Source organism: Bradyrhizobium sp. HKCCYLRH1034, from assembly GCF_051168375.1.
In the GTDB taxonomy this organism is placed as follows: Bacteria; Pseudomonadota; Alphaproteobacteria; order Rhizobiales; family Xanthobacteraceae; genus Bradyrhizobium.
On record NZ_JBNPUW010000007.1, the window covers coordinates 230687 to 285685 of the forward strand.

The 54999-nt window shown below is 65.8% G+C and carries 58 protein-coding genes (2 of these 58 only partly in view); 17 read left to right on the forward strand and 41 right to left on the reverse strand.

Annotation, left to right across the window (positions count from 1 at the left end; translation table 11 throughout):
• The 6 genes from ACQR0W_RS18760 to ACQR0W_RS18785 form a co-directional block, all read right to left on the reverse strand.
• On the reverse strand, positions 1–939 hold the 5' portion of the coding sequence (locus ACQR0W_RS18760) for a cytochrome D1 domain-containing protein (RefSeq protein WP_316170183.1). It extends 39 nt beyond the left edge of the window; 939 of the gene's 978 nt are visible here — the first part of the coding sequence; the start codon lies at positions 937–939; its stop codon lies beyond the left edge, outside the window.
• A 129-nt stretch (positions 940–1068) separates the two neighbouring features.
• Positions 1069–1623, reverse strand: a complete 555-nt coding sequence (locus ACQR0W_RS18765) for an SRPBCC family protein (protein WP_316165339.1) — start codon at positions 1621–1623, stop codon at positions 1069–1071.
• Between the two features lie 104 nt (positions 1624–1727).
• Positions 1728–2414 (reverse strand): UPF0149 family protein, encoded by a 687-nt coding sequence (locus ACQR0W_RS18770; RefSeq protein ID WP_316165338.1) that lies wholly within the window; start codon positions 2412–2414, stop codon positions 1728–1730.
• Between the two features lie 762 nt (positions 2415–3176).
• Complete coding sequence (locus tag ACQR0W_RS18775) at positions 3177–3947, reverse strand: AAA family ATPase (protein ID WP_315827535.1); 771 nt, start codon at positions 3945–3947, stop codon at positions 3177–3179.
• A 75-nt stretch (positions 3948–4022) separates the two neighbouring features.
• On the reverse strand, positions 4023–4880 hold the full coding sequence (locus tag ACQR0W_RS18780; protein WP_316170182.1) for a PCC domain-containing protein: 858 nt from the start codon (positions 4878–4880) through the stop codon (positions 4023–4025).
• A gap of 6 nt (positions 4881–4886) precedes the next feature.
• Entirely contained in the window at positions 4887–6488 is a 1602-nt protein-coding gene (locus ACQR0W_RS18785) for an acyl-CoA synthetase (protein WP_316170181.1), read from the reverse strand.
• Between the two features lie 255 nt (positions 6489–6743).
• On the opposite strand from ACQR0W_RS18785, the gene ACQR0W_RS18790 reads away from it, so the two are divergent.
• From ACQR0W_RS18790 to ACQR0W_RS18800, 3 genes are all read left to right on the forward strand, one after another.
• Positions 6744–7286: a DUF3828 domain-containing protein gene (locus ACQR0W_RS18790; protein WP_315827630.1), complete on the forward strand. Its 543-nt coding sequence runs from the start codon at positions 6744–6746 to the stop codon at positions 7284–7286.
• A gap of 6 nt (positions 7287–7292) precedes the next feature.
• Complete coding sequence (locus tag ACQR0W_RS18795) at positions 7293–7565, forward strand: GNAT family N-acetyltransferase (RefSeq protein WP_316170180.1); 273 nt, start codon at positions 7293–7295, stop codon at positions 7563–7565.
• Between the two features lie 115 nt (positions 7566–7680).
• The gene (locus ACQR0W_RS18800; RefSeq protein WP_315751025.1) at positions 7681–7845 is read left to right on the forward strand and encodes a DUF1127 domain-containing protein; all 165 of its coding nucleotides are present in this window, start codon (positions 7681–7683) and stop codon (positions 7843–7845) included.
• 99 nt (positions 7846–7944) lie between these two features.
• Here the strand turns inward: ACQR0W_RS18800 and ACQR0W_RS18805 are convergent, their stop codons facing one another.
• On the reverse strand, positions 7945–8352 hold the full coding sequence (locus ACQR0W_RS18805; protein WP_316170178.1) for a DUF3597 domain-containing protein: 408 nt from the start codon (positions 8350–8352) through the stop codon (positions 7945–7947).
• Positions 8353–8754: 402 nt separating this feature from the next.
• On the opposite strand from ACQR0W_RS18805, the gene ACQR0W_RS18810 reads away from it, so the two are divergent.
• Entirely contained in the window at positions 8755–9666 is a 912-nt protein-coding gene (locus ACQR0W_RS18810; protein WP_315711738.1) for a DUF2189 domain-containing protein, read from the forward strand.
• A gap of 190 nt (positions 9667–9856) precedes the next feature.
• Complete coding sequence (locus ACQR0W_RS18815) at positions 9857–10678, forward strand: lytic murein transglycosylase (protein ID WP_315711736.1); 822 nt, start codon at positions 9857–9859, stop codon at positions 10676–10678.
• Positions 10679–10748: 70 nt separating this feature from the next.
• Here ACQR0W_RS18815 and ACQR0W_RS18820 read toward each other — a convergent pair whose 3' ends face one another.
• A complete protein-coding gene (locus tag ACQR0W_RS18820) occupies positions 10749–11015 on the reverse strand; it encodes a hypothetical protein (RefSeq protein ID WP_315751019.1) in 267 nt (88 codons plus the stop codon).
• A 472-nt stretch (positions 11016–11487) separates the two neighbouring features.
• Here ACQR0W_RS18820 and ACQR0W_RS18825 point away from each other — a divergent pair, with 472 nt between their 5' ends.
• The 5 genes from ACQR0W_RS18825 (at position 11488) to ACQR0W_RS18845 (ending at position 16231) form a co-directional block, all read left to right on the forward strand.
• Complete coding sequence (locus ACQR0W_RS18825; RefSeq protein WP_006614327.1) at positions 11488–11640, forward strand: DUF1127 domain-containing protein; 153 nt, start codon at positions 11488–11490, stop codon at positions 11638–11640.
• A 156-nt stretch (positions 11641–11796) separates the two neighbouring features.
• Complete coding sequence (gene trmFO, locus ACQR0W_RS18830) at positions 11797–13230, forward strand: methylenetetrahydrofolate--tRNA-(uracil(54)-C(5))-methyltransferase (FADH(2)-oxidizing) TrmFO (RefSeq protein ID WP_316187133.1); 1434 nt, start codon at positions 11797–11799, stop codon at positions 13228–13230.
• A gap of 7 nt (positions 13231–13237) precedes the next feature.
• Positions 13238–14338, forward strand: a complete 1101-nt coding sequence (locus ACQR0W_RS18835; protein ID WP_316170176.1) for a serine/threonine protein kinase — start codon at positions 13238–13240, stop codon at positions 14336–14338.
• Between the two features lie 66 nt (positions 14339–14404).
• Positions 14405–15295 carry a TauD/TfdA dioxygenase family protein gene (locus ACQR0W_RS18840; protein ID WP_316170175.1) on the forward strand — a complete coding sequence of 297 codons (891 nt, stop codon included), beginning with the start codon at positions 14405–14407 and terminating at the stop codon, positions 15293–15295.
• A 243-nt stretch (positions 15296–15538) separates the two neighbouring features.
• The gene (locus ACQR0W_RS18845; protein WP_315711730.1) at positions 15539–16231 is read left to right on the forward strand and encodes a TauD/TfdA dioxygenase family protein; all 693 of its coding nucleotides are present in this window, start codon (positions 15539–15541) and stop codon (positions 16229–16231) included.
• A 13-nt stretch (positions 16232–16244) separates the two neighbouring features.
• Here ACQR0W_RS18845 and ACQR0W_RS18850 read toward each other — a convergent pair whose 3' ends face one another.
• The 5 genes from ACQR0W_RS18850 to yajC all read right to left on the reverse strand — a co-directional run bounded on the left by ACQR0W_RS18850 (position 16245) and on the right by yajC (position 20602).
• Positions 16245–17105, reverse strand: coding sequence for a phytoene/squalene synthase family protein (locus tag ACQR0W_RS18850; protein ID WP_316170174.1), 861 nt, complete (start codon positions 17103–17105; stop codon positions 16245–16247).
• Positions 17102–17479, reverse strand: coding sequence for an Mth938-like domain-containing protein (locus ACQR0W_RS18855; RefSeq protein WP_315711727.1), 378 nt, complete (start codon positions 17477–17479; stop codon positions 17102–17104). Before ACQR0W_RS18855 ends, ACQR0W_RS18850 begins: the two co-directional genes overlap by 4 nt.
• A gap of 42 nt (positions 17480–17521) precedes the next feature.
• Positions 17522–18535: a protein translocase subunit SecF gene (secF, locus tag ACQR0W_RS18860; protein WP_316170173.1), complete on the reverse strand. Its 1014-nt coding sequence runs from the start codon at positions 18533–18535 to the stop codon at positions 17522–17524.
• An 8-nt stretch (positions 18536–18543) separates the two neighbouring features.
• Positions 18544–20145, reverse strand: coding sequence for a protein translocase subunit SecD (gene secD, locus ACQR0W_RS18865; protein ID WP_315711724.1), 1602 nt, complete (start codon positions 20143–20145; stop codon positions 18544–18546).
• Between the two features lie 88 nt (positions 20146–20233).
• Positions 20234–20602: a preprotein translocase subunit YajC gene (gene yajC, locus ACQR0W_RS18870; RefSeq protein WP_006614336.1), complete on the reverse strand. Its 369-nt coding sequence runs from the start codon at positions 20600–20602 to the stop codon at positions 20234–20236.
• 203 nt (positions 20603–20805) lie between these two features.
• On the opposite strand from yajC, the gene ACQR0W_RS18875 reads away from it, so the two are divergent.
• Positions 20806–21822, forward strand: coding sequence for an ATP-binding protein (locus tag ACQR0W_RS18875; protein WP_316170172.1), 1017 nt, complete (start codon positions 20806–20808; stop codon positions 21820–21822).
• A 51-nt stretch (positions 21823–21873) separates the two neighbouring features.
• Here the strand turns inward: ACQR0W_RS18875 and ACQR0W_RS18880 are convergent, their stop codons facing one another.
• On the reverse strand, positions 21874–23328 hold the full coding sequence (locus ACQR0W_RS18880; RefSeq protein WP_316170171.1) for a LysM peptidoglycan-binding domain-containing M23 family metallopeptidase: 1455 nt from the start codon (positions 23326–23328) through the stop codon (positions 21874–21876).
• Between the two features lie 107 nt (positions 23329–23435).
• A complete protein-coding gene (locus ACQR0W_RS18885; RefSeq protein ID WP_315712607.1) occupies positions 23436–24083 on the reverse strand; it encodes a protein-L-isoaspartate(D-aspartate) O-methyltransferase in 648 nt (215 codons plus the stop codon).
• 267 nt (positions 24084–24350) lie between these two features.
• On the opposite strand from ACQR0W_RS18885, the gene ACQR0W_RS18890 reads away from it, so the two are divergent.
• A complete protein-coding gene (locus tag ACQR0W_RS18890) occupies positions 24351–24734 on the forward strand; it encodes a response regulator (RefSeq protein ID WP_315711720.1) in 384 nt (127 codons plus the stop codon).
• Between the two features lie 8 nt (positions 24735–24742).
• On the opposite strand, the gene surE is transcribed toward ACQR0W_RS18890, so the two are convergent.
• The 12 genes from surE to ACQR0W_RS18950 form a co-directional block, all read right to left on the reverse strand.
• Entirely contained in the window at positions 24743–25510 is a 768-nt protein-coding gene (gene surE, locus ACQR0W_RS18895; protein WP_315711718.1) for a 5'/3'-nucleotidase SurE, read from the reverse strand.
• A gap of 95 nt (positions 25511–25605) precedes the next feature.
• Positions 25606–25965 (reverse strand): hypothetical protein, encoded by a 360-nt coding sequence (locus tag ACQR0W_RS18900; protein WP_315751010.1) that lies wholly within the window; start codon positions 25963–25965, stop codon positions 25606–25608.
• Between the two features lie 102 nt (positions 25966–26067).
• Positions 26068–27399 (reverse strand): serine--tRNA ligase, encoded by a 1332-nt coding sequence (gene serS, locus ACQR0W_RS18905; protein ID WP_315751008.1) that lies wholly within the window; start codon positions 27397–27399, stop codon positions 26068–26070.
• A 126-nt stretch (positions 27400–27525) separates the two neighbouring features.
• Entirely contained in the window at positions 27526–28341 is an 816-nt protein-coding gene (gene tatC / locus ACQR0W_RS18910) for a twin-arginine translocase subunit TatC (RefSeq protein WP_315827526.1), read from the reverse strand.
• Complete coding sequence (gene tatB / locus ACQR0W_RS18915; protein ID WP_315711712.1) at positions 28338–28865, reverse strand: Sec-independent protein translocase protein TatB; 528 nt, start codon at positions 28863–28865, stop codon at positions 28338–28340. The genes tatC and tatB overlap by 4 nt, the downstream gene beginning before the upstream one ends.
• Positions 28866–28977: 112 nt before the next feature.
• The gene (locus ACQR0W_RS18920; RefSeq protein WP_006614346.1) at positions 28978–29211 is read right to left on the reverse strand and encodes a twin-arginine translocase TatA/TatE family subunit; all 234 of its coding nucleotides are present in this window, start codon (positions 29209–29211) and stop codon (positions 28978–28980) included.
• A 276-nt stretch (positions 29212–29487) separates the two neighbouring features.
• A complete protein-coding gene (scpB, locus tag ACQR0W_RS18925; RefSeq protein ID WP_316170170.1) occupies positions 29488–30579 on the reverse strand; it encodes an SMC-Scp complex subunit ScpB in 1092 nt (363 codons plus the stop codon).
• Positions 30580–30598: 19 nt separating this feature from the next.
• Positions 30599–31438 carry a segregation and condensation protein A gene (locus ACQR0W_RS18930; RefSeq protein ID WP_315751001.1) on the reverse strand — a complete coding sequence of 280 codons (840 nt, stop codon included), beginning with the start codon at positions 31436–31438 and terminating at the stop codon, positions 30599–30601.
• Positions 31435–32463, reverse strand: a complete 1029-nt coding sequence (gene nagZ, locus ACQR0W_RS18935; RefSeq protein ID WP_434840724.1) for a beta-N-acetylhexosaminidase — start codon at positions 32461–32463, stop codon at positions 31435–31437. Before nagZ ends, ACQR0W_RS18930 begins: the two co-directional genes overlap by 4 nt.
• A gap of 42 nt (positions 32464–32505) precedes the next feature.
• Positions 32506–34047, reverse strand: a complete 1542-nt coding sequence (locus ACQR0W_RS18940) for an SPOR domain-containing protein (RefSeq protein WP_316170168.1) — start codon at positions 34045–34047, stop codon at positions 32506–32508.
• A 95-nt stretch (positions 34048–34142) separates the two neighbouring features.
• Complete coding sequence (gene argS / locus ACQR0W_RS18945) at positions 34143–35939, reverse strand: arginine--tRNA ligase (RefSeq protein ID WP_316170167.1); 1797 nt, start codon at positions 35937–35939, stop codon at positions 34143–34145.
• 8 nt (positions 35940–35947) lie between these two features.
• Positions 35948–37114 carry a deoxyguanosinetriphosphate triphosphohydrolase gene (locus tag ACQR0W_RS18950; RefSeq protein ID WP_316170166.1) on the reverse strand — a complete coding sequence of 389 codons (1167 nt, stop codon included), beginning with the start codon at positions 37112–37114 and terminating at the stop codon, positions 35948–35950.
• Between the two features lie 111 nt (positions 37115–37225).
• On the opposite strand from ACQR0W_RS18950, the gene erpA reads away from it, so the two are divergent.
• Positions 37226–37567: an iron-sulfur cluster insertion protein ErpA gene (gene erpA / locus ACQR0W_RS18955; protein WP_315711699.1), complete on the forward strand. Its 342-nt coding sequence runs from the start codon at positions 37226–37228 to the stop codon at positions 37565–37567.
• A gap of 18 nt (positions 37568–37585) precedes the next feature.
• Here the strand turns inward: erpA and ACQR0W_RS18960 are convergent, their stop codons facing one another.
• From ACQR0W_RS18960 to ACQR0W_RS18970, 3 genes are all read right to left on the reverse strand, one after another.
• Positions 37586–39901 (reverse strand): hybrid sensor histidine kinase/response regulator, encoded by a 2316-nt coding sequence (locus ACQR0W_RS18960; protein ID WP_315750995.1) that lies wholly within the window; start codon positions 39899–39901, stop codon positions 37586–37588.
• Positions 39902–40662: 761 nt separating this feature from the next.
• Complete coding sequence (locus ACQR0W_RS18965; protein ID WP_316170327.1) at positions 40663–41403, reverse strand: metallophosphoesterase family protein; 741 nt, start codon at positions 41401–41403, stop codon at positions 40663–40665.
• Between the two features lie 417 nt (positions 41404–41820).
• Positions 41821–42726 (reverse strand): LysR family transcriptional regulator, encoded by a 906-nt coding sequence (locus ACQR0W_RS18970; protein WP_315711695.1) that lies wholly within the window; start codon positions 42724–42726, stop codon positions 41821–41823.
• Between the two features lie 96 nt (positions 42727–42822).
• On the opposite strand from ACQR0W_RS18970, the gene styA reads away from it, so the two are divergent.
• Both styA and ACQR0W_RS18980 read left to right on the forward strand, forming a co-directional pair.
• Positions 42823–44070 (forward strand): styrene monooxygenase subunit StyA, encoded by a 1248-nt coding sequence (gene styA, locus ACQR0W_RS18975; protein WP_316170165.1) that lies wholly within the window; start codon positions 42823–42825, stop codon positions 44068–44070.
• Between the two features lie 23 nt (positions 44071–44093).
• Complete coding sequence (locus tag ACQR0W_RS18980; protein ID WP_316170164.1) at positions 44094–44621, forward strand: flavin reductase family protein; 528 nt, start codon at positions 44094–44096, stop codon at positions 44619–44621.
• A 322-nt stretch (positions 44622–44943) separates the two neighbouring features.
• Here ACQR0W_RS18980 and ACQR0W_RS18985 read toward each other — a convergent pair whose 3' ends face one another.
• Positions 44944–45186: an aldo/keto reductase gene (locus ACQR0W_RS18985; RefSeq protein ID WP_316170163.1), complete on the reverse strand. Its 243-nt coding sequence runs from the start codon at positions 45184–45186 to the stop codon at positions 44944–44946.
• 78 nt (positions 45187–45264) lie between these two features.
• Here ACQR0W_RS18985 and xth point away from each other — a divergent pair, with 78 nt between their 5' ends.
• Both xth and bla read left to right on the forward strand, forming a co-directional pair.
• Positions 45265–46056 (forward strand): exodeoxyribonuclease III, encoded by a 792-nt coding sequence (gene xth / locus ACQR0W_RS18990; protein WP_315711692.1) that lies wholly within the window; start codon positions 45265–45267, stop codon positions 46054–46056.
• Positions 46057–46070: 14 nt separating this feature from the next.
• Positions 46071–46940 (forward strand): class A beta-lactamase, encoded by an 870-nt coding sequence (gene bla / locus ACQR0W_RS18995; protein WP_315827514.1) that lies wholly within the window; start codon positions 46071–46073, stop codon positions 46938–46940.
• Here the strand turns inward: bla and ACQR0W_RS19000 are convergent.
• The 10 genes from ACQR0W_RS19000 to ACQR0W_RS19045 all read right to left on the reverse strand — a co-directional run.
• Positions 46895–47734 (reverse strand): urease accessory protein UreD, encoded by an 840-nt coding sequence (locus tag ACQR0W_RS19000; RefSeq protein WP_315750983.1) that lies wholly within the window; start codon positions 47732–47734, stop codon positions 46895–46897. The genes bla and ACQR0W_RS19000 overlap by 46 nt on opposite strands.
• Complete coding sequence (gene ureG, locus ACQR0W_RS19005) at positions 47731–48375, reverse strand: urease accessory protein UreG (protein WP_316170162.1); 645 nt, start codon at positions 48373–48375, stop codon at positions 47731–47733. Before ureG ends, ACQR0W_RS19000 begins: the two co-directional genes overlap by 4 nt.
• Positions 48372–50078, reverse strand: coding sequence for an urease subunit alpha (gene ureC, locus ACQR0W_RS19010; RefSeq protein WP_316170161.1), 1707 nt, complete (start codon positions 50076–50078; stop codon positions 48372–48374). The genes ureG and ureC overlap by 4 nt, the downstream gene beginning before the upstream one ends.
• Positions 50079–50081: 3 nt before the next feature.
• Positions 50082–50780, reverse strand: a complete 699-nt coding sequence (gene ureB / locus ACQR0W_RS19015; protein ID WP_315750978.1) for an urease subunit beta — start codon at positions 50778–50780, stop codon at positions 50082–50084.
• A 16-nt stretch (positions 50781–50796) separates the two neighbouring features.
• On the reverse strand, positions 50797–51474 hold the full coding sequence (locus tag ACQR0W_RS19020) for an urease accessory protein UreF (RefSeq protein WP_316170160.1): 678 nt from the start codon (positions 51472–51474) through the stop codon (positions 50797–50799).
• The gene (gene ureE, locus ACQR0W_RS19025) at positions 51467–51916 is read right to left on the reverse strand and encodes an urease accessory protein UreE (protein WP_316170159.1); all 450 of its coding nucleotides are present in this window, start codon (positions 51914–51916) and stop codon (positions 51467–51469) included. The genes ACQR0W_RS19020 and ureE overlap by 8 nt, the downstream gene beginning before the upstream one ends.
• Before the next feature lie 164 nt (positions 51917–52080).
• On the reverse strand, positions 52081–52383 hold the full coding sequence (locus tag ACQR0W_RS19030; protein ID WP_316170158.1) for a putative quinol monooxygenase: 303 nt from the start codon (positions 52381–52383) through the stop codon (positions 52081–52083).
• On the reverse strand, positions 52383–53897 hold the full coding sequence (locus tag ACQR0W_RS19035) for an amidase (protein WP_316170157.1): 1515 nt from the start codon (positions 53895–53897) through the stop codon (positions 52383–52385). The genes ACQR0W_RS19030 and ACQR0W_RS19035 overlap by 1 nt, the downstream gene beginning before the upstream one ends.
• Before the next feature lie 86 nt (positions 53898–53983).
• Positions 53984–54685 carry an ABC transporter ATP-binding protein gene (locus ACQR0W_RS19040; RefSeq protein ID WP_315827507.1) on the reverse strand — a complete coding sequence of 234 codons (702 nt, stop codon included), beginning with the start codon at positions 54683–54685 and terminating at the stop codon, positions 53984–53986.
• On the reverse strand, positions 54682–54999 hold the end of the coding sequence (locus ACQR0W_RS19045) for an ATP-binding cassette domain-containing protein (protein ID WP_315711676.1). The gene runs 411 nt beyond the window's last position; only the last 318 of its 729 coding nucleotides appear in the window; its start codon lies off the right edge, out of view; its stop codon occupies positions 54682–54684. Before ACQR0W_RS19045 ends, ACQR0W_RS19040 begins: the two co-directional genes overlap by 4 nt.

Genomic DNA, 54999 nt, shown 5'->3' on the forward strand with positions numbered 1-54999 from the left:
GCCGACCTTGATCTCTCCGGTGACCTTCAGCGCGGCCACGTCGATGACGCTCAGAATGTTGCTCTCCCAATTGGCGACGATGACGCGCTGGCCGTCGGCGGTCGCCTCGATGCCCTCCGGATAGTCGCCGACGCTAATGCGCTTGAGCGGCTGCAGGCTCGCCAGGTCGAACACGCTGACCGTGCCGTCATACTGGTCGGTGGCGAAGCCCCTGCCCTGCGCCAGCGCCACCGCATAGGGCCGCAAACCGGTCTTGACCCGGCCGATCTCGCGGCGCTCGGCGAGGTCGATCACCGAGACGTCGTTGGAGGCGACATTTGCCGTGTAGGCGCGCTTGCCCTCGGCGTCGATGGTGACACCGAACGGCCGCGTGCCGACCTTGATGGTCGCAAGGCGCTGGCGCGTCGCCGTGTCGATCACCGAGACCATGTCGTCATCGCGGTCGGCGGAGAGCAGCAGCTTGCCGTCTGGTGTCACCGCAAGCCCCGACGGCGAGGCGCCGACCGCGATGCTGCCGGTCACGGTCCGGGTCTTCGCATCGATCACGCGGATTGCCGCGTTGTACCAGTCGGCGACGTAGACCGTCGAACCGTCCGGCGTCACGGCAATGCCGAGCGGCCCGCCACCGACCTCGACCCGTCCAACCACCTTTCGCGCGACAGCGTCGACGACGCTCACGCTCTTGTCGTCCGGGCTCGCCACATAGGCGAAGCGTCCGTCGGCAGCCACCGCGACGCCGGCCGGCTTGCCGCCGATCGGGATCGTCGCCACCGGCTTCGAGGTCGCGAGGTCGACGATCGTCAGATCGTCGCTGAGCTGGTTGGTGACGAAGGCCTCCTCGGCATGGGCGATGATTGTGGCGGACGCGAGCAAGATACCGGACAGAAGCGCTCGGAGATGATGCGGAAGACGATGCGCGCTGGCTTGGCTTCTGCCCATGGACGGAAGTGCGATCGCATATGGCAATCGGAGTTTGGCGCTCGTCTGCGCCAAGGCCGCCATGGCCGGGTTGCTCGCAGCAGTCCGGTGAGATGGAGAGCGCGGACCAGGCAACATCGTCAATCCACGCTAGCTCCCGCTCTCCACCTTCTTCTTCAACCCTTCGAGTCCAGCCTTGTACAGGCCGGTCACCGCATTGACCGCGGCCTCATCGTTCAGTTCCGGCGGCGGGTCGTTGTTGGGGAAGCCGCGGTAGAACGCGCCGGTCCATTCGACCACGCTACCCTTGCCGTCCGCGCTCGGCGTCACCGCGATGGTCGACGAGTAGTTCGTCACCGGCAGCACCTTCACGTCGACGGCGGTGATACGGTACGAATAGCTCATCTTCTCGGCGTCGTATTTGTAGAGCTCCTCGTCGACGGTAGCGCCGCCCTTCAGGGTCAGCTTGCGCGTGGCGCCAATCTCGTTGCCCTTGTCGCCCGCGGTCTTGTCGACGACGCCGAGCCAGCTCATGTCCTGGAAGTTGCCGATCACGGCCCACACCTTGGCGGGCGCGGCGTTGATCTCGACGTGCTCCTGCACCTTGCGCCGGGTCGGACCATGCGCATCCGCTGTGGTCAGGGCCGTCGTTGCGATCGCGAGCGCCGCCGTCACGGCCAGCGCCTTGCCGAACACCATCCTCATGTCGTTTCCTCAGTCACTCTCATTGGCCGGCGCATCCGGCGCGCGGCGGCGCATCTTTGCACCGCTCCCGATTGTTGCAACAAAAAAGACCGTGTCGTGGCCGATCAATTCGCGCCGCAGCAGCGCTTGTATTTCTGGCCGGAACCGCAGGGACAGGGGTCGTTGCGGCCGACCCTGCCGAACGACGCGAAGGGATTGGGCTGCCGGGCGAAGCTGGTGGACGCGGGCAGCGGAGCCCCGCTCTGCCGGTATTGATGCAGCGTCAGCACCGCCTCGCGGATATTCTGGGGCGCGTTGCGACTGAGATTTCGATATTCGACGGGATCCGGGTTCTCGTCGAGAGTTGCACCGATCATCATCATCAGACCGACCGCAGCCATGGCGACTTCGCCGCCCACCCGCTCATACGCATCGAACCTGTCACGACGCAGGTTCGTGGCCGCCGCGAAGCCGTCGATCCACAGCTCCCAGACGACCTCGCCGTTGAAGCCGTCGATGGGAAAGCGCGGCTGGTACTGCTCCGGATGATGCGCGAGCGTCAGCGCGATCTCCCGGTGATAGTCCATGACCAGCCCGAGCACCTCGTTGGCATGGTCGATGCTGGTGAACACGGAGCGACGGCCCTTGCCGAGCCCGAAGGCCGCCGCGAACCATTCGCCCGGCGGAATCGGCTCAGGGAGCACGAGCAGGCCGGCGATGAAGCCGTCGAGCTCCTCCAGCACCATGGCGCGATCATCCAGGGCCAGGAGCGCCTGTTCGAGCTTGTCGTGGCGACCGATCTGCTCCGGCATGCAGCCCCTCTTCCTTCGCCCCTGTCACGTTCCGAGTCGCCCGACGGGCACGGCGCGCACATGGCCGAGCCACGACGCGGCCGTTTTGACACCAAAACGGCCATGCGCGCAAAACCTAAATTTGCGCACGGGATCAGCGGCATCACCCTTGTCCAGTCCTGCCGTGAAAAATATTCCTGTTTCGCCATTTCGGAATTTCTGTTTTCCTGCATGCGTCCTGTCCTCACGAGAGGGGCGCTTCGCGGTCGTCACGGGCGTGGAGGGCGGGATGCGATGGACGTCACGGGCCCGGCGCTTTTGCGCAGACGACGGGTTTTGTGGCGGACGGCGAAATCGTGTGGTCCTGACCTCCCGACGCTGAGGTCAAGTGGGTGTCGATGCCTTCAAGGCGTCGCGCCGATGACGGTGGCCAGAAGGCCCGGCGCACCGAGGAGAGCGCGTATAAGCCGGTAGAAACCGTCGCGCAGGGAAGGCCGGTTGTTCGGCCAATCCTGTGGTTCCTGCCGCCTGCATTTTTTTCGCAGGCGGGCCATGGGTGCGGCCTGCACCCGGCCTTCCCTGCGCCCTCTCACTGAGGAGGGCGGAATGAACGTCAAAGCTCGGGTGCACTTGGCACGGCGAGAACGCGCAGTCATGTCTCTCCGTCATCGCGAGGAGCAAAGCGACGAAGCGATCCAGAGTCCTCGTGGGATCCTGGATTGCTTCGCTTCGCTCGCAATGAGGGCCGAGCAGGCTTCGCTCTGCTCGCCTATCATCCCGGCCTCACTCCGCCAGCACCGCCTGCACGAAGCCGTCGGGGTCGGCGCAGAACTCACGCATCGCCTTGAAATGATCCGTATCCTGCACCGCGACCTTCTCCAGGCCGTATTTGGTCAGCCGCAACAGGGTCGCGCCGGGATAGGCCATCAGGACCGGCGAATGCGTCGCCATCAGCACCTGGCAATGGCTGGAGTCATCCATGCGCCGCATCAGCTTCAGGAACTCGATCTGGCGCGCCGGCGACAGTGCCGATTCCGGCTCGTCGAAAATGTAGATGCCCTGGCGCTGGCAGCGTTCCTCGAAGAAGCGCAGGAACCCCTCGCCATGCGAATGGGACAGGAAGTCGGGCGGCGGCCCGCCGAACGGATCGTCCAGTGCGGCCTGATCGAGATAGCGCGCCACCGAAAAGAAGCTCTCGGCGCGGAAGAACCAGCCTTGCGTGATCTTCGGCAACCAACTCGCGCGCAGCGCGGCGGCGAGTGCGCCGCCCATACGCTCGATCGCACGCCCATGGTCGACCGGCATGTAACCCTTGCCGCCGCCAGCTTCGTCGTAGCCCGCGAGCGCGGCAATGCCTTCGAGCAGGGTCGATTTGCCGGTGCCGTTCTCGCCGACAATGATGGTGATGGCGTTGGTGAAGCTGAGCTCGAACGCGTCCTGCAGGAACGGCAGGCAAAACGGATAGGCTGCGCGATCGGAGATCTTCGCCGGATCGAGCCACAGCCGCTTCAGATAAGGGGCCGGCAGCCGGATCTCGCGTTGCTTCCTCGCCATGACGCCTTCACAACCTCGGTGACATCACCGGCAATCTCGCACATCGCGCCCGCATCGGCCACCGGCCCACGCGGGCTACGCCACGACCTCCAGCACCAGCTCCATCGTCATCAGCACCGGATTGTCGCCGCGGACGACGCGCCCCCGCGCGAGCGCGCCGGTGTAGTCGACCAGCGCGACGTCAACAGTGGCTTCAAGGCCGTCGTCGCCCGGCGCGATCGCGCCGGCGGTGATGGTCAGCTCCGTCGCGAACGACTCGACGACGACGCCGTCCTCGAAGCGCGCCCCGATGGTCGAGCCGACGCCGCCGCGAATGCGCGCTTTGCTGATCCCCTGCGCCCGGCAGAATGCTTCGAGGCAGCCGGCGAAATCCTGGTTCGGCCGCAGCCGGAGCGCGAAGGCGCGGCAATCCGTCGTGGCGCCGCTTGGTGCGGCCGCTACCGGCCCGAACAGCTTGAAGCCGGTCTCGACGTCCGGCTCTGCCGTGAAGATCGCGCCGTCGAGCCCGAAGGCGCCGACCTCGAACGGCTCGGCGACGATGGTCTCCTCCGGCAGGATGTGCCCGCCGCCGTTGCGGCCACCCTCCTCCGTCCACAGCGCGTGGCAATGGAAGAATGGCGCGCCGTCGCGCACGCCGAGCGTCATCGTCGCCGTCGACAGGCGCGTCATACCGGCGGGACGATAGGTGTCGCTGTAGAACGCGGCATGATCCGCCGTCTTCGACAGCGCCGGCATCACATAGGCAAACGGGCCGAGCGCGCCACCTCTGATGTCGAGCACGCCGCCGGCAAAGCCGTGCGCCGCAAAGGCGCGATGGGCCGCTTCCAGCAGCGGCAACCCCTGCTCCATGGTGAAGGTGAAGGCGCGGCCGCGCGCCTCGACCCACTGGATGCGGTCGGCCACCGGCGCGCCGGGCTGTTTGATGAATCGCATCAGTGCTCAGCCCTGCCTGGTGAGATCGAGCAGGCCGCGCGCCTCGAGCTCGTCGCGCACGAGACGCTTGGGGATCTTGCCGTAGCCAGACTTCGGCAGCGCGTCCCAGAAGAAGAAGCGCTTCGGCATCTTGTAGCGCGGCAGCTTGGTGGCGAGATAGCCGGCGATCGCGCTCTCGCTCGGCGCGGCCGCACCTTCGCGCGCCACGCAGACGGCAACACCGACCTCGCCCCACACCGGATCGGGCACGCCGAGCACGGCGACCTCGCCGATGTCGGGATGCGTCAGGATCTTTTCCTCGACTTCGCGCGGATAGATGTTGGAGCCGCCGGAGATGTACATGTCCGACGCGCGGCCGGTGATATAGACGAAGCCCTGCGCGTCCATGTGGCCGAGATCGCCGGTGCGGAACCAGCCGTCGCGAAACGCCTTCGCATTGGCGTCGGGATTGTCGTAGTAGCCCGCAAACACGGCCGGACCGATGACGCAGATCTCGCCGGTCTCGCCCGGCTTCAGCTCACGCCCCTGATCGTCCTGGATCGAGACCTGCATGCCCGTGCGCTCATAGCCGCAGGTGCCGATCCGCGCCTCCGGTCCATCCTCTTCCTCGTGCGCCGCGGCCGGCAGCACCGTGATGTTGCCGGTGACCTCGCCGAGGCCGAAATACTGGACGATGACCTTGCCGAGCCGCGCCAGCGCGCGCTTCTGGTCCTCGCGATACATCGGCGCGCCGGCATAGATCACATGGCGCAGCGAGGAATGATCGAATTGGTCGACGGCGGGATGCTCGACCATCATCTTCAGGATGGTCGGCACCGTGAACAGGTTGCTGATGCGATGCATCTCGATCAGGCGGAAGGCTTCGGTGATGTCGAACTTCTCGCTCGGCAGCAGCACGGTCTTGGCACCGCGCGCGCTCTGCATCAGCTGGTGCACGCCGGCGCCGTGCGACAGCGGCGCCACGACGAGCGACGCGTCGTGCTCGGTCGTGCCCGGCGTCAGGTCTGCAAGATGGTTCGTGATGACGAACGCCATCTGGCCATGCGTCAGCACCGCCGCCTTGGAGCGGCCGGTCGTGCCCGAGGTGAAGAAGAACCAGCAGGGATCGTCATGCTCGACGGCATCGTTCGCGACGTGTGCGCCGACATGCGCCTTCATTGCGTCGGCCACGGCCCCCGTGCCGAAGCTGCCGCCTTCACCGATGCGCCAGGTGAAGTCAGCAGTCGTCACTGCGGCAGCGTGCTCCGGAAAGTCGCCATGGCAGAGAAACGCCTTCGCGCCCGAGGCGGTCGCGAGGTAGGCGACCTCGTCCGGCATCAGGCGGAAATTGGTGGGCACCCAGACCGCGCCGAGCCGGAACGCGGCAAACATCGAGACGAACATCTCCTCGCAGTTCTTGGAGTGCACCAGAATGCGATCGCCCTTGGCGATCCCCTGCTCGGCCAGCGCCGCCGCGAGCGCCGAGACCATCGCGTCGATTTCGCGCCAGGTCCACGACCTCTCGCCCCAGACGAAGCCGACGCGGTCGCCGAGCCGGCGGCCATTTTGCGTGACGATATGCGCGAGGTTCATCACCCGGCGGGACATGCGCAGGGGTGCCGGTGTCATCGACAATCTCTCGCGCCGCTGCTGCTGACGAACAGACCCATGGAAGCGTCCCCTCGATCGATCCTTCAGGCGATCTCAGCCGCCCGATACCTTTGGGCCTGTTTATCCCGGTCCTGCTCGCCCTCGCAAGGCCGGCCTCCCCATCCCACCCATGCGGTGGCGTGTTTCGAACGGATGCGGATGCCGCGCGACAAACCGTGGCCGGCCGCGCATTTCTTCATATCACCGCGCGCCGAATCTGATTTGAGGACAACCATGATCGATCGTCGCTTCCTGCTTCTCGGCCTCGCTGGCGTGCTCGCCGCTTCTCCGCTGCACGCGCAGGCGCCTGCTTCCAGCGAGCCTGTCGGCATCATGACTGCGATCTACACCCGCGTCGCCAAGGGCAAGGGGGAGGATGGCGGCACCTTCGTCATCGAGGACAAGGCAGCGCGCGCGAAATATCTGTCGAAGTCGCTGGCCGCCCAATGGGCGAAGATGGACGCCCGCACGCCCAAGGGCGAGGTCGGGGCGATCGATTTCGATCCCGTCACGAATTCGCAGGATCCCGATGTCGCCTCGTTCAAGGTGACGTCGGAAATGCAGGACGGCGACAAGGCAACCGTCGCGGTCAGTATTCGCGGCCACCGGACCGAGCGCAAGGAACAGGCCGACGACATCATCCGTTACGACCTCGTGCGCGAAGCGGGCCAATGGAAGATCGACGACATCCGGGGTGCGGTCGATGGCAAGCCATGGTCGATCCGTGCACTGCTGGCGGAGTTCCTCAAGATCACCGAGAAACCTAAACGAAAGTAGAGGCGCATGACTGATGTCCGTGACAACAAGGCCGGGAGCCGCTTCGAGCTCGACATCAACGGCCACGTCGCGTTTGCCAATTACCGGGCCACGCCGCAGGGGGTGATCATCACCCATACCGAGACCCCGCTACCGCTGCGAGGCCGCGGCATCGGTTCGCAGCTCGTGGAAGGTGCCCTCGCGCTGGTCCGCGCCGACGGCCGCAAGGTCATCGCGGGCTGCAGCTTCGTCGCCGACTACCTCCGAGACCATCCGGAGAACCGGGACATCATGGCCTGATGGGCCGTGGAATTACCGGGCGAGACGATTGGACGGAGCGCCTTAACGCAATGGCTACCTGGATGGATCAGCAATCCCCCGCCGAGCAAGCAACCAGACCCATGGGGAGAGGCACATGTTCATCACAGCCATTTTCGACGTTCTCAAGCGTTACGTTCACTACCGCACGCAGCTCGCCTATCTCGACCAGCTCGACGAGCGCACGCTGCGCGACATCGGCTTCGACCGCGACCAGCTGCATGCGGAGGCCTGGGAACGCGCCGGCTTCGTGCACGTCTGAGGCGCTGGCACAGCCTCACGCCAGACGCGATCCAAGACGACAAAGGCCCGCACGATGGCGGGCCTTTCGCTTCTTGTTCTTGCCGTGAGCGGCGCAAGCTCAGTGCTTGATCTCCGGCGGCAGTTTGCCGCCATTGGCGGCGAGCTTGCTCATCACCTGCTTGTGCAGCCACACGTTCATGCTGGCGGAGTCGTTGGTGTCGCCGCTATAGCCGAGCTCCTTGGCGAGCTCCTTGCGCGCAGCGAGGCTCGAATCGATATCGAGCGCCTTCATCAGGTCGACGATCGAGGTTCGCCACTCCAGCTTCTCGTGCTTGGCAGCCGCCGCCTTGTCGACGATCGCAGCCACATCGACATTTTGCGGCGCAGCAGCCGGGGCCGCCGTCGGGGACGCAGCCGCGCCGCCGGCCGGCGCGGCGGCGCCCGCGGCGGGCGTGCTGCCGCCGGCCGGTGCCGCCTCGGCATGATGGCCGAAAATCGCGCCCATGATCTTTCCGAAAACGCTCATCAATGGCTCCCAATGGATGGTGATCGTAAGAAGAACTCGGCCGGCGATGTTCCGTTGCAGAGACGCCCGTCGGAGCCGCTCCGCCACCGCCGTGGCCTGCCAAACGCGAACACGGCGACGAATGTGAAGCTTACCCAAGGCGGAATGACGGCGGAACGACTTTATTGGACCATGCTCAGGCTTCTGCATGGGCGTGCCAAGCTAATGCACTGCGACATTCACAGCCCTCACCGAGGCGTGAGTAGGCGCAGCCTGTTTTGCTACTATCCTGATGACTTCCGTTCGCGAATGGCCGCCCCGAGGTTCGTCGCGTCTGGCCATCCGCGAATTTGTTCCAACGAGAAGCGCAGCCCGCCTGCGTGGTTGGGAAGCGCCCCGCGCAAGTTGAGGGAGCACACGACGATGGCTACCTACCACAGCAATGCTGCCTCCCACGTTCGGGCGGCAGACGAGGTCGCGGCTGAGCTGACGATTCGTACGATCGACATGTCGAGCCTGATGCGTGCGCTGCGGCTCGGCTGGGATGACTTCAAGGCGGTGCCGAGTCACGCCGTGATGCTATGTGCGATCTATCCCGTTCTCGGCCTGGTGCTGGCGCGTGCAGTGTTCGGCTATGCGGTGGTGCCGCTGTTGTTTCCGCTGGCGGCCGGCTTCGCCCTGCTCGGCCCGTTCGCCGCGCTCGGTCTCTATGAGCTCAGCAGCCGCCGAGACCGCGGCGAGGACACCAGTGCCTGGGATGCCCTGGAGGTGCTGCGGTCGCCGTCGTTCGGCTCGATGCTCGGACTGGGCACGCTGCTGTTCGCGCTGTTCGTCACCTGGGTCGCGACCGCGCAGGCGATCTACGTCGCAGTGTTCGGCTATGGCGGCGCGACCGGTGTGAGCGATTTCCTGCAGCGGGTCTTCACTACGCCGCAAGGCTGGTGGCTGATCGCGGTCGGCTGTGGCGCAGGCTTCCTGTTCGCGTTGCTGGCGCTGTGCCTCAGCATCGTGTCCTTCCCCTTGATGCTCGACCGTCACGCCGGCGCGCTCGAAGCGGTCGTCACCTCGCTGCGCGTGGCGGCCAAGAACCCAGTTCCGGTTGCGGCCTGGGGCCTCATCGTCGCAGTGCTTCTGGTGGCCGGCACGATCCCGTTCTTCCTCGGTCTCGCCGTCGTGATCCCGGTGCTCGGCCACGCCACCTGGCATCTCTACCGTGAGGCCATCGCGATCCACCCCGACGCCGCCCGGATCGTGCCGCCGGTCCCCCGCAGCTCCAAGCCCGCGGCCGATTTCCCGGCGAACCTGTTCCCATGGCGCTCGCGTGACCAGATGTGAGGACGCAGCGATGAGTTTTCACTGCCGCCGGCCTCCGGGCCGGCGGTCGCGTCGAGGGGCCGCAGAGTGTGGCGGCGCTCACGAAATCCGACGCCAATGTGATCGAAAGGCCTTGCTGCTGCCGCGGTTACGCCCGACATGGAGCACGCCCAGCAACGCTTTTTGAATCCATTGCCGTCCAGGTGTTTCGATGATTGCTCGCGTTCTCGCCGTGTCCGCTCTTGCCTGTCTCGCTGCCCTTACCCCCCTGTCAGCGCCAGCGCACGCCGCGGTACCTTGCGGCAACGGCAATTTCGACGGCTGGCTCGCCGAGTTCAAGACCGAGGCTGCAGCCAAGGGCATCTCGCAAAACACGATCAATGCGGCGCTGACGGGCGTGACGCCGGACCAAAGCGTGCTGAACCGCGACCGCGGTCAGAAGGTGTTCAGCCAGACCTTCGAGGAGTTCTCCGGGCGCATGGTGCCGCCGCGCCTGACCCGCGGCTCCAACATGCTGAAGCAATACGGCTCGGTGCTGTCGCGGATCGAGCAGAGCTACGGCGTGCCCGGCGAGGTGCTGGTCGCGATCTGGGGCCTTGAGACCGATTTCGGCGTCAATGTCGGCAAGTTCCCGACCATCCGTGCGCTCGCGACCTTGGCCTATGACTGCCGCCGCGCCGAGCAGTTTCGCGGCGAGTTGCTGGATGCGCTGCGGATCGTCGACCGCGGCGATCTCCAGCCGGCCGAGATGCGCGGCGCCTGGGCCGGCGAGATCGGACAGACCCAGTTCATGCCGTCGTCCTGGATCAAATATGCCGTCGATTTCGACGGCAATGGCCGGCGCGACCTGATCCGCAGCGCGCCCGACGTTCTCGCCTCCACTGCGAACTATTTGAAGGGCTATGGCTGGCAGAAGGGCAAGGACTGGGAGCCCGGCGGCCCGAATTTTGCGGTCATCCAGCAGTGGAACAAGAGCGAGGTCTATGCGCGGACGATCGCGACCTTCGCGACGCAGCTGGCGCGGGCGCCATAGCCTGCCCGGAAAAAGGCCGATCGCGGTGACGCGATCGGCCCTTGGTTCAACGATGCGAACGACTGACGCGCTACTTGATCATCCCGGCCTGCATCGCCTTCGTCAGATGAACGCTGCAGGCGCCCATCTTGCCGCTCAGCAGCGCATCCTGGGCCGCCGCGATCTCTCGCTGCGCCGTGTATCTGGCATCGCCATCAGCCATTGCCTCGATCGCCGTCTCAGTCTTCTCCAGGTTGGCCCCGCTGCAGCCGGCGCCATGCATCCGCGCCGCCTGAGCCGGACCGAACGTGGTCATCGCCGCGATGACGAGCGCGGCCCCCAACAGTTTGCTGTTCATTGTTTTTCCTCGCTGGTGCGACGGCGCAGGCATCATTGCCGGACGCCGCGACATTCTGTCGCACCACCTCGATATTCTCGCGAAATGAAATCACTGCGAGCCGCGCGTGATCGTGGACATCGGTTCACCGTCGCAACATCAAGTAGTGAATATAAATTCATTCTGCTCGACCCATGCACCCCGTCGAGGCTCGAGATGATCAACGCTTAACGGCGTCGTAGCCGCGGTGACAGTCTATCGATCGGGCTTTTCAAACGAACGATTGAAAAACAGCATGATTACGGAGGTTTCCGACAGATCGCACCCTCTGATCCCCCTGCCCGATTCTTACCCAAGCGTTACCCAAGCTATGCGCCGGAGGTTTAGCTGCATCGCAACATCAGCGCTTCCGCATCGCAACAATCTCTTCTATGTTCATTTCAACGATGAGGTTCCAATGAAGATCTGAATCGTGAACTAAAGGAGATTTCTCATGTTGCTCTCGCTCATCCGCATGGTTCAGGCGTTCCGTGAGTATCAGCGCAACGTTGCCGAGCTGTCGCAGCTCAGCGATCGCGAACTCGCCGACATCGGTCTCGATCGCTCGGACATCCCGCGCGTTGCCGCCGGTCACTACAACGGCTGATCGGCCTTCTTCCGATATCTACCGGACATCGCCCGCCTCGCTGCGGGCGTTGCCGCATCTAGGCCTGGCGCAGCGAAACACATGCGCCCGCTTTCTCGCGCCGAGCCTCAATTGGCGCATTTGCAGCGCTCGGGAAAAGCGCTACCTGTCCCGCGCATGACAGGCTCCAAATCACCTTCGAATACCGTCCACGTTGTCGGTGCCGGCCTCGCCGGCTCTGAAGCCGCTTGGCAGCTCGCCGAGGCTGGAGTCGATGTGGTGCTGCACGAGATGCGGCCGGACCGCATGACCGAGGCGCACCGAACCGCCACCCCGGCCGAACTGGTGTGCTCGAACTCTTTCCGCTCCGACGATGCGGCCAACAACGCCGTCGGCCTGCTGCATGCCGAGATGCGCCGGCTGGGCTCGCTGATCATGCGCGCTGCCGACGCCAATCAGGTTCCGGCCGGTGGCGCATTGGCCGTCGACCGCGACGGCTTCTCGGCGGCCGTCACAGCGGCTCTCGAAGGGCATCCACGTATCGCGCTGCGCCGCGGCGAAGTTACCGGCTTGCCGCCGGCGGAGTGGGATCGCGTCATTGTCGCCACCGGTCCCCTCACCTCGCAGCCGCTCGCCGAGGCCATCCGGGACCTGACCGACGAGACGGCACTTGCTTTCTTCGACGCCATTGCGCCGATCGTGCACAAGGACACGATCGACATGACCAAGGCGTGGTTCCAGTCGCGTTACGACAAGGTCGGTCCGGGCGGCACGGGGGCTGACTACATCAACTGTCCGATGACGAAGGAGCAGTACGACGCCTTCGTCGCGGCGCTGCTCGCCGGCGAGAAGACCGACTTCAAGGAGTGGGAGACCAACACGCCCTATTTCGACGGCTGCCTGCCGGTCGAAGTGATGGCCGAACGCGGCCACGAGACGCTCCGTCACGGCCCGATGAAGCCGGTTGGCCTGACCAATCCGCACAATCCGACGGTCAAGCCCTACGCGATCGTGCAGCTGCGCCAGGACAACAAGCTCGGCACGCTCTACAACATGGTCGGCTTCCAGACGAAGCTGAAATATGGCCCGCAGCAGCAGATCTTCCGCACCATTCCCGGGCTGGAGAACGCGGAGTTCGCGCGGCTCGGCGGCCTGCATCGCAACACCTTCCTCAACTCGCCGAAGCTGCTCGATGCGCAGCTCCGCCTGCGCGTCCAGCCACGGCTGCGCTTTGCCGGCCAGATGACGGGATGCGAGGGGTATGTGGAGTCGGCGAGCATCGGGCTGATCGCCGGCCTCTACGCCGCCGCCGAGGTGCGCGGCGCCAATCTGCTGCCGCCACCACCAACCACGGCGCTCGGTGCCCTGCTCGGCCATATCACCGGCGGCCACATCGAGACGATCGACGGTGCGACACGCTCGTTCCAGCCCATGAACATCAATTTCGGCCTGTTCCCGCCGCTGGCGACGACCCCGATCCGCAAGCCGGACGGCACGCGGCTGAAGGGCAACGAGAAGACGGTGGCGAAGAAGCAGGCGATGAGCGCCCGCGCGCTGGCCGATCTCGACCGCTGGATCGCCGAGCACTTGCCCGTCGCGGCCGCTGCGTGAGAGCCCCATGAGTTTGCCGAAGACTGATTTCGCCGTGCTGGCGGCGCGCTGGAGCGAAGGCGTTCTGCTCAAGCGCGACGTGTTCTCGACCGTCGAGCGCGGCCGCTTCAAGAGCGAGGCCGGTGACGTCGACGCCGTGCTGCGCCGGCTCGATGAGGTGCCGTGGTGGTCGTTCGTGCTGGCGCGGCATTTGTTCGCGCGCGAGCGCAAGGCGCTGATGCGCGCCAAGGGGCTCAACGCCGGCCCTGATCTGCTATGGGCTGGGGATCGCGCGCTGGTCCGCGGCTTCATCAATGGCGTGGCGCTGCATCTGGCCAAGCCGCACGGCAACGCCGCCTATTTCCGCTCGGCCAAGCGGATGATGCGCCGGCTGCATCGCGCCGGAATCACGCACAACGATCTCGCCAAGGAGCAGAATTGGCTCGTCGGTCACGACGGCCATTGCTACGTCACCGATTTTCAGTTGGCCGCCTGCTTCGAGAGCCGCAGCCGGCTGTTCCGGATCGCGGCCTATGAGGACCTGCGTCATCTGCTCAAGCATAAGCGGAGTTACGCGCCCGAGGCGCTGACGCCGAAGGAGCGCAAGATCCTGGCACGCAAATCGCTGTTCGCGCGCGTCTGGCTGATGACCGGCAAGAAGGTGTATCGCGCCATCACGCGCGGCATCTTCAATTTCACCGACCGCGAGGGTGGCGGACGACGCTTGGTCAACGATGCGCCGGTGCTGATGGACATGATCCGGAAGAACCCGGCCGTGCGCGACGCGGCGATCGTTGCCTTCGCAGACCGCCGGACCGGCGTCGGGCTCTATGCGTTCGTCGAGGGAGAGCAGCCGACGCTTGAAACTCAGCTGCAAAACGAGCTTGCTTCAGCCAAGGGCCCGAAGCCGCCGGAGCATATCCAGGTCGTGCATGCCCTGCCGCGCGACGCCAGCGGCAGGCCACGCACTGAACTGTTGCAGCTGGTCGCGATGAACCAGATCGACCTGATCGAACCGATGCTCACGAGCGACAGCGATCGCGCTTTCCTCAAGGACATCCTGGACTCGCGCAAAAACCTGCGCGACCGGTTCAATTTCGAGGCGGACCTGAACCTGCCTTCGGCCTGAGCGGACGAGACTTCGCGGACCGACCATTGTATCCTTTGGTTGCAATGTCGTTTGGGAGGATTGGCAATGAACGTCGAAACCCGCGCGGCCACAACGTCTCGGTCGTCGAACATCGAGATCATCCCGACCGGCCGGCAACTCGGTGCCGAGATTCGACATGTCGATCTCAAGCATCTGGACGATGCGGGCTTCAGCTCCCTGCTCCGTGCCTTTCACACGCACTCCGTTTTGCTGGTGCGCGGCCAGGGTCTGACGGACCAGGACTTGATCGCCTTCAGCCGCCGCTTCGGTGATCTCGACTGGGCGCCGGTGCAGGAGAACGGGCGCCGCTTCGTCGACGGTCTACCCGAAATCTATATCGTCTCGAACGTGAAGGTGAATGGCGAGGCGATCGGCAGCCTCGGCGCGGGCGAAGCGGTGTGGCATACGGACATGTCGTATCTCGACACGCCGCCGATCGCGAGCGCGCTCTACGCGCTGGAAATTCCCCCCGTCGGCGGCAACACGTCGTTCTGCAGCATGTATGCCGTGTACGACGCGCTTCCTCCTGAACTGAAGCGCCGCGTCGCAGATCTGAAGATCAAGCACGACGGCACCTACAACAGCGGCGGCTTCGTCCGACAGGGCGTGACGCCGACCGATGATCCGCGCACATCGCCGGGCGCGATCCATCCGCTGGTCTGCACGCATCCCGATTCCGGCCTGCAGATGCTTTATCTCGGCCGCCGGCGCAATGCCTATCTGGTCGGCCTCGAGCTCGCCGAGTCGGAAGCATTGCTCGACGCGTTGTGGGCCTATGTTGCCCGTCCGGAATTCTCCTGGGAGCATGTCTGGAAGGTCGGAGATCTCGTCATCTGGGACAATCGCTGCACCATGCATCGGCGCGATCCGTTCGATGATCATGCGCGGCGAATCATGCATCGGACCCAGATCAAGGGAACAGATCGCCCACACTGATTCGCTTGCGCGCGGGATCAGCACGATCAAGCGCCAGATTGCCTGCGAATGAGTTGCAGGTTGCTGGATATTTCCTCGCGCATCGCCTTGAAGCGTCCAATTTCCGACTCAGAGCGGCAGAGTGTGCCGACAATCGGCAGATCGTGCCGCGATCCTTCCGCGAATTGCCTCCGAGCCGAAACACCCCCGACAAATTACGATGGTTGATTTGCAGGCGCTGGTGAAACTTGGGAGATGACGCAAGTGAGTCTCAGAAGCAACGTTGCTCGAAGCGCCGAAAGCAGCCTCATCCAGGTCATCCCGACGGGAAAGACGCTCGGTGCCGAGGTCTGCAATGTCGATCTCGGATCCTTCGACGATTGGGCGTTCGCCTCGTTCATGCGCGCGCTGCTCAAGCATCAGGTCCTGCTGGTGCGCGGCCAGCGGCTTGGTGAACGTGACATCGCGGCCTTCAGTCGTCGCTTCGGTCACGCGGATCTATTTTACACCTCCCCCGGGGGCTTGCTGGGCGACAGACTGTCATTCTGCAGCCTCTACGCCGCTTATGACGCGCTCTCACCGGCGCTGCGCAGCCGCGTCGCTCATCTGAAGGTTCGTCATCTCGCGACCGACACCGCCGATGATGGCCGTCGCACCGTCATCGCAGGCCCGGTGCATCCGCTGGTCGGCAATCATATCGATACCGGCCGCTCGATGCTCGCGCTGGGGCAGCGTCGCCATTCCTACGTCGTCGGCCTCGAGCAGGACGAATCAGACGCGCTGCTCGACGATCTCTGGCAGCTTGCCGAACGGCCCGAGTTCAGTTGGACCCACACCTGCCGACCGGGTGATCTCGTCGTCTGGGACACCCGCTGCACGATCCACCGGCACGAGCCGCCGGACATGCCGAGACTCCTGCACAGCCCGCCGCTCTGGAGCACGATGCCCTCGGCCTGAGCCCGCGACGGGGTCAGCGCGCGCGAAAACTCGTCGTCCCCGCGGCCCGCCACAGCGTCCACAGCGTCGCGAGGCGCGAGCGGGAGCGCGGCTGAAACGGATCGTCGCGGGGTCCGGCCCGCGCAAGGTCGCGCCGGACCAGCGCGAGCGGCAGCAGAACCGGCCGCACGGCCGGTGGCGCCTGACGCGCCAGCTCGAGGGTATGATCGAGATGCTGCCGGGCCTGCCCGCGCAGCTCCATGATCACCTCCTGGATCGCCGGCGACGCCTTGCCGGAGAACATCTCCTCCTGGCCGACGCCATGCCGCGCGAGAAGATCGAGCGGGACATAGAGCTGCCGGTGGGCCGCATCGCGCGGCAGCGCCGCGATCACCTGGAGCAACCCTTCCGCGATGCCGGCATGGTGCGCGAGATGATCGGCGTCCGCAAACGGCGGCGCAATGATCTGCGCGGCCAGCGCGAACAGCGCGCCACGCGTGTCGCCGAGATAGCCGTCCAGCGCCGCCATCGTCGGCATCGGATCGTTGTAGAGATCGAATTGATGCTCATCGACCAGGCGCGTCAGCCGCTCGACCGGAAGCGCGAAGCGCTGCACGGTGAGCAGCAATTCGGCCGCAACGGGATTTCCCTCCGCGCCGCCATGTTCGTGACCCGTCAGCGTGTCGTGCCACCACTGCAGGCGGACTTCGCCCGGCAGCGGCTGCGACACGAGATCTCGAATGCGGCTGACTTCGACGTTGAATGCGTACAGCGACAACAGCGCACGCCGGGGCTCGGGCGACATGAACAGCGTCGAGGCGTAGCGGTCGAAATCGTGCTCGCGGACAAGGCCTGCACAGAACGCGGCGTCGCTGTTGGCGGTCGTCTCGCTCATGGGACGGCGATGAGCGCTGCCGCAACCCGGCGCCGCTCGCCGATCATGACGTTGTAGGTGCGAATCGCGGGGCCGGTCTGCATCGCATCGAGCACGACGTTCACGCCACGCAGGGCCGCGCGCAGCGGTGCCGGCGCGATCCAGACTTCGTTTCCGGTGCCGATGATGAGCGTGTCGATCCTGTTCGCCGCATCAAAAACGCGCTGCAACGAATAGCGGTCGATCTGATCGGGCTGGATGACGTCCCAGGCCCAGATCGAGTCGGGCAGGCACAGCAGCGAGCCGCGATGCGACATGCCGGCAAAGGCGAAGCCGCCTTTGCCATAACCGTCGATCGGCGCGGACCGCGGGAAATGCGGGGCGTCAGTTGCCATGCGAGACCAACATCTCAACCCCGATCCGGGTCCAACGGCTGATCAGGGCTTCTTTTTCGGCTCGTCGATCTGATCACCCCGAACGGTTCCGACGCCGAGATAGATCAGGATCGGCGCGGCGATGAAGATCGAGGTGTAGGTGCCGACCAGCACCACGCCGAACATCATCACCGCGGTGAAGCTGTGGATCGCCGGGCCGCCGAACAAGAGCAATGCCAGCAGCGCCAGGGTCACCGTGACGTGCGTGATGATCGAGCGCGACAAGGTCGAGTTGATCGATTCGTTGAGCAGCTGCGGCATCGGCATCTTCTTGTAGCGCCGCAGCATCTCGCGGATACGGTCGTAGATGACGACGGTGTCGTTGAGCGAATAGCCGAGAATGGTCAGCAGCGCCGCGATGCTGGTGAGGTCGAAATCGACCTGGCTGATCGACATGAAGCCGATCGTCAGCACGATGTCGTGGACGTTGGCGATCATGGCACCGAGCGCAAACTGCCATTCGAACCGGAACCAGAGATAGATCAGGATCGAGATGATCGCGAGCATCAGGCCGAGCATGCCGACGGCCAGGAACTCGCCGGAAACGCGCGGCCCCACCACCTCGACCCGGCGATACTCTACGGAATCGCCGATCGCCGCCTTCACCTTGTTCGCGGCCTCCTGCTGCGCGGCGTCGCCGCCCGGCTGTTCGGCAATTCGGATCAGAACCGATGCATCGGCCGCAGTGCCGAACTGCTGCAGCTGCACCTCGCCCAGACCGAGGGTCGCCAGGGTCGCGCGCATCCCCGCAATGTCGGCGGTGCCGGACTTGGCCCGCACCTCGAGCAAAGTGCCGCCGCGGAAATCGATGCCGAGGTTCAAGCCATGGGTGAAGAACAGCACGATGGCGAGGATCGACAGCGCCGCAGAAATCGGAAAGCTGATGCGGCGGAACTGCGTGAAATCGAAATGCGTGTCGTCGGGAACGATGCGCAGCGACGGCAGCAGGCCGAGCGCGCTGACCACCGTCAGCACCGCGATCAGGATGCCAAGCCCGATGAGAACCCAGTGTGTCACAGTAGCTCCTAGATTGGCACGCTTTGCGGCCGCTTCCACCGCACCCACCCCGCGACGATCAGACGGGTGAGCGTGAAGGCGGTGAAGACCGTGGTGAGGATGCCGATGCCCAAGGTCACGGCGAAGCCGCGCACGGGGCCGGTGCCGATATAGAACAGCACGGCGGCGGCGATGAAGGTGGTGATGTTGGAGTCGAGAATGGTCGCCAATGCGCGCTTGAAGCCGGCGTCGATCGCCGAGATCGCATTGCGGCCGCCGCGCAGCTCCTCGCGGATGCGCTCATAGATCAGCACGTTGGAGTCCACGGCGATGCCGACCGTCAGCACGATGCCGGCGATGCCCGGCAAGGTCAGCGTGGCATTGAGCAGCGACAGCACGCCGAAGATCATCGCGACGTTCACCACCACGGCGATGTTGGCGAACACGCCGAACAGCCGGTAGGTCAGCAGCATGAACACGATGACGAGGATCGAGCCGACATAGGAGGCGAGCTCGCCCTTGGCGATCGAGTCCGCACCGAGGCCCGGACCGACGGTGCGCTCCTCGATGACCGTCAGCGGCGCGGGCAGCGCGCCGGCGCGCAGCAGGATCGCGAGCTCGTTGGCGGACTGCACGGTGAAATTGCCGGAGATCTGGCCCGAGCCGCCAGTGATCGGCTCGCGGATGACCGGCGCCGAGATCACCTTGTTGTCGAGGACGATGGCGAACGGCTGCCCGACATTCTCGGTGGTGGCTTGCGCAAACTTGCGCGAGCCGGCCGAGTTGAAGCGGAAGGTGACGATCGGCTCGTTGGTGCGCTGGTCGAAGCCGGTCTGCGCATCGGAGAGATCACCGCCGGAGACAAGCACCTGCTTCTTCACGACATAGGGCTGGTTGGGTGGCGATGCGCTCTGGAGCACCTCGGAATCCGGCGGCACCCGCCCCTGCACCGCCTGATCCGCCGGCACCGAGGTATCGACCATCCGGAATTCCATCTTGGCCGTGCGCCCGAGCAGGTTCTTGAGCTGCGTCGGATCCTGCAAGCCCGGCACCTGCACCAGGATGCGATCGTTGCCCTGGCGCTGGATCACGGGCTCGACGGTGCCGAGCTCGTTGACGCGGCGCTCGACGATCTGCATCGACTGCTCGATGGTCTGGCGGATGCGTTCGGTGATGGCCGCCGGCGGGATCGTCAGCCGGACCAGTCCGCCGCCGGCATCGCTGACTTCGAGGCTGCGCTGGCCGCTGGAGCCGAGCAGCCCGCCGAGCGGCTGCGAGAGATCGCGCAGCTTGGAGATCGCAGTTCCCGTGTCGCTTTCCTTGGTGATCCGGACCTCGACCCCATCACCCCGGCTCACCAATCCGGTGTAGCCGATCTTGGCATCGCGCAGCGTACGGCGAACGTCGTCGCGCACGGCATCGAGCCGCTCCTTCTTGATGTAGTTGGAGTCGACCTCGAGCAGCAGATAGGAGCCGCCCTGCAGGTCGAGGCCGAGCACCAGCCGGCGCTGCGCCCAGGCCGGCCAGGTCTTGACCGTCGCTTCGGAGAAGAAGTTGGGCACCGCGCACAGGCACACGACGAGCGCCGTGAGAATGATGCCCAGCGCCTTCCACCGCGTGAAATACAACATGGAGGTTGTCCGTAAGGGCCGTAGCCGGCCCGGAAAATCAGAACATCACAAAGAGCGAAGGCCGGCGTTCAACCGGCCAGGTCGGCGATCAGCTCGCTGCCTTCTCGTCCTTCTTGTCGTCCTTTGCGTCTGCCTTCGCGGGCTCGCCCTTGGTGCGGACGCCCGTGATCATCTGGCGCATCTGGCGCACTCGCACGCCGTCGGCGATCTCGAACTCGACCTGGTCGTCGTCGACGACCTTGGTCACCTTGCCGACCAGGCCGCCCTGGGTCACGATGGTGTCGCCGCGGCGGACGTTCTTGACGAGATCGGCGTGCTCTTTGACCTTCTTCTGCTGCGGCCGCAGGATCAGGAAATACATGATCACGAAGATCAGCGCGAACGGCAGCAGCGACATCAGCATGCTGTTGGTGTCGCCAGCGCCGGCGGCCTGGGCATAGGCAGGGGTGATCAGCATGTGGTCGATCCTCGTGGGCAGCGCCCGGTGAGACGGGAATAGCCGGCGAACCACGCTTGTCTCGGCGCGGGCCGGCCTCTTGCGAATTTCGCGCGGAATATAGCGGCAGCAGTCCCAATAGCAAGGCGCCCCGCCCCTTCATTTCGCCCCGCTTGCGGCAGCCGGCGAGGCCCGATATGGCTGCCCCATCAGGAACTTGCAGCATGTCGAAAAAACCAGCCAGAGCCTCGTCCCGCGCCCCCGCCAAAAACGCCCTCAGACCGCTCGCCAAAGGCCCCCGGCCTGCAGCGCAAAAGCCACCAAAGATCGCGGCAAAACGTCCCGCCGGCCCCGCCTCCGATGATACGGCTGACCGGATTGCCCGTGCGCTGGAAGCAATTGCCGCGCATCTGGCGACAACCCATGCGGGTGCCACGCCCGCGCTGGACCTGAACGCGGCCGACGCCTTCGTCTGGCATCCGAACGGCCGGCTCTCGACGGTGCCGCGCGTCAGCCGTGTCGAGATCGACCTGCTCAAGGGCATCGACCGGATGCGCGACATCCTGATCGAGAACACCGAGCGCTTCGCCAACGGCCTGCCGGCCAACAACGCCTTGTTGTGGGGCGCGCGCGGCATGGGCAAATCATCGCTGGTGAAGGCCGCCCATGCCAGCATCAACGTCACGCGCAAGCCCGCCGACCGGCTGAAACTGATCGAGATTCACCGCGAGGACATCGAGAGCCTGCCGGCGCTGATGGACATCCTGCGTGCCGCGCCGTTCCACTTCATCGTGTTCTGCGACGACCTGTCGTTCGACGGCAATGATGCGTCCTACAAATCGCTGAAAGCCGTGCTCGAAGGCGGCATCGAGGGACGCCCGGAGAACGTCATTCTCTACGCCACCTCGAACCGGCGCCATCTGTTGGCCCGCGACATGATCGAGAACGAGCGCTCCACCGCGATCAATCCGGGCGAAGCGGTCGAGGAAAAGGTCTCACTGTCCGACCGTTTCGGCCTATGGCTCGGCTTCCACCGCTGCAGCCAGGACGAATATCTCGCGATGGTCAAAGGCTATTGCAGCCATTTCGACATTGCAGTCGCCGAGGATCAGTTGGAGCGCGAGGCGCTGGAATGGGCCACGACGCGCGGCTCGCGCTCGGGCCGCGTCGCGTGGCAGTTCACGCAAGATCTGGCGGGCCGCCTCGGCGTGCGGCTGACAACGCAAAAAGCCGCGCAGTAATCTGCGCGGCCCTGTGTCGTCCACGATTGCGTGGGGTCAAACGACCGGACCTCACGCCCCGTTGAGGAATTGCAGCGGGTCAACCGGAGACGATCCCTTGCGGATCTCGAAGTGGAGCTGCGGCGATCCGACTTCTCCCGATTGACCCGACTTGGCAATGACTTGGCCGCGCTTGATCGGATCACCGCGCTTCACCATCAGCTCACTCGCATGGGCATATGCGGTGACATAGCCGTTGGAATGCCGCACCAGGACCAGATTGCCATAACCCTTCAATTCATTGCCGGCGTAAGCGACGACGCCATCTTCGGCCGCCTTCACCGGGGTGCCCTCGGGCACGGCGATGTTGATGCCATCGTTGGACTTGCCGTTGGTCTTGGCGCCGTAGCTGGTGATCACCTTGCCGCGCGCCGGCCAGCGGAAGGTCGGCAGCGAGCTGGTGGTCTCGGCCGGCCGTGCCGGCTCCTCCTCCTTCTCGGGCGCCGGATTGGCCTGGGCCAAGCGGGCGGTCTGGACCGGACCGGCGGCCGTCGCGACCCGCGTTGTCGGCGCTGGCGCCGGCACGGTCGCAACCGCCTGGGGAACGGTTGCGACCGGAGCCACCGGCGCAGCTGCCGCCACGGCCCTGCCAGGGACGGTCAGCCTGGTCCCGAGCTTGAGCGGCGAAGCCTGATCGAGATTGTTGGCGCGGGCGAGCTCAGCCGCCGTCAGATGATTCTGGCGGGCGATGCTGGCGAGTGTCTCGCCGCGGTTGACGAAATGGACGGTGGACGGTGCGACGGCCGCCACCGGCTTCGGCGCGACCATTGGCGCGGCGGCAACGGGCTGGGCCGCGGGCGCAGCCGCCACCGCGCCAGAATGCGGAATGATCAGCTGCTGGCCTGGCGACAACGCGCGCGGGCCCTTGTAGCCGTTGGCAGCCAGGATCTCAGCCGGCGTCACGCGGTAGCGCTTGGCAAGGATGTCGAGCGTATCGCTGGTGCCGACGATGATCTTGGTGCCACTGGCAGGACGCGCGGCCGCGACCGAACGCGGCGGCACGGTGCCGGTGGTCTCGAGGCGCGGCTGGGCCGGCGGAGCATAGGAATGCGCGGGCTGTGCATAGGCCGGGGGTGCGGCGACGGCGGACGCCGCGACCGGGACCGCAGCGGGTGGCGCATAGGACGCGACGCCGCGCCCGCCCGACGACATGCCTCCGGCGCCGCCACCGGTCGGATAGGATTGCGGAGCCCCGACCGCCGGGGGCGGCAGCGCCGAGGACGAATAGGCAGGCGCCGGCGCGGGAGCCGGCGTGTAGGACTGGCTGTATTGCTGGTGCTGCCGGGGCGGCTGCGCCTGCACCGACCCGGTGGAATCGGATGCAAAGGGGTTTGAAAACGGATTTTGCGTCTGCGACAGCCGCGTCGACATGTCGGCGCTGCAGCCGGCGACGCCGAACGACATCAGCGCCAACGCCGCAACTTGCGGCAGGCGGCGCGAGCGAAGCAACTCGACAGTGGCGGGCATGGTTACTCACTCGTACGCAACAAACAACGAATTCGAGTAAACACAGCCGCGGTAAATAAGCGCTTAAGCCGCGAATAAAGCGTTGTGCGGCCTGCTGATCCGCACGTTTAAAGTTCGCGCGCAATCCCCGGAATTGCCGGCACAAATCGCACGTCGACGAGCTCCTTTCGGTCGAAACGATCACCCGTCCGCGTGCTCCTGACGAGCGTCTGCACCCCGTGTTGCGGCCCGACCGGCGCGATCAGGATACCGTCCGGCTCCAGCCGGTCGAGCAGGCTCTGGGGAATCTCGTCCATCGCCGCCGTTACGATGATGCGGTCGAATTGGCCGCCCCCCGGCGGCAGCGCGTAGCCATCGCCGAGCATGACCTCGACATTGAAGCAGCCGAGCTTCTCCAACCGTTCCCTGGCCTTGTCGGCCAATGTCCGGAAGCGCTCCACCGTCAGGACGTTGGTGGCCAGCCTGGACAGAATCGCGGCCTGGTATCCTGACCCCGTCCCGATTTCGAGTACACGATGGGACTTCTGCAGCTTGAGCTGCTCGGTCATGTAGGCGACGACGAAGGGCTGGCTGATGGTCTGCCCACAGGCGATCGCCATCGCGCTGTCGCGATAGGCCTCCGGGCGGTCGGCCGGCAGAACGAACTCCTCCCGCGGCACCTCTTCCATCGCGCGCAACACCGCCTGATCGCTGATCCCCCGCCGACGCAGGGTCAGCTGAAACATCATTTTCTCGGGAGGAGCAGCTGGGGGCATCGGGATGTCGGTTGGTGGGCTCGTGCGCAATTTACCTGCCGGGCGAGGGTTGCGCACCGATTTTCCGCACACCCGTCGCAACCGGATGCACCGTCATGGTCCCGACGACGGACCGCGTTCCGCACAAGGAACCAAGTCGGGTCCGGTTCGTTCACCTTATGGGCGATCGTGCCCACGCCGCACGACCGTGAAAGACGACATTGTTGACGTTGCGCCATAAGCCGTTATTTGCGAGCGTCAAATCGGGTATGGGCAAGGACTGACATCATGACTGCACCGCGGCCGCCGCGCGGCTCTGTGTTTTTGGTTGAAGACGAAGTCATGATCCGAATGATGGTCGCCGACATGCTGGAAGAGCTCGGCTACACCGTCGCGGCCGAAGCCGGCGAAATCGGCGAAGCGATGCGGCTGGCCGAGAGCACCTATTTCGACGTCGCCATTCTCGACGTCAACGTCAACGGCAAGGTCATCTCGCCGGTGGCCGATCTCATCAAGGCGCGCAACCGTCCCTTCATCTTCGCAACCGGCTACGGCTCGTCGGGGTTGCCGGAAGAATATCGCGACCGGCCGGCCCTGCAGAAGCCATTCCAGCTCGAGACGCTCGGAAAGGCGATCGACCATGCCCTGCGTGGCGCTGGGCCACAGGGGTAGAAGGCGCTTCAGCCGAGAATGTCGCTGAGCTTGCCGGAGAACGCCTCGTCCGTGCGATCCAGGCGAAGCGGGGTCACTGATACGTAGCGCGCCGCGAGAGCTGCGAGGTCCGTCCCCTCGTCGGGCACATCGAGCGAGGCAGCCCGGTCGAAGCCGATCCAGAAATAGGGGTTGCCGCGGCCGTCGCGCCGCTCATCGACTTTCAAGAAGCCCAGATTGCGCTTGCCCTGGCGGGTGACCACGACGCCCCTGACCTCTTCCGGTGCACAGGCGGGGAAGTTGACGTTGATCACTGTATTCCTCGGCACGCCGGCTTCGAGCACCTTGCGCACGATCTGCGGGCCGAATTTGAGCGCGGTGTCCCAAGACGGCTTGTCACGCGTTGCAACGCTGAATTCCTGCGACAGGGCAAACGACGGCAGACCGAGAATGGTGCCTTCGAGCGCGCCGGCGATGGTGCCCGAATAGACCACGTCCTCGGCAACGTTGCGGCCCTTGTTGACGCCGGACAGCACCACGTCGGGCAGCTTCGCCCCCAGGATATGACGGGATCCCATGATGACGCAGTCGGTCGGCGTGCCGCGCACCGCGAAATGCCGCGGGCCGACCTCACGCAGCCGCAGGGGGTCATTGAGCGAGAGTGAATGGGACACGCCGCTCTGGTCCAGTTCGGGAGCCACGATCCAGACGTCGTCGGACAGGGCGCGTCCGATCTCCTCGATCACCTTGAGACCCGGCGCATGGATTCCGTCGTCATTGGTGCAGAGAATCCGCATGGCCAACCTTCCGTCCCTCCGAAAGCATCGTTCGGGGGTGTCTTATCTGCTGTGCAGCATCGAGGCAAACCTGAGCGCGCTGCGGCACCACCCGGTCAATGCCGGATCCGCCACTGCGGCAGGAACCTGGCGAACTGCCCTCGCGTGCCCAGCCTCAACGGTAGGCTGGATGTGCCGGATCCGCCGGGTGCCTGCTGGACAGGAGGCGCCGGCACCGCTGAAGGCTCCGTCCGCGGCACTGCCGCAAACCGGACCCGCGCGACACTCAACGCCTTCTCGAAGTCGACGGGGTTGAACCAAGCCTGATCGCGCAGCGAGTCGTGCAGGCCCTCGTCCCAGACCCTTGAGGATTCGATATCGAATGCTCCCTTCAGGCGCTGATCGACCGCCTGGATGCCGGAGCCGGTGACGGCCCATTGCCGCCCGATCCAGAAAATATCCCGATGCAGAGCCATGATGCCGGTATCTGAAAAGCAATTGCTGAACAGAACCGAGGATACGACCCGCCGGCGCGTACGCAATGGCGGCGACCTGAGCGGATGCAATTTGCCGCGACGCTATGGCTCCGCGGCCACCACCTTGAGGCCGCCCATATAAGGCTGCAGCACGTCGGGAATCGCGATCGAGCCGTCGGCCTGCTGATAGGTCTCCATGACCGCGATCAGCGCACGGCCGACAGCCGTGCCCGAACCGTTCAATGTGTGCACGAAGCGCGGCTTGCCATCGCTTCCGCGATAGCGTGCATCCATGCGGCGCGCCTGGAAGTCGCCGCACACCGAACAGCTGGAGATCTCGCGGAAGGCGCCGCCATCGCCCTGCCCGGGCATCCAGACCTCGATGTCGTAGGTCTTCTGCGAGGAGAAGCCCATGTCGCCGGTGCACAGCGTGATGACTCGATAGTGCAGATCGAGCCGGCGCAGCACTTCCTCGGCGCAGGCCAGCATGCGCTCATGCTCGTCCTTGCTGGTCTCCGGCGTCGTGATCGAGACCAGCTCGACCTTGGTGAACTGATGCTGACGGATCATGCCGCGGGTGTCGCGGCCGGCGGCGCCCGCCTCGGCGCGAAAGCACGGCGTCAGCGCCGTGAGCCGCATCGGCAACTCCTTCTCATCGACGATGGACTCGCGCACCAGGTTGGTCAGGGCCACCTCGGCAGTTGGGATGAGACCCAGCCGCTCGGTCTTGAGGCGATCATCCGGCTCTGCAATCAGCTCGCCCTTCACGGCCCAGAACTGGTCGTCCTCGAATTTCGGCAATTGGCCGGTACCGAACATGACGTCGTTGCGTACCAGCAGCGGCGGATTGATCTCGGTGTAGCCGTGCTCATTGGTATGAAGATCGAGCATGAACTGCCCGAGCGCGCGCTCGAGCCGCGCCAGGCCCCTCTTCAGCACGACGAAGCGCGCGCCCGACAGCTTCGCAGCCGATTCGAAGTCCATGGTGCCAAGAGCCGCACCGAGATCATCATGCGGCTTCGGCGCGAAGGCGTAGTTGCGCCGGGCGCCGAACATGTGGCGCTCGACATTGTCGTGCTCGTCCTTGCCGTCCGGCACCTCGTCGAGCGGCAAATTGGGAATCGCCGAGAGCTCGCGCGCCAGCTCCTCATCCGCCTGCTTCGCGGCTGCCTCCAGCTCCGGCATGGTGGTCTTGAGCTTGGCGACCTCCTCCATCAGCGCCGATGCGCGCGCGTCATCCTTGGCCTTCTTGGCCTCGCCGATTTCCTTGGAGGCGGCGTTGCGCCGGGCCTGGGCCTGCTCGGAGGCCAGGATCGCCGCGCGCCGCCGCTCGTCGATGGCGAGCAGATGCGACGACAGCGGTGCCAGACCCCGGCGCGTCAGCGCCACATCGAAACCTTGCGGATTGTCACGGATCGATCTGATGTCGTGCATGGTCGTTCGGTCCTGGGAACGAAGAGTATCGGCGAGTCGCCTGGGCTCGCGGGCCGGCCTGCACTACCGCGAATGGCGCCGGATGGGAACAGGCAACGCCCTGGGATGTCCCCGAGCGCAACCGTTCTATTCGGAAGGGTCGGCCGGGAGATTCCCCGAGCCGGACGACGAGCCGGACTTGGCCGCAGCCGCCTGCTTCTCGACGATGCCGACCGCGATGATCGCGCCCTCGTAGAGCGCCAGCAGCGGCAGCGCCAGCGAGGCCTGGCTGAGCACGTCCGGCGGCGTAAGCACGGCCGCGATGATGAAGGCGATCACGATGAAATAGCGCCGCTTCTCCTTCAGCATCTGCGAGGTGACGATGCCGATGCGGCCGAGCAGGGTCAGGATGACCGGGAGCTGGAACGCGATGCCGAAGGCGAAGATCAGCGACATCATCAGCGACAGATATTCACCGACCTTGGGCATCAGCGCGATTTGCGCCGTCTCGGGGCCGCCGAGCTGCTGCATGCCCAGTGAGAAGCGCACGATCATCGGCCACACCGCAAAATAGACCAGCATGGCGCCAAGCACGAAGAAGACGGGGGTCGCTATCAAGTAGGGTAGGAAAGCATTGCGTTCGTGGCGATACAGCCCCGGCGCCACGAACTTGTAGATCTGCGTCGCGATGATCGGGAACGAGATGAAACCAGCGCCGAACATCGCGAGCTTCAACTGCGTGATGAAATATTCGAGCAGCTGTGTGTAGATGAACTTGCTGTTCTCGGCACCTGCGACCCAGACGAACGGCAGCACCAGGATGTTGTAGATCTGCTTGGCGAAAAAGAAGCAGAAGATGAAGGCCACGCCGAAGCCGATCAGCGCCTTGATCAGCCGCGACCGCAGCTCGATCAAGTGGTCCATCAACGGGGCCTTGCTGGCCTCGATATCTTCGACGGTCATGACGCTTTGGCGTCCTTCGGGCGGTCAGCTTCTGCTGACGCAGACATTTCAGGCTGTGGCTCGGGTTTGATTTCACGGACGATCGCCAGCGGCTCGCCCACGGATTGATGGACTTCAGCCTCTGCGAAGGTCTCGGCCACTGGAGGTTCGGGGGTGGTCGGGGTCATCACAGGAGGCTCGGGCGAAGCAGCAGCCACATCCGATGCGGGCGCCGGCTCGGCGGGCTTGTCGATCCCCTCGATATCGAGAGCCTTGTCGACGTCGCGCTGCAACGAGGAGATCACGCCGGTCGGGGTGAAACCGCTGGCCGCCTCGCGGACCTCATCGAAACTCTTCTTGAGGTCGGCCATCTCCGCTTCGCGCATCGCCTCCTGGAACTGGCCCTGGAACTCCGAGGCCATCCGGCGCGCCTTGCCGATCCATTGCCCGACCATGCGCAGGACGCCCGGAAGCTCCTTGGGACCGATCGCGATCAACGCGACGACCCCAATGACGAGCAGCTCACTCCAGCCGATATCGAACATGAAACAATCCGCCTACGCGACGACGCCTCTGATCCCGCCTATCCGGGCCTGTCTGAACAGGTCCCGGTGCCGTCCCTGCGGGAGCGCGCCGCCGGCGCCTTTCACGCGCAGATCAAACGGCTTTGCTGCCGACATCCGTGCGGGTGGCCGAAGGCGTGGCGCCGTGATCGATCGACTTGACGGGCTCGGTCTTCTCCGGCGCCTTGTCGTCGTCCTGCATGCCCTTCTTGAACGCCTTGATGCCCTGCGCGACGTCGCCCATCAGATCGGAAATCTTGCCGCGCCCGAACAACAGCAGGACGACCGCGATCACGACGATCCAGTGCCAAATGCTAAGCGAACCCATCCTGCAACCCTCCAAACACCGGCGCAGCCTTCACCCGACTGCCCGTCGACGCTACCGCCGAAACCGCGTCATATCCATGGACTTGACCGCGACACTTCGCTTCTAGCATTCGATTGCGAAACATCAACACGAACGCGGCGCATCAGCCGAAAACGGCCCGCGGACAGCCCAATCTGGCCGGAAGGTAGGCGCCAACGCCCCCAAAAACAAGCACTTAAGGTCCGACAATTCGCGGCCGGACCTACGTAATAACGCGAGTGTTAACAGCCCCGGCCGCTAGCTTTGGTGCGGCGAGCCATCGTCGTCGGTATCGCGGTCGTGCGCGTCATCGGCCGCGTCGATCTCCTCATCCGCCGTGTCGACCTCGGCCTCGGCCTCTGCCTCATCGTCTGCCTGAGCGTCAGCGTCGGCAGACAGCTCGACGACCTCGATAACGGCCTCGTCGTCCGGCTCGACCTCGATCTGCTCGACGGCCAAGTCCACTTCGGTGATCTCGGTTTCCGCATCGGCGCCCGGCAGTTCCAGATCGCCAACGGCAACCTGCGACGAGGTGCGAACGGCGGCCTCAGTGGTCGCCATCTGGCCTTCGGCGACCTCGGCCGCAGCCGTGTCGGCTGCGACCGTTTCCATCTCGGCCGTTTCGTCTTCCGCGGCTTCGGCCTCGCCAGGCTCGGCCTCCACCGCCGGCGCAAGCGCCAGGTCGAGATCGCCCGGATCCAGCGGCTCCTCGTCCTCCCGCAGCGTCGGATCGTCCGATGGCGTCGGGACGGTGAAGCCGGTCGGCAGCCGGGAATCCAGCAGGCCGGTTCCCTTCAGCTCTTCCAGGCCAGGCAGATCGCCCAGGGTCTCCAGGCTGAACTGAGCCAGGAACGCATCGGTGGTTCCGAAGGTCAACGGACGGCCCGGCGTCTTGCGGCGCCCCCGCGGCTTGATCCAGCCGGTCTCCAGCAGAACGTCCAGCGTTCCCTTGGAGGTGACGACGCCGCGGATCTCTTCGATCTCGGCACGCGTCACCGGCTGGTGATAGGCAACGATGGCCAGAACTTCGATCGCCGCGCGCGACAGCTTGCGCGTCTCGGTGCTCTCGCGCGTCATCAGCCAGGCGAGGTCGCCGGCGGTACGGAAGGTCCACTTGTTGGCGACGCGCACGAGATTGACGCCGCGATTGGCGTACTCCGCCTGCAGCTGCGCCAGTGCGGCCTTGATGTCGACACCTTCAGGCATACGCTTGGCGAGCGCAGCCTGCTCGAGCGGCTCGGCCGAGGCAAACAGGAGAGCCTCGAGGATACGCAACTCTTCGGGGCGCGCTACAGGCTCGATCGCGATCTCGTCGGGCTCTTCCATGCGCAGTTCCGCCAAGCTTGCCATGGCAGGGTCTCCTTGTTCGTTACTCAACCGTCAAGTCCGGCGCAGCCATGGCGCCGGGCTGGATCGGTGGACGCTTACGAAAGTACAGCGGCGCGAACGCCTGCTTCTGGTTCAGCTCGAGCTTGCCTTCGCGAACCAGCTCGAGGACGGCCGCAAAGCTCGATGCGAAGACGGTGGCCTTCTGTGCAGGCTCGACGACGTAGTCCAGCAGGTAGTCGTCGAGACATCCCCAATCGTCCGAGACCTCGGTCATGCCGACCAGACGTTCGAGCGAGGCGCGGGCCTCGGCAAGCGACCAGACCGTGCGCTTGGCCATATGAACGGACGTGACGACGCGCGACTGCCGCTGGATGGCATAGGCCGACAGCAGGTCGAACAGGGTCGCGGTGAACTTGGGACGACGGACCTCCGCTATGGCCTCCGGGTTGCCGCGCGGGAACACGTCACGCTGGAACTGGGGCCGGTTCATCAGGCGATTGGCGGCTTCGCGGATCGCCTCCAGCCGGCGCAGCCGGTTGGCAAGTGCCGTGGCCATCTCCTCGGCGCTCGGACCTTCCTGCGCTGGCGGCTCGGGCAACAGGAGACGCGACTTCAGAAAAGCGAGCCAGGCCGCCATCACGAGATAGTCGGCGGCGAGCTCCAGCCGGATCTTGCGGGCAGCCTCGATGAACTGGAGATATTGGTCGGCGAGCGCCAGGATGGAGATCTTGGCAAGGTCGACCTTCTGCTGCCGCGCCAGCGCGAGCAGCAGGTCGAGCGGGCCCTCGTAGCCCTCGACGTCGACGACCAACGCCGGTTCGGCCTCGGCCAGCTCCGTCGTGGGACGGCCGGTTTCAAACGACAGAATTTCAGCGGTCATGCGCTAGCGGATCCCAGCCGGTTGATCAAGGCGTCGAGCTCGCCGCGCGCGGCGTCACGATCGAAGCCTGTAGGTGCCTTGCGCGCCGCAAGCGCGCGATCGGCGCGGATCAGAGCCTGCCCTTCAAGCTCCGGCGTCTCGGCGGCCACGGCCTGCATCTCGTCGAGCTTGCCGTTGCAATGCAGAACCATGTCGCAGCCAGCCGCCACGATCGCACGCGTGCGCTCGGCGATCGATCCGGCCAATGCGTTCATGGAAACGTCATCACTCATCAACAAACCCTGGAACCCGATCCGTTTGCGAATCACCCGTTCGATCATTGTCGCAGAAGTCGTGGCCGGATGGGCGGCGTCGATCGCGCTAAACACAACATGTGCAGTCATCGCCATCGGGAGGTCGGCCAGCGGCCTGAACGCGGCGAAATCGGTTGCGTCGAGTTCCGCTTCTGGCGCGTCCACGGTCGGCAGCCGGAAATGGGTGTCGGCGGTGGCCCGGCCATGCCCCGGAATGTGCTTCAGCACCGGCAGCACGCCGCCCTGCTCCAGCCCCTCCGTCACCGCCCGGGCGATCGCCGCCACCTCTTCTGGCGTCGTGCCATAGGCTCGATCCCCGATCACGGCATCGGCGCCGGCGACAGGGACATCTGCGAGCGGCAGGCAATCCACGGTGATGCCGAGCGCGAGCAGGTCGTCGGCGATCAGGCGAGCGCTGAGCCAGGCGGCACGGAGGCCTGCGGCCGAATCAAGGTCGTAGAGACGGTCGAACACCACGCCGGCGGGATAGACCGGCCAATGCGGCGGCCCCAGCCGCTGCACCCGGCCACCCTCTTGGTCGATCAGGACTGGAGCGTCGGCACGGCCGACGCAGGCCCTTAATTCCTCAACCAGTGCAGTCGCTTGGGCGGGTGACTGGACGTTGCGCTTGAACAATATGAAGCCCCAGGGCCTGGACTCGCCGACGAACGCGCGCTCGGCGTCGGTGAGATCAGGTCCGGAGATACCGGTAATGAAAGCCCGCATGGTCATGCGGGCCGCATAGACCCCGCCTCGGGGGCGGTCAAGCAGGCCTTAATTGTTGCTAAACGGGAAACACTGTCCGCCGGCAGTTTTCAACGATCCGCACATCTTGTTGGCCTCTTCCTTCGTCGCGAAGGGCCCGACGGCCGCGCGGTACCTGACGCCGCCCTTCTCACCCAGATCCATCCGCTTGATGATCGGCTCATATTTGCCCAGCACGGCGCCGTACTTGTCCTGCACCGCCTTGTACGACGACATCGCCTCCGCCTCGCTGGCCTGCGACGAGATCGAAACCAGGTAGCCGCCGGTACGATCGGTCTGGGTCTGCTCGGTGACCGGCACGGCCGCAGCGATGCGCGCCGGTGCGGCCGGCTGCGGTGTCAGCGGCATCGGGCTGTCGTTGGCGGCCGACGCATTGGCGTTGGCCGGCGACTTGCGGCCCTTCGGCGTCGCCGCCGGCTTGGTTGCAGGCGTCGCCGGCATCGGCGGATCGGCCGCAGCGGCCTGATTGCCCCCCGTCACGGACAGCGTCTTGATCGGACGCGGATCACTGTTGGGCAAAATGCCGTTGGCGTTGGCCATCTGCGACATCGGGGCCGACCCGGCGCTGACCGGCGGCGGAGCCGCATTCTGGTTCATCTGCGGGAACACCACGCGCGGATTGCCGCCGCGGGCATTCAGATCCATCGGCGTCTCCTCGCGGGACACCAGCTTCTCGCCCCCGTCATTGCCGAGCAGACGATCCGGCACCTTCGGCGTCGGATCCTGCTGGGCCATGATCTTGGTCGGACTGTTGTCGGCGCGAATGATCGGCGGCTCGCCGGTACGGCCGGACGAGATGTAGGTCTTGTAGCCGTAGGCGCCGCCGGTGCCGACCACCGCAAGGGTGAGCACGGCGAGCACGGTGCTCATGCCGCTGCGCCGCCGCGGCCGCTCCTCTTCCTCGCCCTCGTCGTAACCGTCCTGATAGCCGTATTGGCTGTCCTGGAAATCGTTGTCGCCCTGAAACCCCTGCTGTCCTGAGCCCATCTGCCCGAACAGCGCATCGTCATAGCGCGAGGAGTCCGGCTCGTTGTCATCGAAGCCGTTGTCGCGGTTGTAGTCGCGGTCATTCTCGGCAAACCCGTGGCGCGACTCCCCGACGCTGTAGTCGAGCTTGGACAACTGATCGGCGAACTCCGCGTTCGGATAACCCGGCTGCTGCCGGGGAGCGGGCGCGGGCGCGAAGTCCTGGTCCGGGAAACCCGGCTGGCCGCGCGGATCCTGATAGCCCGCCGGAAAGGCCGGCGGTGCAGGCGGCGGCTCGCGGCCGATGTCAGCGAAGGGGTTGGCGGCGGCAGGCTGGGCACGTTGCATCCAGGCCGGAGCGCCGGCCGGAGGCATGCCGGGAACCGGCTGTTCCGGCGCGGGCGCCGCGGGGCGCGCCATCGGACGCGGTTGAGATTGCGGAGTTGCCCGGCCCGAGGCGGCAAAAGGATCGTTCTGCCCGATCAGGCGAGCGAGTTCGGCGAGCGGATCGGCATCGGCCTGCTGGTTTCCACCACGGCCAAAACCATCAGCGGGAAAGGGTCTGTCCTGGTAACGATCAGCCATCGTGATGAAGCGTCCCTGCGGGTGAGCCGCATATGCGTCCTAAGGCGGACCCTGCCAGATTGAGGCCCCCAACTGAAGTCGTGTGTTTCCCCCAATCAGCGCATTGCATCAGGAGCATTAACGCCCAAGATCGCAAGTCCCGACGCCAGAACCGAGACGACGCCCTGAACCATGGCCAAACGTGCCTTGGTCAATTCTGCATCATCATCGATAATGAAGCGTAAATAGGGCAAATCCCGCCCCCGCGTCCAGAGGGCGTGAAATTCGCTTGCAAGTTCATACAGGTAGAAGGCGATCCGGTGCGGCTCATGCGCCAGCGCTGCGCTCTCCACCGTACGTGGGTACAGTGCCAGGCGTTTCAAGAGGTCGTGTTCGGCCGAGTCGGAGAGTTTTTCGAGGTTGGCCTCGCGGAGGAACGCTAACCGCGCCCCCTCGTCCTCCGGCAGGTCCCGGAAGCTTTCTCGCGCATTGCGAAAGATCGAATGCCCCCGCGCGTGGCCATACTGGACATAGAATACGGGATTGTCGCGCGACTGCTCGATGACCTTGGCGAGGTCGAAATCGAGCACGGCGTCGTTCTTGCGGTAGAGCATCATGAAACGGACCGCATCGCGCCCCACTTCATCAACAACTTCCCGCAAGGTGACGAAGTCGCCGGAGCGCTTCGACATCTTCACCGGCTCGCCATTGCGCAACAGCTTGACGAGCTGCACGACCTTGACGTCGAGCACGGCCTGTCCGGCCGTCACCGCTTTCACCGCCGCCTGCATGCGCTTGATGTAGCCGCCGTGATCGGCGCCGAATACGTCGATCAGGTCGGCGAAGCCGCGCTCGAACTTGTGCCGGTGGTTGGCAATGTCGGAGGCGAAATAGGTGTAGCTGCCGTCCGACTTGATCAGCGGACGATCGACGTCGTCGCCATAGGCCGTGGCGCGGAACAGAAGCTGCTCGCGATCCTCCCAATCCTCCACCGGCGCGCCCTTGGGCGGCGGCAGACGGCCTTCATACACGTCGCCCCGCTCGCGCAGGAACTCGATCGTGTCGGCAACCTTGTTGGTGCTGCCTGCAATCAGCGAGCGTTCCGAAAAGAACACGTCATGACGGATGTTGAGCGCGGCGAGATCATCCTTGATCTCGGCCATCATCATCGCGATCGCCTTGTCGCGCACGATCGGCAGCCACTCGGTCTCAGCGAGCGCCTTGAGCTTGTCGCCGTGCTCGGCCGCGAGCGCCTGCCCGACCGGCTTGAGATAGTCGCCGGGATAGAGCCCTTCCGGAATGGCGCCGATGTCCTCGCCCAGCGCCTCGCGATATCTGAGGAAGGCGGAGCGCGCGAGTACGTCGACCTGAGCGCCGGCATCGTTGATGTAGTACTCGCGGGTGACGTCGCGGCCGGCGAACTGCAACAGGCTGCATAGCGCGTCGCCGAACACGGCGCCACGGCAATGGCCGACATGCATCGGCCCGGTCGGATTGGCCGAGACGTATTCGACGTTGACCTTCGGCGCGCCCGGCACCGGCGCAACGCGGCCGTATTCGGCGCCTTCGCGCAGGATCGTCGCCAGCGCCTTCGCCCAAACCGTCGGCTGCAAAGTGAGATTGATGAAACCCGGACCGGCGACGTCGACCTTCGCCACCAGCGCATCTTCGCGCAGGCGCTGGGCGATCTGCTCGGCGAGATCACGCGGCTTAGCCTTCGCCTCCTTGGCGAGCACCATCGCCGCGTTGGTGGCCATGTCGCCATGGCTCGGGTCGCGCGGCGGCTCGACGACCACGCGCGAAAAATCGATGCCCTCGGGCCAGCCGCCATCCTTGGCGAGCGCGGCGCAGATCGCGTGCACGCGGGCCAGCATGTCGGCGAAAAGATAGGGGGTGGACGCTTGTTCAACCATGCCGCCGCCTAACGCAAATCCGGAGTCGAGTCAAAAAGCCGGTGGTGCTCCGTTAAGGCGAAACGGTCCGTCATTCCGGCGATAAAATGGCCGATGCGGCGAGCCCGATCGCCCTCGCCGTCGCAACCGTCCAGCCAGCCCGCGGGCAGCGTCGAACCGTCCTCATGGTAGCGGCCGTACAGGTCGGCGACGATGCGCTCGGCGTCGCGCATCACCCGCATCACCCGCTCATGGCGGTACATCCGCTGCCAGAGAAACCCCTTGATGGTCGCCTCATGCTCGGCCACATCGGCCGGAAATGCCACCAGCGGCCCGCTGTGCCGCCTGATGTCGTGAGGCGACATCGGCTGCGCCCGCGCGATCCGGCGCTCGGCCTCGGCCGCCACGGCGGCGATCAGGTAGGAGATCAGCTCGCGCACCAGCTCGGCGCCGCGCCGGATCGGATCGAGCGCCGGATATTGGCGATCGATCTCGGCGATCATCGCGGCCAGCAGGGGAATTTCCTTGAGGTCGTCGACCGTGAACAGGCCGGCCCGCAGCCCGTCGTCGATGTCGTGGGCGTCATAGGCGATGTCGTCCGCGAGCGCCGCGACCTGGGCCTCGAGCGAGGCGTAGCTCCACAGCTCCAGGTCGAACCGGGTATTGAACTCGGCGATTCCCGGCGGGATCGGCTCCTGCAACGGCCCGTTGTGCTTGACGATGCCCTCGAGCGATTCCCAGGTCAGGTTGAGTCCGTCGAAATCCGGGTAGCGCTGCTCGAACGACGTGACGATGCGCAATGTCTGGGCATTGTGGTCGAAGCCGCCATGGTCCGCCATGCAGCGGTTCAGCGCGCGCTCGCCGGCATGGCCGAACGGCGGATGGCCGAGATCATGCGCCAAGGCCAGCGTCTCCGTCAGGTCCTCGTCGAGGCCGAACTGCCGGGCCAGCGCGCGGGCGATCTGGGCCACTTCCAAAGAATGGGTCAGGCGGGTGCGGTAGTGGTCGCCTTCGTGGAAGACGAACACCTGGGTCTTGTGCTTCAGCCGGCGGAAGGCGGTCGAATGGATGACGCGGTCGCAATCCCGGCGAAAGGGGCTGCGGGTGCGGGACGGCGGCTCGGCGAACAGGCGGCCCCGGCTGCGATCGGGATCGCAGGAATAGGGAGCGCGGGGGGCAGCCATTCCGACCGACACGGGCGATTGTTCCTTTTGCGGTTTGATTCCTCGGCGGAGCCCACTTAACTATGGGGAGCGCCCGGCACCAAATGAATAGGGCATGACGCGCTACCTCGGAGACCTTTCGCCATGACTGATGCCTCGACCGGCCCCGTCACCATCAGCGAACGCGCCGCCCGCCGCATCGGAGAGATCCTCGGCAAGGAGAGCGCCGGCGCGATGCTGCGCATCTCGGTCGAAGGCGGCGGCTGCTCCGGCTTCCAATACAAGTTCGACATCGACCGCGCCAAGGCCGACGACGATCTCGTCATCGAGCGCGATCGCGCGGTCGTGCTGGTCGATCCGGCCTCGGTGCCGTTCCTCGCCGGCTCGGAGGTGGATTTCGTCGACGACCTGATGGGCGCCTCGTTCCGGGTCAATAATCCCAACGCCACCGCCTCCTGCGGCTGCGGCACCAGCTTCTCGGTCTAGCGTCCCCTCGTTGTCGGCTCAGGCCTCCGCCGTCGCAGCCGGGACATCTGACGGCGCAAGCGCCGGCGCCTCGACGTTTGGCGCGGGCGTTCCGATCGCCTTCAGCATTGCCGCCACCATGGCCGGCTTGCGCAACGGCTTGGCCAGAAAGTCGGTCATGCCGGCCTCGCGGCATTGCTTGATGTCGTCCGGGAAGGCGTTCGCGGTCAGCGCGATGATCGGCAGCTCGGCGAGCCGTCCACCCTTGGCCCGGATGGCCCGGGTCGCGGCGATGCCGTCCATTTCCGGCATGCGAACGTCCATCAGCACGAGGTCGAACTCCTGTTCGTCGGCCGCCTTCACCGCCTGCACGCCATCCGGAACGATGCATTTATCGACCGGGAACTCCTGCAGCATCTTCGACACAACCATGCGGTTGGTGGCGTCGTCCTCGGCGATCAGCACGCGCAAGGGACGGCCGAGTGCCTCGATCCGTGCCTTGAGGTCGCCGGCGCCGACCCGGTCGCCGCGCTGATCGGACACCTGCTTGTCGCTCCACGGCAAGGTCAGGCTGAAGCGGAAGGTCGAGCCTTCGCCCTGCACCGACGACACCGCGATGACCCCGCCCATCTGCTCGATGATCCGCCGGGAGATCGCCAGCCCGAGCCCGGTGCCGCCGAAGCGGCGGTTGATCGAGGCATCGGCCTGGGCGAAATCCGTGAACAGCTTGCCGACCCGATCGGCGGGAATGCCGATGCCGGTGTCGGAGACGCGCCACTCGATCGTCGCCCTGTGGTCGTCGCGCGTGCGGCAGGCCACGGCGATGGTGATGCCCCCCTGCTCGGTGAACTTCACCGCGTTGGAGGCGAGATTGATCAGCACCTGACGAATGCGCGCCACGTCGCCCTTGAGCGCCGGCGGCAGCTTCGGATCGATGTCCGCATTGACCAGCAGGCTCTTCGATTTCGCGTTGACGCCCATGATGGCGGTGACCGCCTCGACCAGCGCCGCCGGCGAGAAATCCACCGTCTCGAATTCGAGCTTGCCGGCGTTGAGCTTGGACAGATCGAGGATGTCGTTGAGGATGCGCTGCAGGTTGTCGCCGGACTCGCGGATCGTCATGACCGCGTGACGCTGCTCGTCGTCGAGCTTCGTCTCCAGCAAGGTCGAGGCGAGCCCGAGCACGCCGTTCATCGGGGTGCGGATCTCGTGGCTCATCATTGCCAGGAAGTCGGATTTGGCACGGCTTTCGGCTTCCGCCTGCTCGGCCCGCCAGCGCTCGGTGACGTCGCGGCCGAAGCCGCGATAGCCTGCGAACTTGCCCTCGTGATCCCGCGCCGGCCGCGCCGTCAGCGCCCAACGGCGGCGCTCGCCGCCAGCCACCACGACATGGATCAGAATTTCCGGGATCGACAGCCGCTGCGCCATGCGATCGGCCAACGTCTTGAGCGTCGCCGTATCGGTCGGGCAGAGATATTTCAGCGTATCGATCAGCCGCTCGCCCTTGAGCTGATCGAGCGGAAGCTGGGCCACGTCGGCGAAACGCTGCGGCGCGTCGATCAGCCGGCCCTCGGCATCGGTCTGCCACAGCCAGCTCGCGGCGTTTTCCTGGAATTCCTTCAGGAGCAGCGAGATCGTCTCGTTCTGGCGCTCGTGCCGGATCTGCGCCTTCAGGTTCTCCAGGAACACGTTGCCGTGCGACACCAGGTGCCGCACCATGAACGAGGTGTAGAGCAGCAGGAACACGACGAGCACGAGATAGGTCGCGCCGCCGCACAGAAACAGCGAGCCCACCGAGGCGAGCATCAGGGTCCAGGTGTAGGCGAGACCAGCCCGCGGCACGCTCGACATCGCGAACGCGCCACCGGAGATCATCCCGGTCATCAGCGAACCCACGATGATCTGCAGATGCGGATCGACCTGCGGCATCACGATCAGCGGCAGCGATCCCCAGATCGTCGCCAAGAAGAACGCCTGCAACGTCATCCGGGAGATGGCGCGCTCGGACGCCTCCTGCGGCCGCGACTTGCGCGCGCGCCACCAGCCGCGCAGCGCCATGCCGCCGGCCACGCCGATCGCAGTGCCCCACGCGATGAGGAAGAGATTGGAGACGGTGTTCCAGAACACGCCGAGAATGATGGCCGCGTTCGCGAAATTGATGCCGATTGTCACGGGGACGAGGCGCGCGACGGCATCGACCTGCCGCGCCCGGATGCGCCGGCGATCGCGCTCGGTGAGCGCTTCGTCGTCGAGACCCTCGATGGCGCCGAAGCCGCCGATCCAAAGGAAGAACGCGCCCAGCGGACTGGCGCTTGCGGTTCGCTTCGAACTCGTGGGATCCCCAGGCCAATTCATGAGGGCGCGATGCTTTCCTTGTGGTCCCTTGCCATGCCTGATCGGCTGCTTCAGCCGCGTTAATTGTTCCGCCCGTAGAATTACGGAACCTCCGAATGCGCGCGCCGGCAGCGCCGGATGCAACTCATCGTTCCCGCGGCACGATGTGCCCGAGTCATGATCGTCGGTTTCCCCCTCGTTCAGGTCGAGGGCGCAGGGAATGCCGGGTGCTGGCCGCAACCCATGGCCCGCCTGCAGAAAGAAAGCAGGCGGCAGTCACCACAGGTCCAGCCGGTCAACCGGCATTCCCTGCACGACGGCTCTACGCCTTATACGCATTCTCCCCGGGGACCGGGCTGTCTTGCCCCCGTGACCGGCGGATCATCGTCACCACCGGCGTGGCCTCAGCGTCGGGAGACCAGGACCATGCGATTTCGGCGTGCGCCCTGTGCCGTTCGTCCGCACGGCATCACGCCATGCTGCGGCCCACGACGCCCATCGCATCCCACCCCGCGTGTCGTGACGATCGCGATACGCCCCTCGTGCCGGGGCGGGACGGCGACATAGGAGCATGAATTCTGTAAAAGCGAAACCACGATATTTTTCGCACCGGGACTGGACAGGGCAAATCAGCTTGAAGGCGCTCGTGAAATTAATCTCTCGGCGCACGCTATTCGACGCCGGCTGCGCCCATTGGCATCGCCAACATGGGTCATGCGGTGGATCGATTTGCCCGACGTGCACGCGGGATCGCAATCACCACGTCGTTGTTCGCTGATCCCTCACAGCACCGCGCCGGAGGCGTAGGCACTGGCCCAATGCGGAAAACCGTTTTCGGCGGCACGCGCCGCCGCGTGATCCCAGTCATAGGTCAGCGCCAGCAGCTCGGCCTGCCAATGTCCGCGTCGCTCGGTCAGAACCGCGTAGCGCGCGTGCGGCGAGCGATGTTCGAGCTGGGCTGCGATCGGGATGTCGCCGAACACCGGGCAGCCGACGCTGCCGGGGTTGATCACCAGCGGCCCACGGGGCACCTGCACCACCGCCTGTCGATGGCTGTGGCCGCACAGGACCAGCGTGGCACCGCCGATGTTGGTGAGACGTGAGATGAGCACGTCGCGGCGCGCCGGGACGTAGCGGCCATCGTCCAGCATCTCTTCGAGCAGGAGGGCGCAGTCATCGTCTGGCGTGCCATGCACAGCGAGGATGCCATGCTCCAGCGCGATCCGCGCCGGCAGGGCGTGCAACACACGGCGCTGTTCAGCGGTCAGCGCGGCCTGCGCGAAGCGGCCGGCCGGAGAGAGCTTCTCTTCCGGCAACTCCTCGATCCAACGATCGTGGTTGCCGCGCACCGTGGGCAGCGTCAGGGATTGCAGCAGATCGAACGTCTCCCGCGGCCACAGCGGGCTGGTCACGCAGTCGCCAAGATTGACCGTGGCGTCGACACCGCGCATCTTGATGTCCGCGAACACCGCCTCCAGCGCCGGCAGATTGCCATGCACGTCGGAAATCACAGCCAGCCGCATTGTCGCCCCCTCGCAGTCCCGTCTCTCTTCAGTCGCTTGAGGTAGAACTCTAGCATCCTCGTCATTGCGAGCGAAGCGAAGCAACCCAGAGTCCTTGGCGGCCCTGGATTGCTTCGCTTCGCTCGCAACGACGGTGGAGACGCCGGATGGACTAAAGCGCGGCGCCTCCTCGCTCCGTCTATACTGCAGCGGAGGCGGTGGCCTCGGCGCTCACGACGCTGAGGCGTCGCTGCGCGTCTTCAGCTCCCATGCAGCCACATCCTCCCCGTCATGCCCCCGCAGGCGGGCATCCAGTACGCCGCGGTCCATCGGTATCGCCACAACCGCCTCGGCGCACTGGATCACCCGGTCGAGCCGGGCGAAGACAGTCGCGTTTGTCGCGAGGGCACTGCTCCCTTGGTGGTTGCGAAAATTCCCTCACTGCAGCGCCCCGATCGCGAACACATCCGCGCGCTCGATGATCAGGTCGCGGAACAGGCGGGCGCGGTGCGACATCCATTGCGGGTCGGGATAGACGACGTGAAGCGGCAGCGACGGAACGTCGTAGTCGGGTAGCAGATGGATGAGCCTGCCTGACGCAATGTGTTGAACCGCGCACCAGTCCGGCAGCACGGCGGCGCCGAGGCCTTCCAGCGCCGCCAGGGTCATGATGTCGGCGTCGTCGCAGGTGAGCGAGGGCGTGATGCCGACGACGTGGCGGCCGGTTTCGGATTCGAGGCTCCACTCGTTCTTCGGCGACAGCCGCGAATAGGTCACGCAGGGGAGCTGGCGCAGATCATTGGGCAACCGCGGCGGGCGGTGTCTTGCGAGCAGCGATGGCGCCGCAACCAGCAGCCGCTTGACCGTGCCGACGCGCCGCGCGACCAGCGAGCTGGAGCTGAGCACGCCGATGCGGATGGCGAGCTCCGTCCCGGTCTCCACGAGGTCGACGAACTGCTCGGTGAAGCGGATGTCGAGCCGCACCTCGGGATAACGGCGGCCATATTCGGCGAAGACGTCGCTGAAGAAATGGCGGCCGAACGAGGTCGGCACCGTCATCCGCAAGGTGCCCGAGGGCGCGCCGACGCGCTTCGGCGACGGCATGCCCGCGCTCTCGAACAAGGTGACGATGTCCTTGGCGAGCTTGAGGACGCGATCGGCCTCGGCGGTCGGCCGGAGCTTGCGCGTGGTGCGGACGAACAGGCGACAGCCGAACTGCTCCTCCAAGAGCGCGATGCGCTTGGTGATCGCCGGCTGTCCCAGGCCCAGATCGGCCGCGGCCTGGGTGAAGCTGCCGGCCTCCATGACGCGGATGAAGGTCTGCAGCGCGTCGATCCGGTCCATCCATTCCTCCCCGGAATGAGTTTTATTCTCGTCATTCCGTATACGTCAGGAGGCGGGCTGGTCTAGCCTCTCAAAAAATCAAACGGAGGGGAGACCATGGAGAAGTCGATTGGCATCGTCGGGGCCGGCATCGGCGGGCTGCACCTGGCGCTGTATCTGCAGAAGCAAGGCATCCAGGCTACGGTTCTGACCGACCGCGAGCCGGAACAGTATGCTGCAACGCGGTTGATGAACACGGTGGCCCATCACGGCATCACCGTGGCGCGCGAGAACGAGCTCGGCGTGAACCACTGGGACAGTCCCGAATTCGTCTATCACCACCACGATCACTACTTCAATTTCCCCGGCAGCCCCCTGCTCTTTCGCGGGGCCTTCAAGCAGCCGAGCCGCGCGGTCGACTACCGGATCTACCTGCCGGCGCTGATGAAGGATTTCGAGGACCGCGGCGGCGCGATCGAATATGCCAGCATCCAGGACGACGACATTCCGGCGCTGGTGGCGCGCTTCGACCTGCTGGTGGTCTCGACCGGCAAGGGCGCGCTGGGGCGGATGTTCAGCCACCGGCCGGAGCTGTCGCCCTACAACCAGCCGCAGCGCCTGCTCTGCGTCGGCCTCTATGACGGCGTCGACCACGGCAGCCCCGAGGGCGACGATCCGCGCGGCGTGACGCTGTCGGTCTCTCCGGGCCATGGCGAGATGATCGTGATTCCGACGCTCACCTTCGGCGGCATGAAGACGGCGCTGCTGATGGAGAACATTCCCGGCGGTGACATGGCCGAGCTGGTGTCGCTCAACTACGACGCCGATCCCTCGGCCTTCCGGCAGACGCTGCTCGACAAGCTGGAGAAGCACCATCCGCACACCTACAACCGGATCGACACGCACCGCTTCGATCTGCAGCCGCTGGACCTCTTGCAGGGCGCCGTGGTGCCGACCGTGCGGCGCTCCTCGGTCAGCTTCGACGACGGCAAGATCGCGATTGCGCTCGGCGACGTGCACTCCGTGGTCGATCCGATGATGGGCCAGGGTGCCAACATGGCCTCCTATGCCGCGTTCGAACTCGGCAAGGCGATCACCGAGGCGGTGGCGTTCGACGACCGCTTCGTCGAAACGGTCGATCGCGCGCGCGAGAACCGCGTGCTCGCCGCGGCGCGCTGGACCAACCTGATGCTGCAGCCGCCGTCGGAGGCGATGGGCCGGCTGATCTTCACCATGGCGCAGGATCGCGGGCTCTGCGACGAGTTCACCGACAATTTCAACTACCCGGAGCGGCAGTGGGACCGGCTGGCGAGCGACCGGCGCATTCATGCCTGGATCGACGAGCGGACGCGGCTCGCGGCGTGAGGCGTGATGACGGAGAGCGGCCGATGAGCCATCATCCGGATGCCGTGGGTTTTCGCGCAGCCGCGTCGCGGTTCTCCACCGGCGTGACCGTCGTCACCAGCAGCGATGGCGACGGCGCGCCGGTCGGCATGACCGCCAACAGTTTCACCACGGTCTCGACGCAGCCGCCGACGGTGCTGGTCTCGCTCAAGCGCGGCCGCACCTGGCAGGCGGTGAGCGCGTCCGGCCGCTATGCGGTGAATGTGCTCGCGGCCGATGATGTCGCGATCGGCCGGCATTTCGCCGGCGCGGCCCTCGCACAGGGCGCGCCTGCCTTGGACGCGCGTGACGGCTTCTTCCTGCTGCCGGCGGCCATTGCGCAATTCGGCTGCGAGGTCGTGAACACGGTCGAGATCGCCGACCACACGCTGTTCATCGGCGAGGTCCGCTGGTGCCGCCACCAGGACGGCCTGCCGCTGGCATTCTACGCCAGCCGGTTTCGCAATGGGCTGGGCGCGGAGATAGTGCCAAGCGATGGGCTGGCGTATCCGGCGGAGGGGTGGACGATCTGATCGTGGTGCGCGGTGGGCACGGCGCTGCGCGCCTTTGCCCACCCTCCAAGTCAGTGGAAAATCTGATGCGGTCCGCCGGGACGACTTAGTGAGCCAAACATCGTCACATTGAAGACTGCGGGTCCGGCACAGTCGTGAGGCTCAACCGCCGATCGGTCCGGGGTCGATGCCCCCCGTTGTGGCGGCTCCAGAATGACCGGAGCGCGGCCACGTGACGATCGAACCTAATTTTACTTCCCGTCCGGCGTCGTCGTCAAATGGATCGGCACTGCAGGCACGAGGCCTCAGGCTGATGATCCACAGCAGTTCCGCTCGTCCTGGACTAGCGACGCTCGTTCAGCATCGGGAAGCCGCGCCGATGCCAGACCGGATAGGCCGCCGGCGTGTCGTTCGCGGCGTCGAGCGTGGCCACCTGCTCCGCCGTCAGGCTCCAGCCGACCGCGCCGATAGTCTCGATCAGCTGGCTCTCGTTGCGGGCGCCGACGATGATGGTCGCGACCGTCGGGCGCTGCAGCAGCCAGTTCAGCGCCACCTGCGGAATGTTGCGCCCGCCTGTGATTCCCACGCCATCCGCCTTGACCGGAGTGGTCGCGGCTTGATCTAACCGGGGCCGTTTCTCCTTCCCCCCGGGAACCTCAAGCCAATGCGTATCGCCACTTGGAACGTCAATTCGGTCCGGCAGCGGATCGATCACCTCCTGACCTGGCTCAAGGAATGCTCCCCGGACATCGTCTGCCTGCAGGAGATCAAGTGCACGGACGACGCATTCCCAAGGCTCGAGATCGAGGCGCTCGGCTACAACGTGGTGACGCACGGCCAGAAGACCTTCAACGGCGTCGCGCTGTTGTCGAAGCTGCCGTTCGACGAAACCAAGTCCGGGCTCGACGGCGATGCCGAGGACGTGCATGCGCGCTTCCTGGAGGGCGTGGTCAGTCTCAAGCACGGCGTGGTGCGCATCGCCTGCCTCTACCTGCCCAACGGCAACCCGCCGAACACGGAAAAATATCCCTACAAGCTCAAATGGATGTCGCGGCTTCGTGACTACGCGCGTGAGCGGCTGAAAACCGAGGAGCCGCTGATCCTCGCAGGTGACTTCAACGTGATCCCCGCTGCCGCCGACGTCTCCAACCCCGAGGCCTGGGTCGAGGACGCGCTGTTCCGCCCGGAGACGCGCGAGAGCTTCCAGTCGCTGCTCGGCCTCGGGCTCACCGACGCGCTGCGCGCCGTCACCGATGCGCCGGGGCAGTACACGTTCTGGGACTATCAGGCCGGCGCCTGGCAGAAGAACGCGGGGATCCGGATCGATCACCTGCTGTTGTCGCCGCAGGCCAGCGACCGGCTGGTCGAGGTCGGCATCGACAGCTATGTCAGGGCCTGGGAGAAGCCGTCGGATCACGTGCCGGTGTGGGCCGATTTCGATCTCGAGACCGCGTAACTCGAGGACGGTCCATGACGATCTACACACGGCGGCAATTGTTTCCGCTCGCAATCGTGCCGCTGCTGGCGGCGAAGCCGGTGCTTGCCGCCGACCTGCAGGCCACCATCGCCGGCATCGAAGCCGACAGCGGCGGGCGACTCGGCGTGGCGCTGCTGGACACCGCGAGCGGGGCGCTCAGCGGCCATCGGCTCGACGAGCGTTTCCCGATGTGCAGCACCTTCAAGGCGCTGCTGGCGGGCGCGATCCTCACCAAGGTCGATGCCGGCACCGAGCAGCTCTCGCGCCGCATTCCCATCGCGCAAGGAGACATCCTGTCCTACGCGCCGGTCACCAAGGCCTATGTGGGGACGTCGGGCCTGTCGGTCGGCGAATTGTGCGAGGCGACCGTGACGCTCAGCGACAACACGGCGGCGAATCTGCTGCTGGCGAGCCTCGGCGGCCCCGCCGGCCTGACCCGCGCCATCCGCGGCTTCGGCGACGCCATCACCCGGCTCGACCGCATCGAGCCTGCGCTCAATGAAAGTGTGCCCGGCGATCCCAGGGACACCACGACGCCCGCGGCGATGGCGCAGACCTTGGCGAAGCTGACGACCGGCACGGCGCTGTCGGCGGCATCGCGCGACATCCTGAATGGCTGGCTGATCGCCTGCAAGACCGGTGGCGCCAAGCTGCGCGCCGGCCTGCCCGGCGAATGGCGCATCGGCGACAAGACCGGCGCGGGCGAGCGCGGCAGCAGCAACGATGTCGCCGTGATCTGGCCGACAGGGCGCGTGCCGGTCGTCGTGAGCAGCTATCTCACCGAGACCAAGGCCAGCGACGACAAGCGCAACGCAGTTCACGCAGCGGTCGGCCGAGCCGTCGCCGGCGCGCTCGGGGCCTGAGCCTCGCGATAGATCGCGGCGATCGCGTCGAATCCGGTGCGCAGCTGGCGCATCTGGCGGCCCGCGAGGCGCACGCCGAGACCGGCGCTCTCCGGCAGCAGGCTTGCCGCGGCGTAGAGGCCGTCGATGCGGGACAGCGCATCGGCGAGACGCTGGCGGAGCGCGGTGAGATCGTTCGTCAGCGGCAGCATCAGCACGGCCGAGCCGAATGCGCGATGACCGTTGAAGACGGCGACATCAGGATCGCGCAGCTGCATGCGGTCGATGAGGAGCGGCGCCTCGCCCGTCCGGCGCACGACGAGCGCGGAGTCGAGCTCGCGGAACAAGCGCCCCTGCCCGTCCGGATCATGCATCGTGAAGGCGTCGGTCACGAGGGCCAAAGCATCGGCGGCGCAGTGCAGTTCGAGCACCTGGCATAACGCAGCCCCGGGAAACAGAATACGCGGCTCCGGCCGATAATCGAGCCTGGCGCCGGTCTCGACCCGGAGCAGCACCTGCTCCATGGCACGTGCGCCCGGCTCGGCGCGATGGACTGAGGTGGCGCCCTGCGTGGTCACGCAAACGGCTGCACCCGCATGTAGCGTGAAGCGCTGCGTCAACCGGTCCTCGCCATGCACCGCGCCACTGCCGGTCTGCAGGATCACGCTGAGCAGGTCCGGCCGCTCGGCATCGGTGTGAAAGCTGCGTGTCAGCACGAACGGCCACGCGAACAGCCGGCGGTCGATCACCGTGCGGCCGCCGCGGCGAACGAAGGAGAGATCGAGCCGCGGCGGCTCTGGGGCTGAAGCGCTCACGTGCGGAACAGCACCTCGCGCTCGAGCAGATCGACGATCGCATCAATACCCTCGCCGCGTCGGCAGTTGGTCAAGAGCACCGGACGGCCGCCGCGCACCTCGGCCGCTTCGCGCTCCATGCGATCGAGATCGACGCTGACATGCGGGGCGAGATCGACCTTGTTGATGACGAGCAGATCGGCGCGGATCACGCCGGGGCCGCGCTTGCGCGGGATGTCGTCGCCGCCGGCGACGTCGATCACGAACATCCAGAAATCGGTGAGGTCGCGCGAGAAGGTCGAGGCGAGATTGTCGCCGCCGCTCTCCAGCAGGATCAGCTCGACGCCCGGAAAGCGCCGCTCCAATTCGTCGGCGGCCTCGATGTTGAGCGTCGGGTCCTCGCGGATCACGGTGTGCGGACAGGCGCCGGCTTCGACCGCCGACACGCGCGCCGGGTCGATCAATCCCGAGCGGCGGACGCGCTCGGCATCCTCGGCGGTGACGAGATCGTTGGTGATGACCGCGATGTCGATGCCGCGCGCCTGCAGCGCCGGGATCAGGCGCTCGACCAGAGCGGTCTTGCCGGAGCCGACCGGACCGCCGATGCCGACGCGCGCGGCGATCATCGGCGCATCGGTGCCGGTGAGAGCGAGACGGCTCATCGCAGCATGAACCTCCTCGCGAGCGGCACGGTCGTCGCAGGCGGGCACATCAGCAGCTTGCCGTCGGCGCGGACCTCGAAGGTCTGCGGATCGACCTCGACATGCGGCATCGCCGCGTTGCGGACCATGTCGGTCTTGCGCAGCCAGCGCACGTTCTTGATCTGCACGGTCTCACGGCCGAGCCCAAGCTTAGCGCGGATGCCGGCGTCGACCGCGAGCTTCGACATGAAGTTGACGCCGAGCCGCTGTGGCGCTGCGCCGAGCGCGCCCCACATCCGCTTCTGGATCATCGGCTCGGAGAGACCCAGACTGCCATTGCCGTCGCCCATCGCGGCCCACACCGGGAAGCCGTTCTTGATCACCATGTAGGGCTTGAGGCCGAACGAGGCGCGCGGCCACAGCACGAGATCGGCCATCTTACCGACCTCGATGGAACCGACGACATGATCGATGCCGACGGCGATGGCGGGATTGATCGTGAGCTTGGCGACGTAGCGCTTGATGCGCTCATTGTCGGCGCGCGCGGTGGTCTCCTCGGGCAGCCGACCGATGCGGTCCTTCATCACGCTGGCGAGCTGCCAGCATTTGGCGACGTTCTCCGCGAGCCGGCCCATGCCCTGCGTGTCCGTGCCGAAGATCGAGATCGCGCCCATGTCGTGAAGAAAGTCTTCTGCGACCATCGACTGCGCGCGCACCCGCGCCTCGCCGAACATCACGTCCTCGGGCGCATTGTAGTTGAGCTGATGACAGATCATCGTCATCGGCACGCCCTCCTCCATGCCATAGGAGGTGTAGGGATTGGTCGGATTGGTCGAGGACGGGATCACGTTCGGCCAGGACACCACCTTGAGCAGGTCGGGTGCATGGCCGCCGCCGGCACCCTCGACGTGATACATGTGGATGGTGCGGCCGTCGACCGCCGCCATCGTGTCCTCGCAGAAGCCGTATTCGTTGATCGAGTCGGTGTGCAGATGCACGGCGAAGTCGTTGCGGTCGGCGGCGATCAGGCTCTTGTCGATGACGTCGGGCGCGGCGCCAAAGTCCTCGTGGATCTTGACCGACATGCCGCCGGCCGCGACCGCCTCCTCGACCGCTTCGGGGTTGGAGCCGCCGCGGCCGAACAGCGCGTAGTTCAGCGGCGAGAACTCGATCGATTTCAGGAAGTGCCCGAAATTCGGCCCCGAGCCGGAGCCGACATCGAACACCGGCCCGGAGCCGTTGCCGATCATCGTCGTGGTGCCGCCGGCCAGCGCATGGTCCGACTGTTCCGGCGAGATCAGATGCGCGTGGCTTTCGATCGCGCCGGCGGTGACGATGAACGGGCCGCCGGCGATCGGCGCGGTGGTGTGGCCGACCACCATGTCCGGATGCACGTCCGGCATCACGTCGGGATTGCCGGCCTTGCCGATGCCGACGATACGCCCGTCGCGGATGCCGATGTCGGCCTTCACGATGCCGGCGACGGCGTCGACGATGGTCGCGTTCTTGACGACGACGTCGAGGATCTTGTGGGACGACGTGCGGTGGCCGGCGATGGCCTCGCCGTCGCGCAGGTTCTTGCCGGCGCCGACCAGCAGCTCATGGCCGTAGGTCGTGTAGTCGTGCTCGATCTCGGCGAGCAGGCTGGTGTCGGCGAGCCGGATGAGATCGCCCTTGGTGGGGCCATACAGCTCGGCATAGGCGCGGCGGGTCAGCGTGGCCATGATCTAAGCTCCCAGATAGCCGCGCGACTGCGCGAGTTTCAGCCCGGTCTCGCGCGCGCCGGCCGCGTCGAGCGGGCCGTTGACGAGTCCGGCCTGGCCGCGCACGATGCGGTCGCCGGTGATCGGCACGAGGCGTACCGATTTGGTGACGCCCGGCTCGAAACGGACGCCGAGTCCAGCCGGACGATCAATCTTCATGCCCCAGGCGGCGGCACGATCGAACAACAGTGCGCGGTTGACCTCGAAGAAGTGGGTGTGGCTGCGCACCTGGATGTCCCGGTCGCCGGTGTTGACGACGTCGATGGTGACGGCCGGCAACGCGGTGAACATCTCGATGTCGCCAGGGCCTTCGATGATCTCGCCGGGCACGATGTCGTCGGCGACGGCGCCCTCAGCCGGCTGGATCGGCTCGAACAGCGCCATCACCTTGGTGCCCTCGGCAAACATCAGCTCGACATAGAGCATCGGGATCATCTGGGCGACGCCGGGCTCGACGTCGTCGGTCGTGAGCAGCCGTCCCGCCATGTCGCGGATCTCGGCATAGGGCAGATTGCGGCGCGCCGCGGTCATCACCTCGTCGGTGATGTAGGCCACCGCCTCCGGATGGCTGAGCCTGATGCCGAGCAAGCGGTTGCGCCGCGCCATCTGCGCGGCGTTGAAGATCACGAGACGATCCATCTCGGTCGGCGACAGGTTCATCATGGCGCGGCACCTCTGGTCAGGTCGTGAACATGCGCACGTGCCGCAGCGGACCGCGCGACACGGCGATGTCGATGAAGGGCGTGAAGCTCGACGGCATCGCGTCGTCGTCGGGTGTCTCGTCGAGCAGATCAGCGAGCCGTGCGCGGGCAAGCGCGAGGCTGCGCTGCGACTCGATGTGGCCGATCAGGCCGAGCCGCACGGCGGCGCTGACGAGGCCGGCGACGAGGGTCCAGCCGGAGACCAGTTCGGCCGCGTCGAGGCTAAGGCCGGCATCGCGGCCGGTGATGGCTTGTACCACCGGCAGATGTCCGAGCCGCGCATCGGTTGAAACGCGGGCACGGTACGCCTGAGACAACGGACCGGCGAGCTTGACCCAGACGCCGAGCAGCGCCCTGCCCGCGCGCCGCGAGCCCTCGCGCATCTCGGCCGACGGCGTTGTCGCCTCGGCGAGGCGATCCACGGCGGCGATCGCGGCAATGTCGTCGGCGTGCCAGGCGCGGCGGAGCAGGATGCGATCCATGCTGGCCCAGCGCTGCGCGAGGTGATCGGCAATAACGCCGTCGAGGTCGGCGCGACCGGACAGCAGGCCGTCGGCCGCGAGGCCTTCGATGCCCCAGGAGAACGCAAAGCCGCCGGCGGGAAAGGCACTGTCGCCGAGCTGCAGCAGCGCGAGCACCTCGCCGCGGTCAAACATGATCGCGCTCCACGACCTCGCCGGCATCGAGCAGCGGCTGGATGCGGGCGCGATAGGTGTCGAGCGGGGCATCGAGCAGCACGATCAGATGATCGTCTTCGAAGCGGACGCGCCAGTGCAGGTTGCCGGCGTGCCAGCCGAGCTTCAGCGCACAGGCCGGATCGCGCGCGCGCAGGTGCCAGACCTGCTCCTCACCGAAGCGGGCGATGATCGCGCGATCGGAATCGAGATGCAGCAGCGCGCCGTCGACGAGCTGTTCGTCTCGATCGAGGCTGACGGCGCAGTCGGTGCCGCGATCGGTGGTCAGCCGGAAGCGCCTGCGGCCGGCGTCCTCCGGCGGCACGAACAACAGCTCGATGCCGCCGCGATGCTCCAGCGCATGGAGCCGGCCGGCATAGGCCCTGTCGTCGGCGCGTCCTATGATGCCGTGCAAACGGAGCATCGGCGTGATTTCCTCTCGTTGACGTCATCACTGTCATTCCGGGGCAGCCCGCCAGGGCTGAACCCGGAATCTCGAGATCCTCAGGTACGCAATTGCGCACCATAGTTCGATGCTGTCGCATCGCCCCGGAATGACTGTGGAGACGGTTGGTACCTCCCAGCGCACTACCGCAGCGTCGCCGACACCTCCTGCGACGTCACGAGAATGACCTCGCCGTCGAGGATCGGCTTGGCGACGCCGAAGAAGGTCGCCACCGCGGCGGAGCCGTTGTGGCGGTCCATCGCGGCCTTGTCGGCGAAGCGCTCGTAGGTGGTGAACAGACCGGGCTCGGTCTCGCTCTGCGAGATGAAGAACCCGATCGTCTCCGGCTCGTTGGCCGCGACATGGGCCGCGACGGCGACGAGAGCGTCGCGCATCGTGGCCTCGTGTCCCGCCTTGGCCCTGATGACCGCGGTGATGGTGATCATCAGAAGGTCTTCCAGTCGCCGTCGGCCTCGAACGCCGCCGCCGCCTGGTAGATGGTGGATTCGGCGTAGTCCTTGCCGATCAGCATCAGGCCGACCGGCAGGCCGTCCGAGAGGCCGCACGGCAGGGTCATCGCCGGATGGCCTGTCACGTCGAACGGGCTGGTCGTCGCGGTCATCTCGAAGGCGCGCTGCACCACCTCGGCGAGCGGCGCATCCTTGGCCGGGATCGGCGTGGCGACGCACGGCAGGGTCGGCATCAGCAGCAGGTCGTAGGAGCCGAACATGGCATCATAGGCCGCCTTGGCCTGAATCGCGATGTTGCGCGACTTGGCGTAATAGCGGCCGCGATAGTGCTCGAGGCCCCACTGCCCGACCAGCATGGTCAGCTTCAACGTCACCGACAGATCGTCGGCGCGCGTGCGCCAGCCGGAATGCGCATCGAGCAGACCGACGTCGTAGAGGCCCTTCCAGTTGAACCCCATGCCGTTGCCGAGCATCATCTGCACGAGGAAGCCTTCGAGCGTGATTGGATTCCATGCCGCCAGCGCATGCATGTGTTCGGGGATCGAGACTTCCGACACGCTCGCGCCCATCTTGGCGAAGCGCTCCGCGCCAGCCTTGACCTTGGCGACCACGCCCTCTTCCATGTTGGGCGCGCTGAAGCCTTCCTTGAGCACGCCGATCTTGAGACCCTTGACGCCCTTGCCGAGCGCCTCGGTGTAGGCCGAGACCTTCGGCGCATATTGCCGGGGATCGAGACCGTCGGCGCCGGCCAGCACTTCGAGCAGCAGCGCATTGTCGGCGACCGACTTGGTCATCGGCCCGGTGTGGTCGATCGTCGATTCGATCGGCATCACGCCGGTGTAGGGCACGAGGCCGTGGGTCGCCTTCATGCCGTAGATGCCGCAATAGGAAGCTGGAATGCGGATCGAGCCGCCCTGGTCGCCGCCGATCGCCATGTCGACCTCGCCGGCCGCCACCAGCGCGGCGCTGCCCGACGACGAGCCGCCGGCCGAATAGCCCATCTTCCAGGGGTTGTGCACCGGCGCCGGATCGGAGGTGTGGCTGCCGCCGGACAGGCAGAAGTGCTCGCACACCGCCTTGCCGACGATGGTGCCGCCGGCATCGAGAATGCGGGAGACGATGGTGGCGTCGGCGGCGGGAATGAAACCTTCGAGCGTGGTCGAGCCGTTCATCATGGGAACGCCGGCGAGCGCGACGTTGTCCTTCAGCACGACGCTACGGCCGGCGAGCTTGCCGCCCGCTGCGCCCTTGACCTCGGTCTTGATCGCCCAGGCGTTGTACTTGTTCTCCTTCGGCATCGGCTTGGCGCCCGGCGTGCGCGGATATTTCACCGGCGGCAGCGGGTTCGGCAGCTCGTCAATGATATCGTACTGGTCGAACATGCCGCCCATCAGCGACAGATATTCGGCGGCCTCCTCGACCGTCATGTTCATGTGCAGGCTGGCGGCGAGATCGGCGACTTCCTCGGCATTCGGGCGTTTGATGGACATGAGTCATCCTTTCTTGTGAGGACAAGCTGGGCAGAGACAGCAGATTGTCAGTTCAATGGGCCGGCGCAGCTGCGCCGGTACGGGCTCTAGCTCGGGACCATCTGACCTTCCCGGGCCAGGAGAGTCTCACGGTCGAGTTCCTCGGTGATACGCCCCTTCTGGATGTGCAGGATGCGGTCCGATAACGACGTGATGAATTCGAGGTTCTGCTCGACCACGATCAAAGACATCTTCCAGCGCGACTTCAACGCCAGCAGCGTCTCGATGATCTCCTCGATGATCGACGGCTGGATGCCTTCGGTCGGTTCGTCCAACAGGATCAGCTTCGGCTTGGTGCACAGGCAGCGTGCCAGCGCCAGCAATTGCTGCTCGCCGCCGGACAGCGCGCCGCCGCGGCGGTCGAGCAGGCGGACCAGCCGCGGAAAATCCTGCAGCACAGCATCGATGACGCTACGGTCCTCCTTGGGAGCCGCGGCGAGCCCCATGCGCAGATTTTCCATGACCGAAAGGTCCGGAAAGATCTCCCGGCCCTGCGGCACCAGACCGATGCCGAGCCGCGAGCGCTCGTGCGGCTTGAGATGCGTGATGGCTCGGCCTGCGAACACCACCGAGCCGTCGGTGGTTGGCAGATGCCCCATCAGCGTGCGCAACGCCGTGGTCTTGCCCATGCCGTTATGGCCGAGGATGCCGAGATATTCGCCGTCGGCGACCGTCAGGTCGACGCCAAACAGGATCGGGATCCGGCCATAGCCGGACTTGAGCCCGTTGACTTCGAGAAGCGCACTCATGCCGCCACCTTCTTGCCGAGATAGACGTCGCGGACGCGCTGGTCGGCGAGCACCTTGTCCACGGTGTCCTCGACCAGCACGCGGCCCTGGTGGAACACCGTCACGCGCTTGGCGATCTGCTTGATGAACTCCATGTCGTGCTCGACGACCACGATCGCACGGGTCTGGTTGATCTCACGGATGATCGCAGCGGTGTGGAAGGTCTCCTCGTCGGTCATCCCCGCGGCGGGCTCGTCGAGCAGGATCAGCTCGGGCTCGGCGGCGAGCACCATGCCGATCTCGACCCATTGGCGCTGGCCGTGCGACAGCGTCGC

What these genes read in the sequence shown, in the direction of transcription:
- ACQR0W_RS18765 (WP_316165339.1), bottom strand. Translation starts at nt 1,623, where the DNA reads ATGAGGATGGTGTTCGGCAAGGCGCTGGCCGTGACGGCGGCGCTCGCG.
- ACQR0W_RS18770 (WP_316165338.1), bottom strand. Translation starts at nt 2,414, where the DNA reads ATGCCGGAGCAGATCGGTCGCCACGACAAGCTCGAACAGGCGCTCCTG.
- ACQR0W_RS18775 (WP_315827535.1), bottom strand. Translation starts at nt 3,947, where the DNA reads ATGGCGAGGAAGCAACGCGAGATCCGGCTGCCGGCCCCTTATCTGAAG.
- ACQR0W_RS18780 (WP_316170182.1), bottom strand. Translation starts at nt 4,880, where the DNA reads ATGCGATTCATCAAACAGCCCGGCGCGCCGGTGGCCGACCGCATCCAG.
- ACQR0W_RS18785 (WP_316170181.1), bottom strand. Translation starts at nt 6,488, where the DNA reads ATGACACCGGCACCCCTGCGCATGTCCCGCCGGGTGATGAACCTCGCG.
- ACQR0W_RS18790 (WP_315827630.1), top strand. Translation starts at nt 6,744, where the DNA reads ATGATCGATCGTCGCTTCCTGCTTCTCGGCCTCGCTGGCGTGCTCGCC.
- ACQR0W_RS18795 (WP_316170180.1), top strand. Translation starts at nt 7,293, where the DNA reads ATGACTGATGTCCGTGACAACAAGGCCGGGAGCCGCTTCGAGCTCGAC.
- ACQR0W_RS18800 (WP_315751025.1), top strand. Translation starts at nt 7,681, where the DNA reads ATGTTCATCACAGCCATTTTCGACGTTCTCAAGCGTTACGTTCACTAC.
- ACQR0W_RS18805 (WP_316170178.1), bottom strand. Translation starts at nt 8,352, where the DNA reads ATGAGCGTTTTCGGAAAGATCATGGGCGCGATTTTCGGCCATCATGCC.
- ACQR0W_RS18810 (WP_315711738.1), top strand. Translation starts at nt 8,755, where the DNA reads ATGGCTACCTACCACAGCAATGCTGCCTCCCACGTTCGGGCGGCAGAC.
- ACQR0W_RS18815 (WP_315711736.1), top strand. Translation starts at nt 9,857, where the DNA reads ATGATTGCTCGCGTTCTCGCCGTGTCCGCTCTTGCCTGTCTCGCTGCC.
- ACQR0W_RS18820 (WP_315751019.1), bottom strand. Translation starts at nt 11,015, where the DNA reads ATGAACAGCAAACTGTTGGGGGCCGCGCTCGTCATCGCGGCGATGACC.
- ACQR0W_RS18825 (WP_006614327.1), top strand. Translation starts at nt 11,488, where the DNA reads ATGTTGCTCTCGCTCATCCGCATGGTTCAGGCGTTCCGTGAGTATCAG.
- trmFO (WP_316187133.1), top strand. Translation starts at nt 11,797, where the DNA reads ATGACAGGCTCCAAATCACCTTCGAATACCGTCCACGTTGTCGGTGCC.
- ACQR0W_RS18835 (WP_316170176.1), top strand. Translation starts at nt 13,238, where the DNA reads ATGAGTTTGCCGAAGACTGATTTCGCCGTGCTGGCGGCGCGCTGGAGC.
- ACQR0W_RS18840 (WP_316170175.1), top strand. Translation starts at nt 14,405, where the DNA reads ATGAACGTCGAAACCCGCGCGGCCACAACGTCTCGGTCGTCGAACATC.
- ACQR0W_RS18850 (WP_316170174.1), bottom strand. Translation starts at nt 17,105, where the DNA reads ATGAGCGAGACGACCGCCAACAGCGACGCCGCGTTCTGTGCAGGCCTT.
- ACQR0W_RS18855 (WP_315711727.1), bottom strand. Translation starts at nt 17,479, where the DNA reads ATGGCAACTGACGCCCCGCATTTCCCGCGGTCCGCGCCGATCGACGGT.
- secD (WP_315711724.1), bottom strand. Translation starts at nt 20,145, where the DNA reads ATGTTGTATTTCACGCGGTGGAAGGCGCTGGGCATCATTCTCACGGCG.
- yajC (WP_006614336.1), bottom strand. Translation starts at nt 20,602, where the DNA reads ATGCTGATCACCCCTGCCTATGCCCAGGCCGCCGGCGCTGGCGACACC.
- ACQR0W_RS18875 (WP_316170172.1), top strand. Translation starts at nt 20,806, where the DNA reads ATGTCGAAAAAACCAGCCAGAGCCTCGTCCCGCGCCCCCGCCAAAAAC.
- ACQR0W_RS18880 (WP_316170171.1), bottom strand. Translation starts at nt 23,328, where the DNA reads ATGCCCGCCACTGTCGAGTTGCTTCGCTCGCGCCGCCTGCCGCAAGTT.
- ACQR0W_RS18885 (WP_315712607.1), bottom strand. Translation starts at nt 24,083, where the DNA reads ATGCCCCCAGCTGCTCCTCCCGAGAAAATGATGTTTCAGCTGACCCTG.
- ACQR0W_RS18890 (WP_315711720.1), top strand. Translation starts at nt 24,351, where the DNA reads ATGACTGCACCGCGGCCGCCGCGCGGCTCTGTGTTTTTGGTTGAAGAC.
- surE (WP_315711718.1), bottom strand. Translation starts at nt 25,510, where the DNA reads ATGCGGATTCTCTGCACCAATGACGACGGAATCCATGCGCCGGGTCTC.
- ACQR0W_RS18900 (WP_315751010.1), bottom strand. Translation starts at nt 25,965, where the DNA reads ATGGCTCTGCATCGGGATATTTTCTGGATCGGGCGGCAATGGGCCGTC.
- serS (WP_315751008.1), bottom strand. Translation starts at nt 27,399, where the DNA reads ATGCACGACATCAGATCGATCCGTGACAATCCGCAAGGTTTCGATGTG.
- tatC (WP_315827526.1), bottom strand. Translation starts at nt 28,341, where the DNA reads ATGACCGTCGAAGATATCGAGGCCAGCAAGGCCCCGTTGATGGACCAC.
- tatB (WP_315711712.1), bottom strand. Translation starts at nt 28,865, where the DNA reads ATGTTCGATATCGGCTGGAGTGAGCTGCTCGTCATTGGGGTCGTCGCG.
- ACQR0W_RS18920 (WP_006614346.1), bottom strand. Translation starts at nt 29,211, where the DNA reads ATGGGTTCGCTTAGCATTTGGCACTGGATCGTCGTGATCGCGGTCGTC.
- scpB (WP_316170170.1), bottom strand. Translation starts at nt 30,579, where the DNA reads ATGGCAAGCTTGGCGGAACTGCGCATGGAAGAGCCCGACGAGATCGCG.
- ACQR0W_RS18930 (WP_315751001.1), bottom strand. Translation starts at nt 31,438, where the DNA reads ATGACCGCTGAAATTCTGTCGTTTGAAACCGGCCGTCCCACGACGGAG.
- nagZ (WP_434840724.1), bottom strand. Translation starts at nt 32,463, where the DNA reads ATGACCATGCGGGCTTTCATTACCGGTATCTCCGGACCTGATCTCACC.
- ACQR0W_RS18940 (WP_316170168.1), bottom strand. Translation starts at nt 34,047, where the DNA reads ATGGCTGATCGTTACCAGGACAGACCCTTTCCCGCTGATGGTTTTGGC.
- argS (WP_316170167.1), bottom strand. Translation starts at nt 35,939, where the DNA reads ATGGTTGAACAAGCGTCCACCCCCTATCTTTTCGCCGACATGCTGGCC.
- erpA (WP_315711699.1), top strand. Translation starts at nt 37,226, where the DNA reads ATGACTGATGCCTCGACCGGCCCCGTCACCATCAGCGAACGCGCCGCC.
- ACQR0W_RS18960 (WP_315750995.1), bottom strand. Translation starts at nt 39,901, where the DNA reads ATGAATTGGCCTGGGGATCCCACGAGTTCGAAGCGAACCGCAAGCGCC.
- ACQR0W_RS18965 (WP_316170327.1), bottom strand. Translation starts at nt 41,403, where the DNA reads ATGCGGCTGGCTGTGATTTCCGACGTGCATGGCAATCTGCCGGCGCTG.
- ACQR0W_RS18970 (WP_315711695.1), bottom strand. Translation starts at nt 42,726, where the DNA reads ATGGACCGGATCGACGCGCTGCAGACCTTCATCCGCGTCATGGAGGCC.
- styA (WP_316170165.1), top strand. Translation starts at nt 42,823, where the DNA reads ATGGAGAAGTCGATTGGCATCGTCGGGGCCGGCATCGGCGGGCTGCAC.
- ACQR0W_RS18980 (WP_316170164.1), top strand. Translation starts at nt 44,094, where the DNA reads ATGAGCCATCATCCGGATGCCGTGGGTTTTCGCGCAGCCGCGTCGCGG.
- xth (WP_315711692.1), top strand. Translation starts at nt 45,265, where the DNA reads ATGCGTATCGCCACTTGGAACGTCAATTCGGTCCGGCAGCGGATCGAT.
- bla (WP_315827514.1), top strand. Translation starts at nt 46,071, where the DNA reads ATGACGATCTACACACGGCGGCAATTGTTTCCGCTCGCAATCGTGCCG.
- ureG (WP_316170162.1), bottom strand. Translation starts at nt 48,375, where the DNA reads ATGAGCCGTCTCGCTCTCACCGGCACCGATGCGCCGATGATCGCCGCG.
- ureC (WP_316170161.1), bottom strand. Translation starts at nt 50,078, where the DNA reads ATGGCCACGCTGACCCGCCGCGCCTATGCCGAGCTGTATGGCCCCACC.
- ureB (WP_315750978.1), bottom strand. Translation starts at nt 50,780, where the DNA reads ATGATGAACCTGTCGCCGACCGAGATGGATCGTCTCGTGATCTTCAAC.
- ACQR0W_RS19020 (WP_316170160.1), bottom strand. Translation starts at nt 51,474, where the DNA reads ATGTTTGACCGCGGCGAGGTGCTCGCGCTGCTGCAGCTCGGCGACAGT.
- ureE (WP_316170159.1), bottom strand. Translation starts at nt 51,916, where the DNA reads ATGCTCCGTTTGCACGGCATCATAGGACGCGCCGACGACAGGGCCTAT.
- ACQR0W_RS19030 (WP_316170158.1), bottom strand. Translation starts at nt 52,383, where the DNA reads ATGATCACCATCACCGCGGTCATCAGGGCCAAGGCGGGACACGAGGCC.
- ACQR0W_RS19035 (WP_316170157.1), bottom strand. Translation starts at nt 53,897, where the DNA reads ATGTCCATCAAACGCCCGAATGCCGAGGAAGTCGCCGATCTCGCCGCC.
- ACQR0W_RS19040 (WP_315827507.1), bottom strand. Translation starts at nt 54,685, where the DNA reads ATGAGTGCGCTTCTCGAAGTCAACGGGCTCAAGTCCGGCTATGGCCGG.